The 55,258-nt window shown below is 64.4% G+C and carries 58 protein-coding genes (2 of these 58 cut by a window edge); 28 read left to right on the forward strand and 30 right to left on the reverse strand.

Annotated elements, in window-relative coordinates:
- On the reverse strand, positions 1-14 hold the 5' end (the start) of the coding sequence (locus tag QQL24_RS27480; protein WP_284315487.1) for a glutamate--cysteine ligase. Its footprint begins 1,357 nt before the window's first position; 14 of the gene's 1,371 nt are visible here — the first part of the coding sequence; it begins with the start codon at positions 12-14; its stop codon lies off the left edge, out of view.
- A gap of 142 nt (positions 15-156) precedes the next feature.
- On the reverse strand, positions 157-900 hold the full coding sequence (locus QQL24_RS27485) for a 16S rRNA (uracil(1498)-N(3))-methyltransferase (protein WP_284315488.1): 744 nt from the start codon (positions 898-900) through the stop codon (positions 157-159).
- A gap of 39 nt (positions 901-939) precedes the next feature.
- Here QQL24_RS27485 and QQL24_RS27490 point away from each other — a divergent pair, with 39 nt between their 5' ends.
- A complete protein-coding gene (locus QQL24_RS27490) occupies positions 940-1,515 on the forward strand; it encodes a hypothetical protein (protein WP_284315489.1) in 576 nt (191 codons plus the stop codon).
- Between the two features lie 13 nt (positions 1,516-1,528).
- Positions 1,529-2,485 (forward strand): 4-hydroxybenzoate octaprenyltransferase, encoded by a 957-nt coding sequence (ubiA, locus tag QQL24_RS27495; protein WP_284315490.1) that lies wholly within the window; start codon positions 1,529-1,531, stop codon positions 2,483-2,485.
- Between the two features lie 30 nt (positions 2,486-2,515).
- Here the strand turns inward: ubiA and QQL24_RS27500 are convergent, their stop codons facing one another.
- The 4 genes from QQL24_RS27500 to QQL24_RS27515 all read right to left on the reverse strand — a co-directional run bounded on the left by QQL24_RS27500 (position 2,516) and on the right by QQL24_RS27515 (position 4,941).
- Positions 2,516-2,878, reverse strand: coding sequence for a bleomycin resistance protein (locus QQL24_RS27500; RefSeq protein ID WP_284315491.1), 363 nt, complete (start codon positions 2,876-2,878; stop codon positions 2,516-2,518).
- The gene (locus QQL24_RS27505) at positions 2,875-3,204 is read right to left on the reverse strand and encodes a ChuX/HutX family heme-like substrate-binding protein (RefSeq protein ID WP_284315492.1); all 330 of its coding nucleotides are present in this window, start codon (positions 3,202-3,204) and stop codon (positions 2,875-2,877) included. Before QQL24_RS27505 ends, QQL24_RS27500 begins: the two co-directional genes overlap by 4 nt.
- Before the next feature lie 529 nt (positions 3,205-3,733).
- Positions 3,734-4,579 (reverse strand): helix-turn-helix domain-containing protein, encoded by an 846-nt coding sequence (locus tag QQL24_RS27510; protein ID WP_284315493.1) that lies wholly within the window; start codon positions 4,577-4,579, stop codon positions 3,734-3,736.
- Entirely contained in the window at positions 4,576-4,941 is a 366-nt protein-coding gene (locus QQL24_RS27515; RefSeq protein WP_284315494.1) for a nuclear transport factor 2 family protein, read from the reverse strand. The genes QQL24_RS27510 and QQL24_RS27515 overlap by 4 nt, the downstream gene beginning before the upstream one ends.
- 271 nt (positions 4,942-5,212) lie before the next feature.
- Here QQL24_RS27515 and QQL24_RS27520 point away from each other — a divergent pair, with 271 nt between their 5' ends.
- The 8 genes from QQL24_RS27520 to lpxK all read left to right on the forward strand — a co-directional run bounded on the left by QQL24_RS27520 (position 5,213) and on the right by lpxK (position 11,580).
- Positions 5,213-5,617: a YciI family protein gene (locus QQL24_RS27520; RefSeq protein WP_284315495.1), complete on the forward strand. Its 405-nt coding sequence runs from the start codon at positions 5,213-5,215 to the stop codon at positions 5,615-5,617.
- Positions 5,614-6,867, forward strand: a complete 1,254-nt coding sequence (locus QQL24_RS27525; protein ID WP_284315496.1) for an RNA polymerase sigma factor — start codon at positions 5,614-5,616, stop codon at positions 6,865-6,867. The genes QQL24_RS27520 and QQL24_RS27525 overlap by 4 nt, the downstream gene beginning before the upstream one ends.
- 148 nt (positions 6,868-7,015) lie before the next feature.
- Positions 7,016-7,288, forward strand: coding sequence for a CopG family ribbon-helix-helix protein (locus QQL24_RS27530; RefSeq protein ID WP_284315497.1), 273 nt, complete (start codon positions 7,016-7,018; stop codon positions 7,286-7,288).
- Between the two features lie 149 nt (positions 7,289-7,437).
- The gene (locus QQL24_RS27535; RefSeq protein ID WP_284315498.1) at positions 7,438-8,244 is read left to right on the forward strand and encodes a 3'(2'),5'-bisphosphate nucleotidase CysQ; all 807 of its coding nucleotides are present in this window, start codon (positions 7,438-7,440) and stop codon (positions 8,242-8,244) included.
- A 79-nt stretch (positions 8,245-8,323) separates the two neighbouring features.
- Entirely contained in the window at positions 8,324-8,566 is a 243-nt protein-coding gene (locus QQL24_RS27540) for a DUF4170 domain-containing protein (RefSeq protein ID WP_284315499.1), read from the forward strand.
- Between the two features lie 10 nt (positions 8,567-8,576).
- On the forward strand, positions 8,577-9,281 hold the full coding sequence (locus tag QQL24_RS27545) for a lysophospholipid acyltransferase family protein (protein WP_284315500.1): 705 nt from the start codon (positions 8,577-8,579) through the stop codon (positions 9,279-9,281).
- The gene (locus tag QQL24_RS27550) at positions 9,278-10,561 is read left to right on the forward strand and encodes a 3-deoxy-D-manno-octulosonic acid transferase (RefSeq protein WP_284315501.1); all 1,284 of its coding nucleotides are present in this window, start codon (positions 9,278-9,280) and stop codon (positions 10,559-10,561) included. The genes QQL24_RS27545 and QQL24_RS27550 overlap by 4 nt, the downstream gene beginning before the upstream one ends.
- The gene (lpxK, locus tag QQL24_RS27555; RefSeq protein WP_284315502.1) at positions 10,558-11,580 is read left to right on the forward strand and encodes a tetraacyldisaccharide 4'-kinase; all 1,023 of its coding nucleotides are present in this window, start codon (positions 10,558-10,560) and stop codon (positions 11,578-11,580) included. The genes QQL24_RS27550 and lpxK overlap by 4 nt, the downstream gene beginning before the upstream one ends.
- A 242-nt stretch (positions 11,581-11,822) precedes the next feature.
- On the opposite strand, the gene QQL24_RS27560 is transcribed toward lpxK, so the two are convergent.
- The 3 genes from QQL24_RS27560 to xseA form a co-directional block, all read right to left on the reverse strand.
- Positions 11,823-12,095, reverse strand: a complete 273-nt coding sequence (locus QQL24_RS27560) for a hypothetical protein (RefSeq protein ID WP_284315503.1) — start codon at positions 12,093-12,095, stop codon at positions 11,823-11,825.
- A 276-nt stretch (positions 12,096-12,371) separates the two neighbouring features.
- The gene (locus QQL24_RS27565) at positions 12,372-12,593 is read right to left on the reverse strand and encodes a DUF2093 domain-containing protein (protein WP_284315504.1); all 222 of its coding nucleotides are present in this window, start codon (positions 12,591-12,593) and stop codon (positions 12,372-12,374) included.
- A 148-nt stretch (positions 12,594-12,741) separates the two neighbouring features.
- Positions 12,742-14,307 (reverse strand): exodeoxyribonuclease VII large subunit, encoded by a 1,566-nt coding sequence (xseA, locus tag QQL24_RS27570; RefSeq protein ID WP_284315505.1) that lies wholly within the window; start codon positions 14,305-14,307, stop codon positions 12,742-12,744.
- Positions 14,308-14,557: 250 nt separating this feature from the next.
- Between xseA and QQL24_RS27575 the strand changes: the two genes are divergently transcribed.
- From QQL24_RS27575 to QQL24_RS27585, 3 genes are all read left to right on the forward strand, one after another.
- Positions 14,558-15,580, forward strand: a complete 1,023-nt coding sequence (locus QQL24_RS27575; protein ID WP_284315506.1) for a zinc-dependent alcohol dehydrogenase family protein — start codon at positions 14,558-14,560, stop codon at positions 15,578-15,580.
- Positions 15,581-15,843: 263 nt separating this feature from the next.
- Positions 15,844-17,010: a winged helix-turn-helix domain-containing protein gene (locus QQL24_RS27580; protein ID WP_431310766.1), complete on the forward strand. Its 1,167-nt coding sequence runs from the start codon at positions 15,844-15,846 to the stop codon at positions 17,008-17,010.
- 210 nt (positions 17,011-17,220) lie between these two features.
- Positions 17,221-18,648: an MFS transporter gene (locus QQL24_RS27585; protein WP_284315509.1), complete on the forward strand. Its 1,428-nt coding sequence runs from the start codon at positions 17,221-17,223 to the stop codon at positions 18,646-18,648.
- Positions 18,649-18,787: 139 nt separating this feature from the next.
- Here the strand turns inward: QQL24_RS27585 and zwf are convergent, their stop codons facing one another.
- Positions 18,788-20,164, reverse strand: a complete 1,377-nt coding sequence (gene zwf / locus QQL24_RS27590) for a glucose-6-phosphate dehydrogenase (protein WP_284315510.1) — start codon at positions 20,162-20,164, stop codon at positions 18,788-18,790.
- Between the two features lie 152 nt (positions 20,165-20,316).
- Positions 20,317-20,913 (reverse strand): GNAT family N-acetyltransferase, encoded by a 597-nt coding sequence (locus QQL24_RS27595; protein WP_284315511.1) that lies wholly within the window; start codon positions 20,911-20,913, stop codon positions 20,317-20,319.
- 352 nt (positions 20,914-21,265) lie between these two features.
- Between QQL24_RS27595 and QQL24_RS27600 the strand changes: the two genes are divergently transcribed.
- The 4 genes from QQL24_RS27600 to QQL24_RS27615 all read left to right on the forward strand — a co-directional run bounded on the left by QQL24_RS27600 (position 21,266) and on the right by QQL24_RS27615 (position 25,986).
- Positions 21,266-22,615, forward strand: a complete 1,350-nt coding sequence (locus QQL24_RS27600; RefSeq protein WP_284315512.1) for an extracellular solute-binding protein — start codon at positions 21,266-21,268, stop codon at positions 22,613-22,615.
- Between the two features lie 261 nt (positions 22,616-22,876).
- Positions 22,877-23,758 carry a carbohydrate ABC transporter permease gene (locus QQL24_RS27605; protein ID WP_284315513.1) on the forward strand — a complete coding sequence of 294 codons (882 nt, stop codon included), beginning with the start codon at positions 22,877-22,879 and terminating at the stop codon, positions 23,756-23,758.
- Positions 23,755-24,585, forward strand: a complete 831-nt coding sequence (locus QQL24_RS27610; RefSeq protein WP_284315514.1) for a carbohydrate ABC transporter permease — start codon at positions 23,755-23,757, stop codon at positions 24,583-24,585. Before QQL24_RS27605 ends, QQL24_RS27610 begins: the two co-directional genes overlap by 4 nt.
- Before the next feature lie 252 nt (positions 24,586-24,837).
- On the forward strand, positions 24,838-25,986 hold the full coding sequence (locus QQL24_RS27615; protein ID WP_284315515.1) for a Gfo/Idh/MocA family protein: 1,149 nt from the start codon (positions 24,838-24,840) through the stop codon (positions 25,984-25,986).
- A gap of 334 nt (positions 25,987-26,320) precedes the next feature.
- Here QQL24_RS27615 and QQL24_RS27620 read toward each other — a convergent pair whose 3' ends face one another.
- The 3 genes from QQL24_RS27620 to QQL24_RS27630 are packed head-to-tail and all read right to left on the reverse strand — an operon-like array spanning position 26,321 to position 28,508.
- Complete coding sequence (locus QQL24_RS27620) at positions 26,321-27,019, reverse strand: TPM domain-containing protein (RefSeq protein ID WP_284315516.1); 699 nt, start codon at positions 27,017-27,019, stop codon at positions 26,321-26,323.
- On the reverse strand, positions 27,019-27,885 hold the full coding sequence (locus QQL24_RS27625) for a TPM domain-containing protein (RefSeq protein ID WP_284315517.1): 867 nt from the start codon (positions 27,883-27,885) through the stop codon (positions 27,019-27,021). The genes QQL24_RS27620 and QQL24_RS27625 overlap by 1 nt, the downstream gene beginning before the upstream one ends.
- 14 nt (positions 27,886-27,899) lie before the next feature.
- Positions 27,900-28,508, reverse strand: coding sequence for a LemA family protein (locus QQL24_RS27630; RefSeq protein WP_284315518.1), 609 nt, complete (start codon positions 28,506-28,508; stop codon positions 27,900-27,902).
- Positions 28,509-28,643: 135 nt separating this feature from the next.
- On the opposite strand from QQL24_RS27630, the gene QQL24_RS27635 reads away from it, so the two are divergent.
- Together QQL24_RS27635 and QQL24_RS27640 are read left to right on the forward strand one after the other, a co-directional pair.
- The gene (locus tag QQL24_RS27635) at positions 28,644-29,018 is read left to right on the forward strand and encodes a YybH family protein (protein WP_284315519.1); all 375 of its coding nucleotides are present in this window, start codon (positions 28,644-28,646) and stop codon (positions 29,016-29,018) included.
- Positions 29,019-30,142: 1,124 nt separating this feature from the next.
- On the forward strand, positions 30,143-30,397 hold the full coding sequence (locus tag QQL24_RS27640; protein WP_284315520.1) for a type II toxin-antitoxin system RelE/ParE family toxin: 255 nt from the start codon (positions 30,143-30,145) through the stop codon (positions 30,395-30,397).
- Between the two features lie 239 nt (positions 30,398-30,636).
- Here the strand turns inward: QQL24_RS27640 and ppdK are convergent, their stop codons facing one another.
- The gene (gene ppdK, locus QQL24_RS27645; RefSeq protein WP_284315521.1) at positions 30,637-33,303 is read right to left on the reverse strand and encodes a pyruvate, phosphate dikinase; all 2,667 of its coding nucleotides are present in this window, start codon (positions 33,301-33,303) and stop codon (positions 30,637-30,639) included.
- 474 nt (positions 33,304-33,777) lie between these two features.
- On the opposite strand from ppdK, the gene acuI reads away from it, so the two are divergent.
- Complete coding sequence (gene acuI, locus QQL24_RS27650) at positions 33,778-34,764, forward strand: acrylyl-CoA reductase (NADPH) (protein ID WP_284315522.1); 987 nt, start codon at positions 33,778-33,780, stop codon at positions 34,762-34,764.
- Between the two features lie 63 nt (positions 34,765-34,827).
- Here the strand turns inward: acuI and QQL24_RS27655 are convergent, their stop codons facing one another.
- The 3 genes from QQL24_RS27655 to QQL24_RS27665 form a co-directional block, all read right to left on the reverse strand.
- Complete coding sequence (locus tag QQL24_RS27655; protein ID WP_284315523.1) at positions 34,828-35,739, reverse strand: LysR family transcriptional regulator; 912 nt, start codon at positions 35,737-35,739, stop codon at positions 34,828-34,830.
- Positions 35,740-36,132: 393 nt separating this feature from the next.
- On the reverse strand, positions 36,133-38,238 hold the full coding sequence (gene glyS / locus QQL24_RS27660; protein WP_284315524.1) for a glycine--tRNA ligase subunit beta: 2,106 nt from the start codon (positions 38,236-38,238) through the stop codon (positions 36,133-36,135).
- 75 nt (positions 38,239-38,313) lie between these two features.
- A complete protein-coding gene (locus QQL24_RS27665) occupies positions 38,314-39,240 on the reverse strand; it encodes a glycine--tRNA ligase subunit alpha (protein WP_284315525.1) in 927 nt (308 codons plus the stop codon).
- A gap of 344 nt (positions 39,241-39,584) precedes the next feature.
- Between QQL24_RS27665 and QQL24_RS27670 the strand changes: the two genes are divergently transcribed.
- On the forward strand, positions 39,585-39,998 hold the full coding sequence (locus QQL24_RS27670) for a hypothetical protein (RefSeq protein ID WP_284315526.1): 414 nt from the start codon (positions 39,585-39,587) through the stop codon (positions 39,996-39,998).
- A gap of 42 nt (positions 39,999-40,040) precedes the next feature.
- On the opposite strand, the gene QQL24_RS27675 is transcribed toward QQL24_RS27670, so the two are convergent.
- On the reverse strand, positions 40,041-40,208 hold the full coding sequence (locus QQL24_RS27675; protein ID WP_284315527.1) for a hypothetical protein: 168 nt from the start codon (positions 40,206-40,208) through the stop codon (positions 40,041-40,043).
- A gap of 30 nt (positions 40,209-40,238) precedes the next feature.
- Positions 40,239-41,171, reverse strand: a complete 933-nt coding sequence (locus QQL24_RS27680) for a S49 family peptidase (protein WP_348536504.1) — start codon at positions 41,169-41,171, stop codon at positions 40,239-40,241.
- Positions 41,172-41,565: 394 nt separating this feature from the next.
- On the opposite strand from QQL24_RS27680, the gene QQL24_RS27685 reads away from it, so the two are divergent.
- Positions 41,566-41,871 (forward strand): hypothetical protein, encoded by a 306-nt coding sequence (locus QQL24_RS27685; protein WP_284315528.1) that lies wholly within the window; start codon positions 41,566-41,568, stop codon positions 41,869-41,871.
- 87 nt (positions 41,872-41,958) lie between these two features.
- Here QQL24_RS27685 and QQL24_RS27690 read toward each other — a convergent pair whose 3' ends face one another.
- Together QQL24_RS27690 and QQL24_RS27695 are read right to left on the reverse strand one after the other, a co-directional pair.
- A complete protein-coding gene (locus tag QQL24_RS27690) occupies positions 41,959-42,711 on the reverse strand; it encodes a tRNA1(Val) (adenine(37)-N6)-methyltransferase (RefSeq protein WP_284315529.1) in 753 nt (250 codons plus the stop codon).
- On the reverse strand, positions 42,708-42,932 hold the full coding sequence (locus QQL24_RS27695) for a putative signal transducing protein (protein ID WP_284315530.1): 225 nt from the start codon (positions 42,930-42,932) through the stop codon (positions 42,708-42,710). Before QQL24_RS27695 ends, QQL24_RS27690 begins: the two co-directional genes overlap by 4 nt.
- A gap of 160 nt (positions 42,933-43,092) precedes the next feature.
- On the opposite strand from QQL24_RS27695, the gene QQL24_RS27700 reads away from it, so the two are divergent.
- From QQL24_RS27700 to QQL24_RS27725, 6 genes are all read left to right on the forward strand, one after another.
- Positions 43,093-44,109, forward strand: coding sequence for a polyprenyl synthetase family protein (locus QQL24_RS27700; protein WP_284315531.1), 1,017 nt, complete (start codon positions 43,093-43,095; stop codon positions 44,107-44,109).
- Between the two features lie 7 nt (positions 44,110-44,116).
- Positions 44,117-44,632 (forward strand): DUF2199 domain-containing protein, encoded by a 516-nt coding sequence (locus QQL24_RS27705; RefSeq protein WP_284315532.1) that lies wholly within the window; start codon positions 44,117-44,119, stop codon positions 44,630-44,632.
- Between the two features lie 82 nt (positions 44,633-44,714).
- On the forward strand, positions 44,715-45,782 hold the full coding sequence (locus QQL24_RS27710) for a phosphotransferase (protein ID WP_284315533.1): 1,068 nt from the start codon (positions 44,715-44,717) through the stop codon (positions 45,780-45,782).
- Positions 45,779-47,077 (forward strand): aspartate aminotransferase family protein, encoded by a 1,299-nt coding sequence (locus QQL24_RS27715; RefSeq protein ID WP_284315534.1) that lies wholly within the window; start codon positions 45,779-45,781, stop codon positions 47,075-47,077. The genes QQL24_RS27710 and QQL24_RS27715 overlap by 4 nt, the downstream gene beginning before the upstream one ends.
- A gap of 402 nt (positions 47,078-47,479) precedes the next feature.
- The gene (locus QQL24_RS27720) at positions 47,480-48,145 is read left to right on the forward strand and encodes an RNA polymerase sigma factor (protein WP_284315535.1); all 666 of its coding nucleotides are present in this window, start codon (positions 47,480-47,482) and stop codon (positions 48,143-48,145) included.
- Complete coding sequence (locus QQL24_RS27725; RefSeq protein ID WP_284315536.1) at positions 48,135-50,714, forward strand: VWA domain-containing protein; 2,580 nt, start codon at positions 48,135-48,137, stop codon at positions 50,712-50,714. Before QQL24_RS27720 ends, QQL24_RS27725 begins: the two co-directional genes overlap by 11 nt.
- A 177-nt stretch (positions 50,715-50,891) precedes the next feature.
- Here the strand turns inward: QQL24_RS27725 and QQL24_RS27730 are convergent, their stop codons facing one another.
- The 8 genes from QQL24_RS27730 to QQL24_RS27765 form a co-directional block, all read right to left on the reverse strand.
- Positions 50,892-51,218, reverse strand: coding sequence for a hypothetical protein (locus tag QQL24_RS27730; RefSeq protein WP_284315537.1), 327 nt, complete (start codon positions 51,216-51,218; stop codon positions 50,892-50,894).
- Positions 51,219-51,364: 146 nt separating this feature from the next.
- The gene (locus QQL24_RS27735) at positions 51,365-51,883 is read right to left on the reverse strand and encodes a F0F1 ATP synthase subunit B family protein (RefSeq protein ID WP_284315538.1); all 519 of its coding nucleotides are present in this window, start codon (positions 51,881-51,883) and stop codon (positions 51,365-51,367) included.
- 10 nt (positions 51,884-51,893) lie between these two features.
- On the reverse strand, positions 51,894-52,439 hold the full coding sequence (locus QQL24_RS27740) for a F0F1 ATP synthase subunit B (protein WP_284315539.1): 546 nt from the start codon (positions 52,437-52,439) through the stop codon (positions 51,894-51,896).
- 137 nt (positions 52,440-52,576) lie between these two features.
- The gene (locus QQL24_RS27745; protein ID WP_284315540.1) at positions 52,577-52,804 is read right to left on the reverse strand and encodes a F0F1 ATP synthase subunit C; all 228 of its coding nucleotides are present in this window, start codon (positions 52,802-52,804) and stop codon (positions 52,577-52,579) included.
- A 45-nt stretch (positions 52,805-52,849) separates the two neighbouring features.
- Positions 52,850-53,584 carry a F0F1 ATP synthase subunit A gene (locus QQL24_RS27750; protein WP_431310765.1) on the reverse strand — a complete coding sequence of 245 codons (735 nt, stop codon included), beginning with the start codon at positions 53,582-53,584 and terminating at the stop codon, positions 52,850-52,852.
- A gap of 43 nt (positions 53,585-53,627) precedes the next feature.
- On the reverse strand, positions 53,628-53,996 hold the full coding sequence (locus QQL24_RS36490; protein WP_348536505.1) for an AtpZ/AtpI family protein: 369 nt from the start codon (positions 53,994-53,996) through the stop codon (positions 53,628-53,630).
- Positions 53,997-54,279: 283 nt separating this feature from the next.
- On the reverse strand, positions 54,280-54,876 hold the full coding sequence (locus QQL24_RS27760; RefSeq protein WP_284315541.1) for an ATP-dependent Clp protease proteolytic subunit: 597 nt from the start codon (positions 54,874-54,876) through the stop codon (positions 54,280-54,282).
- A 158-nt stretch (positions 54,877-55,034) separates the two neighbouring features.
- On the reverse strand, positions 55,035-55,258 hold the 3' portion of the coding sequence (locus QQL24_RS27765; RefSeq protein WP_284315542.1) for an SRPBCC family protein. Its footprint extends 211 nt past the window's final position; 224 of the gene's 435 nt are visible here — the last part of the coding sequence; the start codon falls outside the window, past its right edge; it ends in the stop codon at positions 55,035-55,037.

Raw genomic sequence — 55,258 nt, forward strand, 5'->3', positions numbered from 1 at the left:
ACGTCGCGGGCCATGAGGGAAACCTTGCAAAACGGCGCGGACCATAGACACAGCCATGCGACATGACAATTGCGGCCATCCCCGCGACACGTCAAAAAGACGACAAACCCGATTCAGACCGTCGATTTTTGGATCGGTGAAGCATCGAGGCGATTTTCACACGGCCCGCCAGTCGCCATGGGCGGCCTGAATGAGCGCCAGGGCCGCCACGGCGGCGGTGTCGGCGCGCAGGATGCGCGGGCCGAGCGAGAGGCGGGTATGGGAGGGAACGCGGGCGATCGCCTGCCGCTCGGCATCCTCGAAGCCGCCTTCCGGGCCGATGAGGACGGCGACAGGTCCCTTCGGCATGGCGGCGAGCGTGGCGAGCGGATCGGCGAGGGCGGCGCTTTCGTCGCAGAAGACGAGATGCACCGCTGGATCCCAGTTCTCGATCGCGCGCAGCAGGTTCTGCTCGGGCGCGACCTCGGGCACCGAGATCACGCCGCATTGTTCGGCGGCCTCGATAGCGTTGGCCTGCATGCGTTCGAGATTGACACGCGAGACCTGCGTGCGGCGGGTGATCACGGGCTCGATGGTGCCGACGCCCATCTCCACCGCTTTCTGGACCATATAGTCGAGCCGGGCATGCTTGAGCGGGGCGAACAGCCAGCGCAGGCCGGGGCGCGGTGTTTGCGGTCTTGTCTGTGCCTCCGCCACCAGGCTGACGCGCTTGCCCTCAATGGCGATGGTCGCCGCGAATTCGCCCTCGCGGCCGTTGAACACCAGGATGCGCTCGCCCGCCTTCAGGCGCAGCACATTGGACAGATAATTCTGCTGGGTCTTGTCGAGCGCGATCGCCTGGCCCTCGCCGAGAGGGGAATCGACGAAGAGCCGGACCGAAAGAAAATCATAGGCCGCCATATCAAGGGATCCACGTTACGCGGAATTCAGGGTGCAATCGTGCCTTCAAGCCGCCCTGAACTTGCGAGATCAATAGTTCCTCTGTATCGAGAGTTCACCTTCAATCTCGCGGATGTCCTCATGTTGCGTCTTGTTTCGGTCTCCCTCTTCGCCGGCGCCATGCTGGCGGCGACACCCGTTGCAGCTCAGGAGCAGCCGGCCCAGCAGCCGCCGCCCGAGGCGCAGAGCGCTCCGATCGGCAATCAGTTCTGCAGCAAAGATCTGTCGCCGCTGATCTCACAGCGCGAGGAAATAGCCAAGGTATTGCAGGGGATCAACAAGCGTCCTAAGCCCAAGACCTTCGAACAGTTGAAGCGGAACTTCAACGACTTCTGCGGCAGCCTGGGCTCTTATATCGCCAATGATCAGAAGATGTTGGACTACATGTCCAAGAACAAGGACTTCTGTGCGATCACCGACCAGAACATCCAGCAGATCACTACGGATATGAAGCAGACCCAGTCGACACGCACGCGCATCTGCTCGCATCCGCCGCGCCAGCAGGTCGCGCCTGCGCCCAAGGGCCCTGGTGGCCAGGCCGTGCCGAAGCCGCCGGTCAATCTGCAACTGCAATAGCGGGGCGGGCGTGATGGCGCCGCTCTCTGCCCAGGCCGGCACGCCGGACAAGGTTGCCGATGCACCGGCCGGCAACTGGGTCGATCGCCACGCGCCGGCCTTCCTGCGGCCTTTCCTGCGTCTCTCCCGGGCTGACAGGCCGATTGGCGGCTGGCTGCTGATGTGGCCCTGCTGGTGGTCTGCGGCGCTGGTGGCGCTGCATCACGGCGCAGCCAGCCAGGCGCTCTGGCATCTCTTTCTCTTCCTCGTCGGCGCCTTCGTGATGCGCGGCGCCGGCTGCACGCTCAACGACATCGTCGACCGCGACATCGATGGGCAGGTGGAGCGTACGCGCTTGCGCCCGATTCCTTCAGGTCAGGTCAGCACCAAGGCGGCAGTAGCCTGGCTTGGACTGCAGGGCCTCGTCGGTCTCGTCGTCCTCCTGCAGTTCAACGCCTTCGCCATCGGGCTCGGCATCGCCTCGCTGGCGGTGGTGGCCGTCTATCCCTTCATGAAGCGAATCACTTCATGGCCGCAGGCCGTGCTCGGCCTCGCCTTTTCCTGGGGCGCGCTGATGGGCTGGGCTACCGTCACCGCCAGCCTGGCCTTGCCGGCGGTGCTGCTCTTCATCGGCTCGGTGCTGTGGGTGATCGCCTACGACACCATCTATGCCTGCCAGGACAAGGAGGACGACGCCATCGTCGGCGTGCGTTCCACCGCCCTGCTGTTCGGCGAGCGGGTGAGACCGGCGGTCGGCGCCTTCTATGCCGGCTGCGTCGTGCTGATCGCCCTGGCGCTCGCGCTGAACGATGCCTCGCCCTTGTCTTTTCTCGGCCTTGCGGGCTTTGCCATCCATCTCGCCTGGCAGGTCATGCGCTTCGACCATCGCGACGGGGCGCTCTGCCTGGAAGTCTTCCGCTCCAACCGCAATGCGGGCGCGATCCTTTTCGCGGGCCTCGTCGCGGACTGCCTGTGGCAGTGGGCCTTCTGAACGGAGTGGCGGTGGAGACCGCCACTTCTTCTACACCTTTTCCGAGAAACGGATCAGGTTGCCGTGGCAGTCGGTGATCGAGAACTCCCGCGTGCCCCAGGGTTTGTCCTCCAGATGGCCCTTGCGGTGCACGATGTTCAGCGCGTTGAAATCCGCGTAGAGCGCGCCGATGCCGGTCACCTCAAGCCAGCAACTGGTAGCCTGCGGCACGCGGCGGTTGCCCGTGAGCCAGAAACTGAGGCGCACACCGTCGCGATGCAGCAGCAGGAAGGAGATGTCGCTGTGCAGCACCTCGAAACCGAGGCGGGCATAGAAGCCGATGGTTTCCTCGAAGCTGAGCGAGGCGAGGGTCGGGATGGCGCCGATCAGGCGCTCGGTCGCGGCCTGGTTCATGCTGCCACCGCCTTTTCAAGGATGCCGCGCCAGGCGAAGCCCTCACCTTCGAAATAAAGCCGGCCCTCCTGCTCGATTCCAGCACGAAAAGCGATGTCCTTTTCATGGATGGCGGCATCGTTCCGGACCAAGGACATGACTGTACCGAGGTGCGGCAAAGCGGCGCAGAGCCTGTCTGCCCGCACCGCCAGGCGCGCCACACCGTCACCGATGCGGGTTTCCAGCAGGGCCGCCTCCGACACCCCCAATTGCGCCGCCGTATCGCGGATCCGCACTCCTGACCGACCTTCCCGCAAGGCCTGCCACCGTTGTTTCAACTCACTCATTTCCCTGTCTTCTCCAAGTTCTCAACAGTGCAAAATAGAAATATTCGAAACTACGCCAAGTTCTTCATTTTCTTAGTTTAGAATAGAGTAAATTTTCACGAATTGTATCAATAAAATCAGACGTTAAACGACTTTATTCACCTAAATTGCTGCTAAAAATCGCTAAAATTGTATGAAACAACGTTTGATTTAACAAGATAGATTATCTTAAACGCAGATTTGAATAGTTTTACGTTACGGGGTTTGAAATGGGTGGGATGAATTCGATGCGCAGTCGCGGTCTGGCGACGGTGGCGGTGCTTGCGGTGGTTGTGATGGGGGCTGTATGGCGCGTGCGCAGCCGGCAAAGGCCCGTCGCTGACGCTCGGCCATCCGGTGCTCGAGGGCTTCGAGGTGCTGCAGTCGCTGGAGGCCCCCGCGGCCAGCAAGGCGGCGTGATAGGGAGCGTGGACATCTTGTCCGCCATGGGGTCGCCGCAAGCACTTCTATAGGGGCGGAACAGGCCTAATCTGCTGAATAATAAAGAATTTTAACCAGCCAGCCTACGCAGGATCTCTGCCGTCTCGGCATTGGCCGGGAAGAAGGACTCCAGCGCAAGCTCCGACAGAGTGATGTCGACCGGCGTGCCGAACACCGTCACGGTCGAAAAGAGGGTCAGCAGCCCGGCTTCCGTCCGCAACTGGAACGGCACGACGATGCCGCCATAGTCCGTCGCCTTGGCGCCGCGTTTTGCCGCCGGCACGGGATAGGCCTGGAGTTCCCCAAGCAATTCGGAAAGGGTGCTGTCGCCCGTAACCGCGATCTGGTGGCGCAGGCGTTCAAGCAGGTGCTCGCGCCATTCGGGCAGGTTGACGGTATGCGGCGCCAAGCCGTTGGGATGGAGAGCGAGCCGCAGCACGTTGACGGGCGGCTTGAGCAGGTTCTCGTCCGTGACGCCGGCAAGCAACGGCGTGATGGCCTGGTTGGCGGCGACCAGTGTCCAGCGCCGGTCGACCGCCACCGCCGGGAAGGGCTCGTGCCCCTTGAGCACGAGGTCGATGGCCTGCCGCGCCGGCTCGAGCGCCGGATCCTCCAGCGGCCGCTCTTTGTATATGGGCGCATACCCGGCTGCCAGCAGGAGGTTGTTGCGCTCGCGCAGCGGCACTTCCAGCCGCTCGGCCAGATGCAGGACCATGTCGCGGCTCGGCTGCGAGCGGCCGCTTTCCATGAAGCTGAGATGGCGCTGCGAGATCTCCGCCTCCAGTGCGAAGTCGAGCTGGCTGAGGCGCCGGTGCTGGCGCCAGGCGCGCAGGTGTTCGCCGATGCCCCGGGCCGGCCTGCCCGGAGGCAGGCCGGCGAGGCGGCGGGCAGGGGCCGAGTTCGCGCGAGCGCTCATGCTGCCGCCGGAACCTGATCGAGGAAGCCGCTGACCTTGCTGAGGCGCCCGCTTTCGAGCTGCACGAAATCCGTGCCCTTGATCGGGGCCTCGGCGCCGTCTGGCCCAAGCTGCCAGGAGAAGCGAATATTGTCGCCATAGCCGTCCGCCTTGCCGATCAGCGCGAAGCGGAATTCGGGAAAGCGCTGCTGCACGGCAGCGATCAGCCCGTCGATCTCATCCTGGCCTTGGCCGCGCATCAGCGGGTCGACATAGAGAGCGTCCTCCGCCCAAGTCGCGGCGAGCAGCGCGCGGCGGCGGGAGGGATCGGTCTCGTTCCAGGTGGCGATATAGGTTCTGGCGATGGTGGCGGGATCGGACATTTCAAGCTCTCCTTTGAGGACGCCTGATTGCTTCAGGCCCGCATAGCATGGCCAGCGGTCCGCCGCCTCTCAATTACGCGCCAGGTAATCAGCAGCACTTCAAACCAGATGCGCTTTGTATGGTGCCGGCGCCAAGGCGGCTTTAAGTTCTTTCCCTGGCTGCCTCGACGGTGTCACGCACGAGGTAATGGCGCTCTAATTTTTTCTACGCTCTTGTCGATTCCTCTGTTTTCGTTCGTCGAAGGATCGAACCAACCAAGGAGAAAGACCCATGCGTTTCATGATGCTGATGATCCCCGGCGGCTACGAATCCGCGGCACCCGACGCCATGCCCAGCGCCGAGGCGGTGCAGGCGATGATGAAATACAATGAGGAGTTGAAGAAGGCCGGCGTGCTGCTGGCCCTCGACGGCCTGCATCCGCCGTCTTCGGGCGCGCGGGTCAGCTTCAAGGGCGGAAAGCCCGTTGTCACCGACGGACCCTTCGCCGAGGTCAAGGAGGTGCTGGGCGGCTATTGGATGCTCGACGTGCGCTCGCGCGAGGAGGCCATCGAATGGGCCCGCCGCTGCCCCGCCTCGGAGAATGAAGTGATCGAGATCCGCCGCGTCTTCGAGATGACCGAGTTCCCCGAGGACGTACAGAAGGCGGCGGAAGGCTTCAGCGAGTTGAAGGGTTGACTGCCACTGCAGCCATCGAGGCGGTCTGGCGGATCGAGCAGCCCAAGCTCGCCGCCAGGCTCGTCCGCTATTTGCGCGACGTCGGACTGGCCGAGGAGATCGCGCAGGATGCCTTCCTCTCGGCGCTGGAGCGCTGGCCCCGGGACGGCATCCCGCGCAATCCGGCCGCGTGGTTGACCCAGGTCGCCAAGAACCGGGCGCTCGACCGACTGCGCCGCACCACCCTGATCGACGGCAAGCATCGGGAACTCGCCATCGACCTCGCCGGGCTGGAGCGCCAGACGCCCGAGATCGAGGCTGTACTCGACGAGGACATCGACGACGACCTGCTGCGGCTGATCTTCACCGCCTGCCATCCGGTGCTGCCCGCCGAGCAACGTGCCGCCCTGGCTCTGCGACTGCTGGGCGGACTGTCGACGCCCGAGATCGCCCGCGCTTTCCTGATGCCTGAGGCGACAATCGCCCAGCGCATCGTGCGCGCCAAGCGAGCCCTGCGCGATGCCGCCATCCCTTTCGAGACGCCGCGCGGGCAAGAGCGGCGGGAACGCCTGGCGGCCGTGCTGGAGGTGGTCTATCTGATCTTCAATGAGGGTTATGTACCGACCGCGGGGCCGGACTGGCTGCGCCCGGATCTGAGCGGCGAGGCCCTGCGCCTTGGCCGTTCGCTGGCAGCGCTGATGCCGGAGGAGCCAGAGGCCCAGGGGCTGGTGGCGTTGATGGAGCTGCACGCCTCGCGCTTCTCGGCCCGCACCGACAGAACGGGCGAGCCCATCCTGCTGCTCGACCAGGACCGTAGCCGATGGAACTGGTCGCTGATCCGGCGCGGCCTCGACGGCTTAAGCCGCGCGATGGCGCTGACGCCAACGCCCGGTCCCTATCTCTTGCAGGCGATGATCGCCGCCTGCCATGCCCGCGTGGTGAGCGCCGCCGACACCGATTGGATTGCCATCGCCGCCTATTACCAGGCGCTCGCCTTGGCGGCGCCGTCGCCCATCGTCGAAATCAACCGCGCGGTGGCGGTCGGCATGGCGTTCGGACCGGCCCAGGGCCTCGCCATCGCCGACGCGCTGAGAGACGAGCCGCGCTTGAAGGATTCGCATCTGCTGCCGACGGTGCGCGGCGACCTTCTGGAGAAGCTGGGACAGATCCTGGAAGCCCGCGCGGAGTTCCGCCGCGCCGCCGAATTGACCGGCAATGACAGGGAGCGCGCCTTGTTGCTCGCGCGCGCCAATGCCTCTGCCTCCCGCTAGCGGCCACACGAGTGCCAGCAAAATGCTCGTTTCGCGCTTGCACGCTGTTCTCTCGCTCAATTCCAGGGCTTGGGGCAAGGGCCCATGGATGATGCGGGAGGCGAGTGCTAAGGTATCGGGAGGAAACACCCGATGACGGACTTAGTTTATGGCGATCCTGTTCAAACTCGACGACAGCCTGAATGGCCGCCTCCAACGCCTCGCCGCTCGGCAGCAGCGATCGACCCAAGAGATCATGCGCGAGGCAATCCGCCACTATGTCGACTGCGAGGAGGCTCGAGAGAGCTTCCGGCGGGAAGCGCTGGCATCCTGGGAAGAATATCGGGATACGGGACAGCATTTGACAGGTGACGAGCTCCGTGAATGGCTGCGCCTGTGGGGTACCCATGAGGAGACGGAGATCCCCACCTGCCACAGCTGACTGTCACACTTCCCCGCCGGTAGTGGCGCACGGGAGGGTATACCTGCTTGAACCCGGCATCCTCCTTGCCGAACCCACGGTTCTTGCTTGCGTGCGCTGCGCGGCTCGCCTAAATCCGGGCCATGGATGCTAGGGATGACGCAGGGCAGATGGCCCGTCTTTTGACTGCAGGCGAGGCGCTGCCGTTGCTGACCGAAGCCGCGAGGGAGGCTGGCGAAATCGGCCTGCGCTTCGCGCGCGACGGCGCCCGGGTCTTCGACAAGCTGGACAATTCGCCGGTCACCGAGGCGGACCTTGCCATCGATGCCCATCTTGCCAAGCGCCTGCGCGGCGTTTCCAGCGCGATCGGCTGGCTCTCGGAGGAGGCCACCGATAGCGCCGAGCGATTGTCGAAGCGACAGGTCTGGGTGCTCGATCCCATCGACGGCACGCGCGGCTTCATCGCCGGCAACGGCGAATGGGTGATTTCCGCCGCCCTTGTGGAAGATGGCCGCCCGCTCGCCGGCGTGCTCTACCGGCCGACCAACGGCGATTTCTATAGTGCAGGACGAGGCCTCGGCGCCTTCAAGAACGGCGTGGCCATTAAGGCCAACGCCGGCGCGCTGGCGCAGACCCGCACCCTCGCCAGCCCCAAGCCGATGTTCGATCTCATCCGCCAGGGCCTGCCATCTCGGATCGAGCGGGCCTCGCGCCTGTCATCCCTGGCCTTGCGCATCGCCTATGTGGCCGAAGGGCTGGTCGACGCTGCCTTCGCCTCCGGCGCCTCGCATGACTGGGATATCGCCGCCGCTGACATCATCCTCAGCGAAGCCGGCGGGCGCCTGAGCAGCTTCCATGGCGATGATGTGATCTACAACCGCGCGAACCCGATGCACCGGCCGCTGGTGATGGCTGGCCTTGGCCGTCATGCCGGCCTGGTGTCGCTGTTCGACTGCGTGAAAGACGGAACGATCTAAAGCGTTTTGCGATTTGACGGCATCGGCAAGAATCGCAAAGACGCGTCGAAACAAAGAGTTAGAGCTCTAGGAGTCTCGAATGAGCGAATCCTCAAAGCAATTGCTGCACCTGGTCTTCGGCGGTGAACTGACGTCGATCGAAGGCATCGAGTTCAAGGACCTGGCCGGGCTCGATATCGTCGGCATCTTCCCCAACTACGCCAGCGCGCAGGCAGCCTGGAAGGCGAAGGCACAGTCGAGCGTCGATAATGCCCAGATGCGCTATTTCATCGTGCATCTGCATCGTCTGCTCGATCCCGCGACAGACAAGACCAAGGGCTGATACTGTCTGAATGATCAAGAGTATCGGCCAGTCCAAATTCATCCAGAAGGGTATCGGCGAAGGCCTCGCGGCCTGGCTTAAGCTCGTCCACGCCACCAGCCGCTTCACCGATTTTCCCACCGATCTCTACGGGCCGATCCGCAACGAATATCCCTATATCGTCGCCATGTGGCACGGGCACCATTTCCTGGTGCCCTTCATGCGGCGCGAGGGGCATGAGTTCAAGATCCTGATCTCCCGCCATGGAGATGGCGAGATCAATGCCGTGGCAGTGACGCGGCTCGGCCTCGGCCTGGTGCGCGGCTCCGGAGCCCGGCCGCAGCGCCAGCACCACAAGGGCGGCCCGGCTGCCTTGCGCGAGCTGGTGGCGACACTGAAGGATGGCCAGTCGGTGGGCGTGACGGCCGACGTGCCGCGCACGGGCGGGGTTGCTGGGCTCGGCATCGTCACGCTGGCGCGCCTGTCGGGCCGGCCGATCGTGCCTGTGGCGGTGGCGACCTCCAACATGATCCAGCTCTCGACCTGGGACCGCGCCGTGATCAGCCTGCCGTTTTCGCGTGGAGCCTTCGTGGTCGGCGATCTCGTGCATGTGCCCGAGGATGCCGACAAGGCGATGATGGAAGCCAAGCGCCAGGAGGTGCAGGCCAATCTCGATGCCGCCCACCGCACCGCCTATGGCATGGTCGGACGCAAATTTGTCAGGGCCGGTCCGTGAGCGTGTCCCGCCCCCTGATCCTGCGGCTCTACAGCCTGGCGACGGCGGGGTTTGGGCCTTTTTCGGGCCTGCTGCTCGGGCGGCGCCAGCGCCGGGGCAAGGAAGACCCGCTGCGCCGGCCCGAGCGCATCGGCATTGCCGGCAAGCCGCGCCCTGAGGGGCCGCTGTGCTGGCTGCACGGGGCGAGCGTCGGCGAATCCATCACGCTGCTGCCCATCGCCGAGAGGCTGGGCGCCCAGGGCTTCCAGGTCTTGATGACAACCGGCACCGTCACCTCCGCCGCCCTGATGGCGCGGCGGCTGCCGGCGGGTGCTATCCATCAATTCGTGCCGCTCGACGTCCCCGCCTTCGTGCGGCGCTTCCTCAGGCATTGGCAGCCCGATCTCGCGGTTTTCCTGGAATCGGAGATCTGGCCGACCATGGTTCAGGAGACCAGGGCGGCCGGCGTCGCGCTCGCGCTCGTCAACGCACGCATGTCGCCGCGCTCCTTCGCCCGCTGGCGGCGCGCTCCGCGCACCATCGGCACGCTGCTCGGCTGCTTCGACCTCATCGCTGCCCAGAGCGAGGACGATGGCGAGCGCTTCAAGGCGCTCGGCGCGCCCAATGTCATGATCTCGGGCAACCTCAAATTCGATGCGCCCGCGCCTTCGGCCGACGAGGCAAAGCTCGGGGAGTTGCAGACCGCGATCGGAGCAAGGCCACTCTGGCTGGCCGCCGCCACCCATGACGGCGAGGAGGCTCTCGCCGGCGAGGTCCATGCCGGACTGAAGGACCGTTTTGTCGACCTTCTCACCCTCATCGTGCCCAGGCATCCCGACCGAGGGCCGGCCGTTGCGGCGGAGCTGAGGGCGAAGGGGCTCAAAGTCGGGTTGCGTTCAGAGGGCGCGGTGCCGCAGGCCGATATGGATGTCTATGTCGCCGACACGGTGGGCGAGATGGGCCTGTTCTACCGCCTCGCCCGCATCGTCTTCGTCGGCAAGTCGCTGCTGGGGGACGGCGGCCAGAACCCAATCGAGCCGGCCAAGCTCGGCGCGGCTGTTCTGCACGGGCCTTTTGTGCAAAATTTCCTGGTGGCATATGGGGCGTTGGACGGCATGGGCGGCGCAATCATGGTTCGCAGCAGCGGGGAACTGGCCTCGGCCGTCGCACGCCTGCTGGCCGATCCTGCCGAGACAGAACGCGTGGCTGAAGGGGGCGCCCGGGCGATCGCCAGCCTGACGGGTGCGCTCGACCGCACCATGACGGCACTGGCCGCGCTCGCGGCGAAGCCGGCGTCATGAGCTCCCTGCTGCCGATCAGTCTCAAGGCGCCACAATTCTGGTACCGGCCCAGGGGTTGGCTGGCGCGGCTGCTGAGCCCCATCGCCCGTCTCTATGGCGGCCGGGTGATCGCCCGCATGCGCCGGCCGGGCGCCCGTGCCGAGGTGCCGGTCGTCTGCGTCGGCAATTTCACCCTCGGCGGCGCCGGCAAGACGCCGCTCGCCATCGAGATTGCCGAGATCCTCAGGCAGACCGGCCAGAAACCGGCCTTCCTCACCCGCGGCTATGGCGGGCGCGAGAAGGGACCACTGGTCGTCCTGCCCGAGGCTTCGGCCGAACAGGTCGGCGACGAGGCCTTGCTGCTTGCCCAGAAGGGCCTGACCGTGCTCTCGCGCGACAGGCCGGCCGGCGCGGCGCTGGCGGTTGCCGAGGGCGCCACCATCATCATCATGGATGACGGCTTCCAGAATCCTTCGCTCGACAAGGATTGCTCGATCATTGCGGTGGATGGCGAGACCGGCATCGGCAATGGCATGGTCTTTCCGTCAGGCCCGCTCAGGGGCCCGATCCACGACCAGGTGCCCTTCGCGTCGGCGGTCGTGGTGATCGGCCCTGGCGACGCCGGCACCATCGTGCATGAGTTCGCCCGCGGCTCCGGGCTTGCGGTCTTCCGGGCGCGGACGACGGTCGACCCGTCGGCGCCGGTGCTGCGCGGCAAGCGCGTGCTCGCCTTTGCGGGGATCGGGCGACCGGAGAAGTTCTTCAAGACGCTGGCGGACATGGGCGCCATCATCGCCGCCACCGAAGTCTTCGCCGACCATCACGCCTTCAGCGAGGAGGATGCCAGCCGTATCGCGCTCAGGGCGCAGACGGCCAAGCTCATCCCGGTGACCACTACCAAGGACAGGGTCCGCCTTTCCGGAGGCCCCGCCCGTATCGGCCTCGCCTCCATCTCACAGACCGTGCCGATCCGCCTCGTCTTCGAGGAAGAACGCGACTTGCACGACTTCCTGGTCAAGCGCTTCCGGCTCGGCGGGTAGGGGCGGGCGAGATGGCCGCCAGAGGCTCCTATCCCGAAGCATCTATGTACTGTCATCCCCGGCTAGCACGTCACAAGCTTTGCTTGTGACTGGGAGGGAAGGGGATCCAGGGGCTAAGGAACTGCACTCTTTGCCCACTGGATTCCCTTCCCTTCGCCCTCTCTCGCTACGCTCGCGAGTGGCTCAGCCGGGAATGACAGCCCTTCCTTTGATCGATGCATCAAAGACAAGGCGCCGGCCACTTAGTGCGACATCTCCAGCGTTGGCTCGATCAGCGCTTCCGGCAGTTCGCCGAACTGGGCGATGATCGCGGTCTTGACCCCGCCCGAGCGCCGATCGCGCGAACGCGAAAAGGCGATGGCGCCATCATAGCGGCCCGCAATCACCGCGGACTCAGCCCTGTACTGCACGGACGCCCAGTTGGACGCGTCGACGGGCTGGAGCGGTACCAGCTCACCGGCAGCATCGCGAATGAAGGGCAGGACGCCATATTCGATATCGGCACTCTCAAACATCGGACTATCCCTCGAATTCCCATCCGCCCACACGGAAACCTAACCATGCGGCCGTTGGGAAATCAGTGCCTGACTACCTCCGCTCATGGCGTGCGATTTTACACACACGATAGGCGTGAGGTTGGGCGGACAGGGATCGATGAATGATGTTTTTTGAAGCAAAAACAAATGGTTGTTGAATATTATTGAGTTGGTGCGGGAAGGGGTGGCCGGTCAGGTTTTCGCGAACGGCTGTATCCTGCGGAATTGTGACCCAACGGCCAATCTTTGGGCGGCCTAGATCACGCCGAGGCTTCTGAGGCGCTCCAGTGCCGCTTCGCGGGTGGCATAGGCTTCCTGGCGATCGACGCTCCAGTAGCGGAGTTCGTCGATCGGGATATGGACGCCGGTCACGGCGCAACGCACATAGCTGCCGGGCTTGAGGATGCGAAAATCCGCATCGAGAAACTGGATCTGTGCTTCGCCGGGCATCGACATGCGGCTTTCGTGACGATTCATCGAGAGGTTGGCCTGCGTTGGAACGGGTTTGAGGTAAATATAACAGACCGCGTCTGCGGGGACGATCTCAAAAAACGATCACTCTTCAAGGCGATATTCTCAGTTTTATCAAAAGCTTGGAGTTTGTTTCCCGGATTGGACAGTAATATCATTCGTCGAACAAACCGGGTTGCTTGCTTGCCGGTCTGGCTTTCGGCAGCCGGGTGGGCGGCGGCGAGCCACCATTGCTGACGATGAAATGGCCATCGGCGAATTGCAGGTCAAGGGTCGAGGCCGCCTTAGCGGCCGGGACACTGCGCACGGGCTGGCCCTCGCCGTCGCGCACCAGCGCAAAGCCGCGCTGCAGCACGCCCTGGTAGGAATAGGCATCGAGCAGGACGGAGAAGCGGCTGAGCCGCTCGCGCTGCGCCTGGGTGCGGGCGCTCGCGGCCTGGAGCAGGCGGTTGGCGAGGTTGTCGAGGCGTTCGCGCCCCGCTTCGCTGCGTCGGGACAGCAGCAGAGGCGTCAATTGACTGGCGCGGCCGGCGAACGCCTCGCGCTTGCGGGCGAGGGCAATGCGAGCGCTGGCCTCCAGGCGATCCGCCACGGCGTGGAAACGGTCCCGGCTGCGGTCGAGCCGGTTGGAGGGGCTTTGCGCCAGCAGGCGGCGGGAGACCGCGTCATAAAGCTGGTGGTGCCGGCGGGTGTTGAGCAGCAGCGCCTGCACGAGGCGCCCGGCGGTGAGGTCGAGCCGCTGGCGAGGGGTCGCCAGCAGCGCCTCGCCGCTGGGCAGGGCCCGGCCGAGATTGCGCAGGTCCTGCCGGCGGCGCTCGATCATGCGCAAAGCGTGGCCGGTGAGCCGCGCGCCGAGGTCGTGCAGATTGGCGAAGAGGTCCGCTCGCACCGGCACGGCCATCTCGGCCGCGCCCGTGGGCGTTGGAGCGCGGCGGTCGGCGACATGGTCGATCAGCGTCCAGTCGGTCTCATGGCCCACGGCCGAGATCAGCGGGATCGAGCAATTCGCGGCGGCACGCACCACGATCTCCTCGTTGAAGGACCACAGATCCTCCAGGCTGCCGCCGCCGCGCGCCACGATCAGCACGTCCGGGCGCGGGATGCGACCTCCTTGAGGCAATGCGTCGAAGCCGTTGATGGCATTCGCGATTTCGGCGGCGCTGGTGTCGCCCTGCACCCGCACCGGCCAGACGATGACAGGACGGGGGAAGCGGTCGGAGATGCGATGCAGGATATCGCGGATCACCGCGCCGGTGGGCGAGGTGACGACACCGACCACGCGCGGCAGGAAGGGCAGCGCGCGCTTGCGGCTCTCGTCGAACAGGCCCTCGGCGGCGAGTTTGCGCCGACGCTCCTCCAGGAGGGCCATCAGCGCGCCGAGGCCGGCGGGCTCCAGCCGGTCGATAATGATCTGGTAGGAGGACTTGCCGGGGAAGGTGGTGAGGCGGCCATGGGCGATCACCTCCATGCCTTCCTCGGGGCGCTGCTTGAGGCGCGCCATGTTGCCCTTCCAGATCACCGCGTCGATCTTGGCGCCTTCGTCCTTCAGGGCGAAATAGGCGTGGCCCGAAGCGACCGGCCCGCGATAGCCTGAGATTTCGCCACGCACGCGCACATAGCCGAAGGCATCCTCCACCGTGCGCTTGAGGGCGCCGGAGAGCTCGGAGACCGTCCACTCCGGGGCGTTGGAGGGCTGAGAATCAGGCAGGAGATCGGACATGCCGGCATTCTACACAAAGCACCCGGCATGCCGAATGGCTGTCGATACCTGGCTCGAGAATCGGCGGAACCTCGACTTCCTGTCATTGCCGCGCTTGTCGCGGCAAACCAGAGAACCGCGAGCGCCTAAGAAAGAGCCGGGTCCGAAGAGCTGGCGGCGGGGCACACCTGTTTTCGCCACTCCCTCCTCCCCCTTGCCAACGCCTTCCTCCCCGTGGACCATGGCGCCAAAGCAGAACCGGGAGGCAGCCATGAAGTCCGTTCGTCTCGAAGCCGTGGGAGCGCTGCATCTGCGCAAGGTCGCCAGGCCCAAGCCAGGGCCGGATGAGTTGCTGGTGCGTGTGGAGGCCTCCGGCATCTGCGGCACGGACCGCCATCTCTTCCTCGGCGAGTTCCCCTCGAAACCGCCCGTCACCCTCGGACATGAGTTCTGCGGCATCGTCGAGGATATCGGCGGTGAGGTGGAAGGCTTTCGCGCCGGCATGCGAATCACCGGCGATCCCAACATCGTCTGCGGGCGCTGTGCGCAGTGCCAGGCCGGGCGCATCAATCTCTGCCGCAATCTGCGCGCCATCGGCATACATCGTGACGGGGCCCTTGCGGAGTATGTGCGGGTGCCGCAGAAGCAGGCCTATGAGCTGCCTTTGGCCCTCAAGGCGACGCATGGCGCCTTCTGCGAGCCGCTGGCCTGCTGCCTGCATGGCGTCGACCTTGCGGCGATCCGGCCAGGCTCGTCCGTCGTGGTGCTCGGCGGCGGCGTGATCGGCCTGCTGGTGGTACAGCTTGCCCGGCTCGCCGGGGCGGCGCGGGTGGTGCTCTCCACTCGCCAGGCCGCCAAGCGAAAGCTGGCGAAGGAGATCGGCGCCACAGACGGCATCGATCCCTCGGCCGGTGATCTCATCACGGAGGTCACCGGGCCGGACGGGCTGCTGCCAGGCGGCGCCGATGTGGTGATCGAATGCGCGGGGGTCGCAGAGACCGTCAAGCAGAGCTTCCAGCTCGCAAGGCCCGGCGGCAGCGTGATCATCCTCGGCGTGATGCCGCAGGGCGTCAGCGTGCCGGTGGAGCCCTTCGATATCCTGTTCCGCGAGCTGAAAGTGTTCGGCTCCTTCATCAACCCCTTCACCCATAAGCGCGCGGCGGATCTGGTGAGTTCAGGGGCGATCGAGCTCGACAGACTGATCTCGCGCGAAGTGGGCCTCGACGAAGTGCCTGCTATCATCGCCAGGCCTGCTGGGCCGGGTGAGGTGAAGGTGATGTATGTGGCGGCGTGAGGTGGGTACGCTAAAGCCTTCCCCACAAAGCTGGGGGAGGTGGGCCGACGAAGTCGGCTCGGAGGGGGTGTGGTCAGAATAGGGTGCGGGAAGCGCCGTTCCAGGTTTGTGTTTGATACGCTTTTTCCTGGCCACACCCCCTCCGTCACGACTTTGTCGTGCGACCTCCCCCAGCTTCGTGGGGGAGGCTTTGCGTCGCGCTTCGCTCGACATTTCTTTCCTTCGCCCTGCATAATGGTCTCGTTTCGTTCTCACATCTGATTCTGCCCTCAATGCCCCGCAAGTCCCCCTTCCTCACCAAGGCTCAGGCCCGCCGCGTCCTGCTCCACGCCCAGCGGCTCGATACGCTTGCACCCTTCGGGGACAGCGCGGAGGCGACGCCGGCTGCGGTGGCGCATCTGGGCTATGTGCAGATCGACACCATCAACGTCATCGAGCGCAGCCACCACCACATCCTGTGGACGCGCATTCCCGGCTACAGGCGGGCGCATCTCACGCAGGCGCAAAGCGGCGACAGATCCGTCTTCGAATATTGGACGCATGCGCTGTCCTATATTCCGACGGCGGATCTGCGTTTCTTCCTGCCGCAGATGAAGCGTTATCACGAGCGGCCGGACAAATGGTTCGAGGGCGTGACCAAGGCCGAGATGCGCAAGGTGCTCACGCTCATCCGCAAGGATGGGCCGCTCACCATCCGCGACATCGACGACGACGTGCTGGTGGAGAAGGAGCACCCCTGGGCGAGCCGCAAGCCCTCCAAGCGGGCGCTGCAACTGGCCTTCTACACTGGCGTGCTGGCGGTCTCGGCGCGCGAGGGCATGCTCAAGACCTATGAGCTGATGGAGCGCCATTTCGGCTGGGATGCCGATCCTGCGCTCAAGCCCAAGCCTGCGACGGAACGGCAGGGGCTGGACTACCTAATCGACCGAGCCCTGCGCTCCCAGGGCATCGTCACGCTGGATTCGATCTGCCATCTCGTGCCCAGCCTCAAGGGCGCGGTGCGCGAGCGCATCGAGGCGCGCATGCGCAAGAAGGAAATCCTCGCCGTCGATGTCGAGGAGGCCGGTAAGGTCGAGCATTGGGCCCGTCCCGAAGCGCTGGAGGCGGTGTCGGCGCCGCCGGCCGAGCTGGTGCATATCCTCTCGCCCTTCGATCCCTTGGTAATCCAGCGCAAGAGGCTGAAATTCTTCTTCGACTATGATCATAGGTTTGAAGCCTATGTGCCGAAGGAAAAACGGGTTTTCGGCTATTTTGCCCTGCCGGTGCTGGCGGGCGAGGAGGTCGTCGCCGCCATCGATCTCAAGACGGATCGGTCGGGCCGCAAGCTCATGATCCAGCAATGGAGTTGGGTCGGGCAGGGGGGCGAAGCGCGGCACAAGGCGGTGATTGAGGAAGCGCTGGGGCGGTTCGAGGCGTTTCAGCTGGAGTAGCCGGGAGCGCGGGCATCCTCCGGGTGCACGGGCATCTTGCCCGTTCCTGGAAGCAACGCGCTCTATGACAAGGAAAGAACGGGCAGGATGCCCGTGCACCCGGACACGCGCTCCCAGCAGCACAACCCCTGCGTGCTTGCCCCCATTCCCTTCTTCTGCTGGAAAGACTCAACCGCCCGCAGCCGGCGAGCCCAGGAAACGTCCCGTCCCATGCCTCAAGCCACGATCAGCGCGCCCCGCGCCGTCTCCACCCCGTTCGACAACGCGCTTGCCGCCGGCGCCATCGCTGCCCGGCTCGACCGCCTGCCGCAGACCTATACGGTGTGGAAGCTGATCGTGCTGCTCAGCCTCGGCTTCTTCTTCGAGCTTTACGACCTGCTCTACACCGGCAATATCGCGCCGGGACTGGTGAAGGCCGGGATCCTCACGCCGACCACCCCAGGCCTGTTCGGCAACAATGGCGTGGCGAGCTTTGTGGCGGCCTTGTTCGCGGGCCTGTTCATCGGCACCATCGCCTGCGGTTTCCTCGCAGACCGCTTCGGCCGGCGCAGCGTCTTCACCGTGTCGCTGCTCTGGTATACGGCTGCCAACATCGTCATGGCCTTCCAGGACACCGCCCTGGGGCTGAACCTCTGGCGCTTCATCTCGGGCCTTGGGCTCGGCGTCGAGATGATTGTGATCGGCACCTATCTCTCCGAGCTGGTGCCGCGCCATGTGCGCGGGCGCGCCTTCGCCTGCTGCCAGGCCGTCGGCTTCACCGCCGTGCCGGTTGCGGCGTTCCTCGCCTATTTCCTGGTGCCTAGCGCGCCCTTCGGTCTCGACGGCTGGCGCTGGGTGGTGCTGATCGGCGCGAGCAGCGCCATCTTCATCTGGTGGATCCGCCTCGGCCTGCCGGAAAGCCCGCGCTGGCTGGCGCAGCAGGGGCGCCTGCGCGAGGCCGACGCCATCATGAGCGACCTCGAGCTGCGCGTGACGGCCGAGCATGGTGCGCCGCTGCCGGAGCCGGCCGCGCCAGAGCTCGTGCAGCAGCAGAACCGCTGGACGCAGATGTGGGAGCCGCCACTGCTCGACCGCACCATCATGATGATCATCTTCAATATCTGCCAGACGGTGAGCTTCTACGGTTTCCTCAACTGGGTGCCGACGCTGCTGATCAAGCAGGGCATTACCACGACGTCGAGCCTGTTCTACACCGCCATCATCGCGCTGGCCTCGCCAGTGGGACCGTTGCTCGGCTTCCTCTTCGCCGACCGCTACGAGCGCAAGAGCGTGCTGGTGGTCATCGCTTTCGTGATCATCGTGGCGGGCCTCGCCTTCAGCCAGGTGACGGCGCCGGCGGCCATCATCGTGCTCGGCGCCTGCCTGACGATCGCCAACAACATCATGTCCTACACCTTCCACGCCTATCAGCAGGAGCTGTTCCCAACCGGCATCCGGGCGCGGGCGGCCGGCTTCGTCTATTCCTGGAGCCGCTTCTCGGCCATCTTCACCAGCTTCATCATCGCCTTCGTGCTGCAATATTCGGGCGTGACGGGTGTTTTCGTCTTTATCGCAGCAGCCATGCTGGTGGTGGCGCTCGCCATCGGCCTGATGGGGCCGAAGACGCGCAATCTCGCCTTGGAGGCGATTTCGCGCTGAGCCGCGGCAACAAGCGGAGAAATCTTCCCGGGTGCGCGGACGTCTCGTCCGCTCTTGGAAACGACGCCGCTTGTGGGAAAGGAAAGAGGCGGATCGTCCGACACTCTCTCGAGTGTCGTAGGGACGTCCGCGCTCCCAGCTACACCTTCGGATCCACCCACCCGAGCGGCGGCTCGAAGCCGGCCATCGTCGGCGGGCCCCAGGCGCCCGGCTGATAGGGCGACACCGGCACGACATTGCCGATCACCGGATCGAAGATGCGCCAGGCGATCTCGCTGGCGTCCTGGCGGGTGAACAGCGCGTTGTCGCCCGCCATGGCATCGCCGATCAGGCGCTCATAAGGCTGCAAATCGTTGGTGCTGTCGTCGACGGCGACCAGTTCGACCGGCTCGCCGGTCAGCTGCTCGCCAGGCGCCTTGATGCGCGAGCTCAGGCCGATGCAGATCTGCGGGTTCAGGCGGAAACGCAGTTCGTTGGAGGGGCCTTGCAGCCTTTCGCCGAAGACGTCGTGCGGCGGCTTCTTCATGCGCACCACCACTTCGGTGCTGCGCACGGGCAGGCACTTGCCGGCGCGGATATAGAAGGGCACGCCCTCCCAGCGCCAGCTATCGATGAACAGGCGCACGGCGGCGAAGGTCTCCACCGTGGAGGTCGGCGCTACGCCCGGCTCGTTGAGGTAGCCGACGAACTGGCCGCGCACCACGTCCTGCGGCTGGAGGGTACGGATCGCCTTGAAGATCTTCACCTTCTCTTCGATCAGGTCGTCCTCCAGCCTGCCGGCCGTCGGCTCCATCGCCATCATGATCATCACGTTGACGAGGTGGTTCTGGATCACGTCGCGGATGGTGCCGACCTCGTCGTAGAACTTGCCGCGGCCCTGCACACCGAAATCCTCGGCCATGGTGATCTGCACGCTCTCGATATAGTTGCGGTTCCAGATCGGCTCGAGAAAGGCGTTGGCGAAGCGGAAATAGAGCAGGTTCTGCACGGCTTCCTTGCCGACATAATGGTCGATGCGGAAGATGGCGCTCTCGTCGAAATATTTGTGCAGGACGGCGTTGAGCTCCTTGGCCGAAGCCTCGTCATGGCCGAAGGGCTTTTCCACCATCAGGCGGGCATTCTCCGAGCAGCCCGCATTCTTCAGCCCCTGGGCCACCGTCTCGAACATGCTGGGCGGGATGGCGAGATAATGCAGGGGGCGGGTGGCCCTCCCCAGCGCCGCCTTCAGCTTGGCGAAGGTGTCGGGGCTGCGATAGTCGCCGCTGACATAATTGATCAGCGCCGAGAGCTTGCCGAACACGCCTTCGTCGAACTTGTCGCCGTAGAATTTCCGCGTGCTCTCATGCACCCGGGCCCTCAGCTTCTCGACATCCCAGGGATCGAAGGCAACGCCGACCACCGGCGTGGTCAGCACGCCGCGCCGGACCATCGAATACAGCGCGGGAAAGATCTGCTTATAGGCAAGATCGCCGGTGGCGCCGAAAAGAACGAGGGCGTCCGAATGGGGAGGAGCCATGGTCTGCCTTCCTGGTAAGTTTGCCGCGAGCCCGGCCTTGTTCGTAAAGCCAGAAGCCTGCCAGGAGAAGTAGGCAATGTGGGTTGCCGTGAATTTATCAGTGAGTCACATGCCGCTCGGGTAAGGGGGTGGACGCGCTGGCCCGGACCGCGTCAAAGTCTCATTCCCATATAAATGCTCGCCGGCCGCGCGATCTCCTTGAAGCCGACCTTCTCATAAAACCCCAGCACCTTCGTATTGCCCGCGCTCACGCCCAGATGCAGCCCCCGCACGCCCTTCGCCCTCAGCCCCACCAGCAGTGTCTCGATCAGCTTCCGGCCCCAGCCGCCGCGCTGAAGCGGGGGTAGGAGATTGATGTGGAGGTGGGCGGGATAGCCGGCAAGCATGGCCGGGTCCTTGCCCTCGGGATGCTGAATCAGGCGGATGGCGCGCTCGTCGTTGGGCCTGGTCGGCTTGAGATCGGCGATCTCCCGGCGCACGCCGGGCCACCATTCGCGTTCGAGCCTGGCGTGGAAGGCGGCCGTGTCCGGAGCGGCGACGATGTAGCCCATGGCGCCCGCGCCGTCGTCGATCACAAAGGCGTAATCGGGCTCGAGTACCTGGTAGGGCACGGCCCAGATGAAGCCTGGCAGGCGGGGATCGGAGTAGAGGTGGCTGCCGTCCGAGCCGTTGTCGGCCGTCTTGAGGCAGATCTCATAGATGGCGTCACGGTCTTCGGGCGTGGCGCGGCGGATGGCGTAGTCGGGCACGGGGGATCCTCGGGACTCGGGGCTGGGGCGAGCCTAGCTTCTGCCTGTTCGGCGGGCAATGGCTGGCGCGGGCATGGGCGGAGGCGGAGTGTCGACCTCCATAATCACATCGGCAGAGCCGATATGGTGAGCTCGACACTCGGCTTCTTGCGCAAAATGATGAAAATCCCCCGTCAAGCGATCACAAATTACGCTGCGTCATCCTTTTGTGCAAGAAATCGGTTTCACTCGCCCATAAAAGCACCTTGCCAAGCCGGGCAATCGGCTCGATGGTAGCGCCGACGATGAGGGGAGGCGCTGCCGCATCGAGTTGGCGGTCAGCGTCCGTGACTCGCAACGCAGGGAGGATCCGATGTTGCGGACTGGGACGTCGTGTAAAGCAAAATCCATTCTATTGCGCAGTTTCGTGGTCCCGCTGGCGGGCGCGGCCCTCGCTTGGGGCGCTTCAATCGCGGGCGCCGGGGCGCAAAGCCTGACCGTCTGGGACGACTATACGCTGCCCTCGCAGACCACGGTGATCCAGGCCCTCGACCAGAAGTTCGAAGCTGCCCATCCCGGCGTGAAGATCAACCGCACCGGCCGCACCTTCGACGACCTTGCCATGACGCTGAAGCTGACGCTTTCGTCCGGCGACGGCCCCGTCCTTACCAAGGCCAACCAGGGCGCCCAGGAAATGGGCGCGATGGTCAAGCAGAAACTGCTGCTGCCGGTAGACGAGTACATCACCAAATATGGCTGGGACAAGAAGCAGTCTGACGGCGTGCTGGCGCGCGACCGCTGGTCCGACAAGGGCGAGTTCGGCGTCGGCCCGACCTATGGCATCTCCGGCCTCGGCGAGATGGTGGGCCTCTACTACAATGCGAAGAACCTGAAGGATGCCGGCATCGATACCCCGCCCGCGACCTTCGAGGATCTCGTCAAGGATGTCGACGCGGTGAAGGCCAAGGGCGCGCCGGCCTTCATGATGGGCACGGTCAAGGGCCATATGGCGCTGCACATGTTCGCCGCGGTGTCGCAGGCGATGATCGCGGCGGGTGACCGCAAGCCCCTCGACGACATCATCTATGGCCGCGGCGGCTCGTGGAACACGCCCTACAACCTCGCGGCCGTCAAGCAGGTGCAGGATTGGGCCACCGGCGGGGCCTTCAACGATGGCTACCAGGGTATCTCGGACGACGATGCCGCCCAGCTCTATGCAGGCGGGCAGGGCGCCTTCCTGCTCACCGGCACCTGGCGCCTCGGCGACCTGCAGCAGAACCCTGACATCCACTTCATGGCCGTGCCGCCTCCATCAGGCGTGAAGAACGGCCTGGTGGTGGGCGGCATCGACCTCGCCTGGGCGATCACGGCGCTCGCCAAGGACAAGGCCACGCAGGACCTCGCCGGCGAATATATGAACTACATGGTCTCGGACGAAGCCGCCTCCGCCTGGGCCGGCGCCGGCTACCTGCCGGCCGTGGCGCTGGAGCATCCCGACCAGGTCAAGGTGCCGCCGCTGCTCGGGGAAACCCTGAAGGTATGGGACGGCGTGAATGCCGCCAACGCGCTGGGCCATTATCCGGACTGGGCAAGCCCGACCATGCTGAAGACGCTGTCGGACAATCTTGCCCGGGTGCTGGCGAAGGACATGACGCCGGCCGATTTCATCTCGGCGGTCGACAAGGATTACCAGGACTATATGGCGAGCTTGAAGAAGGGGTGAGATTTTAGGGAAGGGCGCGGCACGAGCCTCCCCCACGAAGCTGGGGGAGGTGGCCGAACGTAGTGAGGTCGGAGGGGGTGTGGCCCGACGGGCTCGACCCACAAGGAGAGGGTTCAGTCTCTCTCGATGGATCCGAGCCTTATCCTGTTATCTGTCCGCTAGCGGGCCACATCCCCTCCGTCATTGCTTCGCAATGCCACCTCCCCCAGCTTCGTGGGGGAGGCGAGTCGCGCCCTTCCAAACAGGTAAGCCCCCGGCCCGATGCTCGATGCCTCCAAATTCCGTAACCTGCTCTACGTGCTGCCGTCGTTGGCCGTCTACGCCGCCTTCGTGCTGCTGCCGATCCTGAGTTCCATCGGCCTCGGCTTCACGCAGTGGGACGGCATCAGCGCGCCGATCTTCGTCGGCCTGAAGAACTACACGACCCTGTTCGCCGACCCCGTTTTCTACACGGCGCTGTGGAACAATTTGGTCCTGCTTGCCTTCTATGTCGCGCTGCCCCTGGTCATCGGGCTCATTCTGGCGGTGGTCGTCACCTCGATCCGCACCACCGAGCAACTGGCGCTGCGCACGCTCTATTTCATGCCCTATGTGATGCCCACCGCCGTGCTCGGCATCATCTGGCGCTGGCTCTACAATCCCGCCTTCGGGCCCCTCAACCAGGCGCTGAAGGCCGTCGGCCTGAAGGCGATCGCGTTGCCCTGGCTCGGCAGCTTCGCCTTCGCGCTGCCGGCGGTGGGCATGGTCGCCACCTGGTATTATGCCGGCTTCTGCATGGCGATCTTCATGTCAGGCCTGCAGCGCATCGAGCCCTCGCTCTACGACGCCGCCAAGGTGGACGGGGCCACGCCCGTGCAGTCCTTCCGCTATATCAGCGTGCCCTCGCTGCTGCCGGAGGTGCGCATCGTGCTGCTCCTCACCATCATCGCCTCGATCAAGAGCTTCGACCTCATCTTCACCATGACGCGCGGCGGGCCGGCCAACTCCACTTTGGTACCGAACCTCTATATGTACCAACTCGGCTTCGATCTCGGGCGCTACGGCTATGCCTCGGCGGTGGCGGTGATCGGGGCGATCCTGATCTTCCTGGTCAACGGCGCCATCCATCGCTTCATGCCCGCGCACAGGCAGGGCGGGCAATGAGCGAGGAGCGTATCGGACCCTCCTTGCTGCCACTGCGCGCGCTGCTCTGGCTGTTCGCCATCCTCGCCGTGTCGCCCTTCGCGCTGCTGGTCCTCACTTCGCTCAAGAGCCAGAAGGATCTCCTGGCCGGCGCCTTCGTAATGCCGGACAGGCCGCATTTCGAGAATTTCGCCACCGCCTGGGTCGACGGGCATTTCAGCGCCTATTTCGTCAATTCGGTGGTGGTGGTGATCCCGGTGGTGGTCGCCAGCATCATACTCGGCATTTTCTCGGGCTTTGCCTTCGCCTTCCTGACTCTGCCCTTCAAGCGCACCATGTTCATCATGCTGACCATCGGCATGATGGTGCCGACCGAAGCCTTCATCATCCCGCTGTTCTACGAGTTCCACTGGCTCGGCCTGCTCAACACCTACTGGGCGCTGATCCTGCCGCAGACAGGCATGTCCATCCCCTTTGCCACGCTCTTCATGGCGAGCGCCATGCAGCAGGTGCCCAAGGAACTCACGCAGGCGGCGATCATAGACGGCGCCACCCGCCTGCAGGTGCTGCGCTTCGTACTGCTGCCGCTGATGAAGCCGGCGATCTCGACGCTGGCGCTGTTCCTGTTCATCTGGACCTGGAACGAATTCCTGATCCCGCTGATCCTGGTCAACAACGACGCCGCGCGCACGCTTCCGATCGGCATGCTGTTCTTCCAGGGCAAATATCTGATCGACATCCCGGTGCTAACCGCCGGCGCCGTGTTCATCATCGCGCCGATCATCGTGGTCTACATGATCTTCCAGCGCAATTTCATCGCGGGCCTGACGGCGGGGGCGGTGAAGTGAGGGGGTTTGGTCGGAGAGGTTTGTGCTGCCCCTCACCTCTATCCTCTCCCCGTAAGGGGCGAGGGGCCTTCGAAGTCGGGGCTTACTTGAGAGGTCTCATCTCGCCCGACCGGCTGGGCGAGATGAGGCGCTTGAGAATGAAATGCACCGATTGCGCCCCCTCGCCCCGTTCTTACGGGGAGAGGATAGAGGTGAGGGGCTGCGCCACCTTTCAGAACTATATAAAATATTGCACCACAAAGGATTTCAGCCATGAAAGTCGGCATTATCGGGCTCGGTTATCGCATGGGATACCTCGCCCGCATCTTCACCCTGATGGTTCCCGGCTTCACGGTTGTCGGCTATGTCGACCAGGCGCCGGCGGGGCTCGGCTATTTGCGCGAGCACAGCGTGGCCGCCGGCCATGCCTATGACACGCTGGAGACCATGCTGCGCAGCGAGAAGCTCGATCTCCTCATGGTCGGCTCGCCCAACGCCATGCATCTCGGCCATATCCGCGAGGGGCTGGCGCATGGCCTGAAGGTGTTCACTGAAAAGCCGGTGGTGACCTCGCAGGAGGACACCTTCGAGCTCCTGGAGCTCCTGCGCCTGCATGGGCCTGACAGCGTGATGGTGGGCCTGGTGCTGCGCTACGCCTCGCTCTACCGCGACCTCGTCAAGGCCAAGGCGGACGGCGTGCTCGGCGACATCGTCTCGATCGAGGCCTCCGAACATCTCGCGCCCTATCATGGCGCCTTCTTCATGCGCGACTGGCGGCGCTACCAGCGCTATTCCGGCGGCTTCATCCTGGAGAAATGCTGCCACGACATCGATCTCTACCAGGGCATCGTCGGCGCCCGGCCGGCACGCGTGGCGAGCTTCGGCGGGCGAAAAACCTTCCTGCCGCACAACGCGCCGGAAACCCAGGGCATCAACGACATGGAGGTCTATCACCGCAAGCCGAGCGGCTGGATGAGCACGGACAAGGTCTTCGATTCCGATGCCGATATCATCGACTACCAGGTGGCGATGATCGAATTCGAGAACGGCGTCGCCATGAACTTCCACACCAATCTCAACGTGCCCGACCAGTTCCGCCGCTTCTGCGTGATTGGTTCCAAGGGCATGGCCGAGGGCGACTTCGTGCGCAACTATTTCCGCGTGCATGATGCACGGACGTCTCAGAAGCTGGTCGACCGAAGCTACGAAGTGACCGAGCTCTCGGCCCACTACGGCGCCGACGAGCAGATGGCTAGCGATATCGGCAAGCACCTGACGGAAGGCCTGCCGCTGCCCGTCTCGGTGGTGGATGCGCTGGCGGCCGGGCTGACGGCGATCAAGATCGACGAAGCGCGGGACGCGAGGGCGGTGCTCGACCTCTCCGATACGTGGAAACGGTTCGACGACGCGCTGGCGGGGTGAGGGAGAGCAGAGACGGTCGGGCGAGATGATGCGATTGAGAATAGGGCGAGCCAATTGTGCCCCCTCGCCCCGTTCTTACGGAGAGAGGATAGAGGTGAGGGGCGGCGTGACGCTCGCAAGATATGGATTCTTACATCCTATCAAATAGATAAGGACAGATAGCTCATCAATAGCAGTTTGCTCGCGTGAAGAACTTGAGAGGCCGTTCTCCTGCATGATGATTATCCTGAAAAGCCTGCGCAGCCCCTCACCTCTATCCTCTCCCCGTAAACGGGGGGAGGGGGCGCAACCGTAGCGTCTTGTTCTAGGGCGCCTCATCTCGCCCAGCCGCCGCCTACAGCTCCACCACCCTGTTCGGCAGCTGGTTCAGCGGCTGGCTCTCCGGCGGGAAATGCTGCGCCAGGATATCGCCGCACCGGCCGATCGCCGTCACCAGCCCGTCCACGATCTGCCCGGCGCCGGCGGCCTTGGTCAACTGGACGACGGTGTCGTCCCAGACCGACTGTTCCACCCTGGAGTCGATGCCCTGATCCGCGATCAGTACGGCCTGGCGTTCGGCCATGGCGATGAACAGCATCAGGCCGGTGCGGTCCCTGGTCTGCTGCAGGCCCTGCGCCAGGAACTGGCTGCGTGCGGTGTGCAGCACCTTGTGCCGGCGCATGGGCGGCGGCGCGAGCCTGAGGCGCACCGCATGCGGCCAGCTCAGCGCCGCGACGATGACGAAGACGGCGATCTGCAGGAGACTGAGCGCCCGCAGGCCGGTCTTCACGGCGGCGTCGGCATCCGCCGCGGTGAGGTTGCCGCTGGTCCAGTCTGTGCCGAGTAGCGGCCAGCGATGCAGGTCCGGCGCGAACAGGCTCACGGCGAGCGGTGTAAGCAGCACGGCCACGGCCGCAAGCGTCACCGGGATCCAGCGATAGGTCGCCACCGAATGGGCGACGATGCAGTAAATCTCGCCCGATGTTCTGGCCTCGGCTGCCGTGATCGCGGCCGCGACGCGGTCATGGTCCTCTTGGGTCAGCAAGCGCGCCATCACCAGCTCCCGCTCGATCCGCCGCCGCCGAAGGAACCGCCGCCGCCCGAAAAGCCACCCCCGCCGCCGCCACCGCCTCCACCCCCGCTCGAGCCGCCGCCCCAGCCCGAGGTCGGAATGAAGATCGGGCCGGAGCCGCCGCGCCGCATGGCGCCCGGGCGGCCGCGCGCATTGTTGATCCAGCCCGAGACGATGATGAAGATCACGAAAATGAAGAAGATGATGATGAAGATCGTCTGCGGGTCGATGCCCTGGTCCTGCTGCTGGGCGCCGTCGCGGGCACGCTGCTTCCACTCGCTCTCATCGTTGAGCAGCGTATCCTGGATAGCGGCGACGCCGGCCTGGATGCCGCCCGCCATGTCGCCGGCCTTGAACTTCGGCAGGATGGCCTGCTGGATGATCACGCTGGAGAGCGCGTCGGTGAGCGTGCCTTCGAGCCCGTAGCCGACCTCGATGCGCACCTTGCGTTCGTTCGGGGCCACGATCAGCAGCACGCCATTGTTGAGTTTGCCCTGGCCGATGCCCCAGGCGCGGCCGAGCTGGTAGCCGTAATCGGCGATGTCGGTGCCCTGGAGGCTGGACAGAGTCGCCACGACGAGCTGGTCGCTTGATTTCTGTTCCAGCGCCTGCAGCGTCTGCTCGAGGCTCGCACGCTCGGCCGCCGGGATGATGTTCGCCTGGTCGACCACCCGGCTGGTCAGAGGCGGGAAGGTGAGGGCGCAGGCGGGGGAGGCGAGGAGGAGGAAGGCGAGGGCGAGGGCGACACAAATCGGTGTACCGGTCTTCAGACCGGCATGAACCCGCCAGCCGTGCCGAAAAGATGCCGGTCTGAAGACCGGCACACCATGAGGTGCGCGCCCTATCATCAACCCTTACCGCCTTAATTGTTGTTGAAGTTCACCTTGGGCGGCGCCTGGTTCTCCGGCGTGGTCGTAAAGGTCTCCATCGGCTTGGAATCGCTGTAGAACATCGACTTGTAGATGCTCTGCGGGAAGGTGCGCAGGTCCGTATTATAGACGCGCACGGCCTCGATATAGTCGCGGCGAGCCACGGCGATGCGGTTTTCGGTGCCTTCGAGCTGGGACTGCAGTGCCATGAAGTTCTGGTTCGACTTGAGGTCCGGATAGGCCTCGCTCACCGAGATCAGGCGGCCGAGCGCGCCGGCCAGGCCTTGCTGGGCGTCCTGGAACTGCTTGAACTTCTCCGGATCCGTGATGGTGCTGGCGTCGATCTTGATGCTGGTGGCCTTGGCGCGGGCCTCCACCACCTCCGTCAGCACCTTCTCTTCCTGCTTGGCATAGCCCTTCACCGTCTCCACCAGATTGGGAACGAGATCGGCGCGGCGCTGATACTGGTTCTGCACCTCGCTCCAGGCTGCCTTGGCCTTTTCCTCATCGGTGGGGATGGTGTTGATGCCGCAGCTCACCACCAGGCCGCCGGCCACGACCACGAAGGCGATGATCGCCAGAATACGGAGAATGCCCGACATATCCCTCATCCCGTTCCGCCGGCCCCAGCCGGCTCCGCCCCACATATATTGAGCCACCTGCAGCGAACAAAGAGCGCATTGGGCGATTCCACAATAGGATGAGGGGTATTGCAGTCAGATGAAGGAAACAAAATCATGACGGCGGACGAAAAAGCCATCCGCGATGTCGTCGATCTCTGGATGTCGGCGAGCAAAAAGGGTGACGTTGCAACGGTGCTCGACCTGATGACGGACGATGTCATCTTCATGGTTCCCGGCCACGCGCCCTTCGGCAAATCTGCCTTTAGGGAAGCCGCTGAAGCGAACAAGCAGATGCGGGTGGAGGGTCACGCGGAAGTCCTGGAAGTCGAGGTGCTGGGTAATCGCGCCTGGCTGCGCAACCGCCTCGAAATCACCGTGACGCCGCCCGATGGCGAGGCGATGCACCGATCCGGCCACACGCTCACCATCCTGCGCAAGGGCGACGATGGGCGCTGGCGCCTGATGCGCGACGCCAATCTGGTGATGTGAGGCGTTACTATTGCAGCTTGAATTGCCGGGGCGGAGCCGGCGCTGCACGCCTCCCTGTTCATCTCCATGGCTTGCACGGATTTGGGCATATCGAGTGAGGGGCCAGGAATCCTTCCCCGATCGCGGATATCGGATTCACACATCCCGGAACGGGATGGAACGACGGCCGAGCGAGATGTAACGGTTGAGAATAAGGCACGACGCCGAAGTCAGCTCGCCCCGTTTTTACGAGGAGAGGTAAGGTAAGGGGCTGCGATGACCTTCGGAATAGGCGCATTGAAGCTCGCAATATTGAGAAGTAACAATGCACCCTAGGTCCATAACTTGGAATTGCACTAAAGAAATAGTTTTGCTGGCGTCGCGCAGCCCCTCACCTTACCTCTCCCCGTAAAAACGGGGCGAGGGGGCGCAGGCGTTGCGCCTTCCCTGGAGACCGCCCGTCTCGCCCGAGCGTGTAGATGCATTCTTACCGCAATTCCCAAACGCTCTCGTTCCCACGCCCTTTCCGGCTGGGTTGATGAAGAGACCGGGCGATGGCGGCTGCGGAGCAGCCGTGAAAGCAAGATCATGGAAGATGCAGGCCGCACTGTCAGTGCAGGCCGCCATCGCCCCGTTCCGGCTGCCTGGTACGCTGACAAGGCGCGCAGGGCCACCTGTTTTTCCGCCTTCAGCAAGGCGGAGGCGAGCCGGGAGCGGATGGCACGGACCATCCGAACCTGACCAGCCGGCTCGGTCAAGGGGCTCAGCGCTGCAGTCCTGGCCGGACAGTGGCATGAGCCGTCTTCACCGCATCGGCGGGAGATGGGACGAAAGGCGTTGCCGGGCTCAAGCCCGTCACGCTCCGTCCAGGGATCACAGGGCACTTCCATGGGGTGCCGATCCCGTCTGTCCCGCTCGTCACCCCTGGAGGCCGGCTTCGAAAGAAGCAGGACCGCCGTGCGCCCACCGCTTGGATTGGCTGTCGGGGTGGATGGAAGCGTTCGGAGCCGGGTTGTACCTGCGCCGGCTGCTGACGCCTCATTCCGTTAGGGAATAAAGCATGGGAGCGAACGGAAGTCAATATCCGTTCTTTTTCTGTGCTTGTGACCAACGGCGTGCCTCGCAGTCGGAGGAGGTCGCGCGGCATGTTGTCGATTGATCTGGTCGCAAGTGACGCCGGGACGGGGCTCGCCTATTGCGGCTCCAACTACCAGGCATGGCCGGCACGCTTGCCGTCACCACGGCGGGGGAAGGACGATTTGCCGGCGGATGAGGCCATACGTCCTGGCTATCTGAAATATGGCGTGGGGTCTCACTTCATCTATTATCGACAGTTTGATGCAGAGACAGTCGTGATCCGCATACTCCATCAAAGGATGGATGTCGGGCGCCACATTTGAAGGGCGAGGTGTCGCAAAAATTGGACAGATTCGCAGGGTCTACACACGATCTGCAGAATATCCGCGACAGCCATGCAAGCCACTGAAATCTCAGCGCCTTTTCTGTCGCAAAAGTTCATTGCAGAAGTATCATTTTTGCGAACGACTTTTACGAGTGCGTCTGGCTCAGGATTTTATTTTCTATCCCGAGCTCGATTAGCACCGTCCCGCGAGGCGGGCGTGGGGCCGAGTTCCAATGCCTATCCGCGTCCCGCCAATGCCGCCTGCGCCGCCGCCAGCCTCGCGATCGGCACGCGGAAGGGCGAGCAGGAGACATAGTCGAGCCCGGTCTTCTCGCAGAAGGCGATCGAAGCGGGGTCGCCGCCATGCTCGCCGCAGATGCCGAGCTTGAGGCCGGGGCGCTGCTTGCGACCGCGTTCGGCGCCGATCTCCACCAGCGCGCCGACGCCTTCCTGGTCGATGGAGACGAAGGGGTCGATGGCGAAGATGCCCTTCTGCACATAGGTGCCGAGGAAGGAGGCGGCATCGTCGCGCGAGATGCCGATGGTGGTCTGGGTGAGGTCGTTGGTGCCGAAGGAGAAGAATTCGGCGCTCTCGGCGATCTCGCCGGCGCGGATGGCGGCGCGCGGCAGCTCGATCATGGTGCCGACCTGGTAGACCAGCTTGACGCCGCGCTCCTTCTCCACTGCCTGCGCCATCGCATCGATATGGGACTTGACGATGTCGAGCTCGGCCCGTGTCGCCACCAGCGGCACCATCACTTCCGGCGTCACCGGCTTGCCGGTGGAGGCAGCGGCTTCCACCGCAGCCTCGAAGATGGCGCGCGCCTGCATCTCGGCGATCTCGGGGAAGGCGACGGCCAGGCGGCAGCCGCGGAAGCCGAGCATCGGATTGAATTCGTGCAGTTCCTGGGCGCGGGCCTTGAGCTTGGCCGGCGAAACCCCGATCGACGCCGCGACTTCGGCGATCTCGTCCTCCGTATGCGGCAGGAACTCGTGCAGCGGCGGGTCGAGCAGGCGGATGGTCACCGGCAGGCCCGACATGATCTCGAAGAGCTGGCGGAAATCCTCGCGCTGCATCGGCAGCAGCTTGGCGAGCGCGGCTCTACGGCCCTTCTCGTCATCGGCCAGGATCATCTCGCGCATGGCGACGATGCGGCCCTCGTCGAAGAACATGTGCTCGGTACGGCACAGGCCGATGCCCTCGGCGCCGAAGGTGCGGGCCTGGCGGGCATCGGCCGGCGTTTCGGCATTGGTGCGCACCTTCATGCGTCGCACGCCGTCGGCCCAGACCATCAGGTCGGCGAATTCGCCGGAAAGCTCGGGCTGCACCATGGCGATCTTGCCGGCCAGCACCTGGCCGGTCGAACCGTCGATGGTGATGATGTCGCCCTTCCTGAAAGTCTTGCCACCCGCGATCAGCGTGCCCGTGGCATTGTCGACGCGGATGTTGCCGGCGCCGGAAACGCAGGGCTTGCCCCAGCCGCGCGCCACCACGGCAGCGTGCGAGGTCATGCCGCCGAGCCGGGTGAGGATGCCGGACGCCGCCAGCATGCCCTTGATGTCCTCGGGGCTAGTCTCCTGGCGCACCAGGATCACGCTCCTGCCGGCGGCCTTGCCGGCTTCCGCCTCCTCCGAGGAGAAGACGATCTCACCCGAGGCCGCACCGGGGGAGGCAGGCAGGCCGCGCGCGATCTCGATGCGCTCGGCCTTCGGGTCGATGGTGGGGTGCAGCAGCTGGTCGAGGGATGCGGGATCGATGCGGGCGATCGCCTCTTCCTTGCTGATCAGGCCTTCCTTGACCATCTCCACCGCGATGCGCAGCGAGGCCTTGCCGGTGCGCTTGCCCGAACGGGTCTGCAGCATCCACAGCTTGTTGTCCTCGACCGTGAACTCGATGTCCTGCATGTCGCGGTAGTGCTGTTCGAGCGTCCTGGTGATGCCGACGAACTCCTGGAAGGCCGCGGGCATCGCCTCCTCCATCGAGGGCTTGGTCGAGCTCGAAGCGGCCGCGGCAGCCTTGGAGATCGGCTGCGGCGTGCGGATGCCGGCAACGACGTCCTCGCCCTGGGCGTTGATCAGGAACTCGCCATAGAGCGCATGCTCGCCGGTGGAGGGGTTGCGCGTGAAGGCAACGCCGGTGGCGGACGTATCGCCGCGATTGCCGAACACCATGGCCTGCACATTCACCGCCGTGCCCCATTGCTCGGGAATGGCGTGCAGGGTGCGATAGGTGATGGCGCGGGCGTTCATCCAGGAGGAGAACACGGCGCCGACGGCGCCCCAGAGCTGCTCGTGCGGATCCTCGGGGAAGGGCGTGCCGAGTTCTTCCTTCACCAGGCCCTTGTATTGGCCGACCAGCGTCTTCCAGTCCGGCGCCTGGAGGTCGGTATCGAGCACATAGCCCTTGCGCTCCTTGTAGGTGTCGAGGATCTCCTCGAAATGGCTGTGGTCGACGCCCAGCACCACGTCCGAGAACATGGTGATGAAACGCCGGTAGCTGTCCCAGGCGAAACGCTCGTTCTTCGAGGCCGCGGCCACGGCCGCCACCGTGGTGTCGTTGAGGCCGAGATTGAGCACGGTATCCATCATGCCCGGCATCGAGGCGCGGGCGCCCGAGCGCACGGAGACGAGCAGGGGATTGGCGGCATCGCCGAAGGTCTTGCCGGTGATGCGGCCGATCTCGGCGAGCGCCGTTTCCACCTGGCCCTGCAGCTCCGGCGGATAGGAGCGGCCATTGGCGTAGTAATAGGTGCAAACCTCGGTGGTGACGGTAAAGCCCGGCGGCACCGGCAAGCCGATATTCGACATCTCGGCCAGGTTGGCGCCCTTGCCACCCAACAGGTTCTTCATGCCCTGTTCGCCTTCGGCCTTGCCGTCGCCGAACCCGTACACCCACTTCGTCATCATACTTCCTCATGATTTCGACGAGACCGGTTTTCCGGTTCTTTTTGGTGGGGCAGGCTTTTCACAGCTGGGCGCTAAATTCAATTCCTCATTGGTATATTTGGGGGTTTTGTCGCGATAACAAAATATCTCTGAATGTAATCAGAGATTTGTAGCGCTTTTGTCGGAGGAACCCTGGGAGCGCGGACGTCCTACGACACTCAAGTGAGTGTCGGACGATCCGCTCTTGAAGCGGTACCGCGCGAAGATGAAACGAGTCCCCCTATGAAAGGGCCCCGCCGTTTTCGGGCCAGACCTTGCATGTCGGCCACCCCTTTGCGGGCAGTCGCACCGTTTCAAGAGCGGATCGTCCGACACTCACTTGAGTGTCGTAGGACGTCCGCGCTCCCAGGAAGACGTCCGCGTTCCCAGATTCTCCTTGCCTTCCGGGCTTTCCGCCCCGAAAACGCACATGCTGGATTTGCAGGAGTTCGTATGTCGACTTTCAAGGCCCTCGTCGTCACCAAGCCCGATACCGGCTATTCCTGCAACTTCGCCGATTTCGATGAGCGCGATCTGATGGACGGCGATGTCACCGTCCGCATCACGCACTCCACCATCAATTACAAGGATGGGCTGGCCATCACCGGCAAGGGTCCCGTCGTGCGGCGCTTTCCAATGATCCCGGGCGTGGATTTCGCCGGGGAGGTGATCGCCACGTCCCACAAGGACTGGGATCCGGGCGACCACGTCATCCTCAATGGCTGGGGCTGCGGGGAGACGCATCACGGCGGCTATGCCGAGCGCGCCAAGGTCAGTGGCGACTGGCTGGTGCGCGTGCCCTATGGCATGACCCATGCACAGGCGATGGCCGTGGGCACCGCCGGCTATACCGCCATGCTCAGCCTGATGGCGCTGGAGGCTCATTCGATCACCCCTGCGCGTGGCCCCGTGCTGGTGACTGGCGCGGCAGGCGGCGTCGGCTCCACGGCCATCGCCCTGCTGGCCCGCGCCGGCTACACGGTAGTCGCCTCGACGGGACGGCCCGAGGAAGCCGATTACCTCAAGAACCTCGGCGCTTCGGAGGTGATCGATCGCGCCGAACTGACGGGGCCGCCGCGGCCGCTCGGCAAGGAGCGCTTCGCCGGCGCCGTCGACACTGTGGGTTCGCTCACCCTCGCCAATGTCATCTCCCAGATCAAATATGGCGGTGCTGTCGCCGCCTGTGGTCTGGCCGGCGGCGCCGACCTGCCGTCCAGCGTGATGCCTTTCATCCTGCGCGGCGTTTCGCTGCTCGGCATTGATTCGGTGCACTGCCCGGCCGTGGTGCGCAAGGAAGCCTGGCGCCGCATCGCCAACGAGCTCGATCGCGACAAGCTGGACGCCATGACGACGGCGATCCCTTTCGACGATGTGAAGGACAAGGCGGGGTATATCCTGGACGGCAAGGTGCGCGGCCGGGTGGTGGTGGAGATCGGGTAGCCCGGGAGCGCGGACATCACAGCGACATGCAGGCATGTCGCGATGTCCGCGCTCCCAGGCAGCCTACGCCGTTCCTTCGAGCACCGGGCGCAGCTTGGTCAGCGCGTCCCAGGTGTGATCCATGAAAGCGCGCACCCGGGCTGACTGCTTGAGGTCGGGATGGGTCAGCAGCCAGATGCCGGCGCCGATATCCGGCATCGTCTCGGAAAGACGCGTCAGGCCGATGGTGTCACCGATGAAGCAGGGCAGCAGGCCGACGCCCATGCCGGCGCGCAGCGCCTCGGCCACGCCCAGGATGGTGTTGATGCGCATGATGATGCGCTCTGTCGGGACTTCCCGCTCGATCCAGCGCGCGGGCGGGATGTTGGAGAGGCTTTCGCCCGTGCCGATCCACGATTCGGCGAGGAGGTCGCTGAGATCGGCGCCCTTGAGCCGCTTCGGCCCGTAGATGGCCCAGCCAATGGTGCAGACGCGCCGGCCGACCAGCGTGTCCGGAGGGGAGGATGTGGCGCGGATCGCCACATCCGCATCGCGCTTGGACAAATTGAGCGGCGAGTTGGAGACGACAATGTCGAGCCGGATATCCGGACAGGCATTGAGGAAGCTCGAAAATACCGGCATCATCAGGTGTGCCATGATGCTGTCGTTGGTGGTTACGCGCAGTTCACCCGATGGCTTGACGTCGCGTCCGGCGATGCGCCGCTCGAAACCATTGATATCGTCGGCCATGCGGACGGCGAGGGCGACCATTTCCTCACCGGCAGCTGTGAGCGAATAGCCGCTGCGTCCCCGCTCGAACAGGCGGGCGCCGAGCATTTCCTCTACGGCATTGATACGTCGAAACACCGTAGAGTGATTGACGCCAAGAGCCTCCGCCGCCCCGACCAGGGACTTCGTCTCCGCAACGGCACGAACATACCGATAATCGTCCCAGTTGGTTGAGGGCCGCAGCACTGCGGATTCAGAAACGGTCATTCCGGAGACCCTGACAAAAAGCGATCCAGCTTGGCTGCATGACCGCAGTTGCTGGCGCTAGTATGCAACAACGCAAGATCACGTTGCATCAATTAGCCAACTCCCGGTGCCGGGACAACCCGGAAATTGACGTCCGCCATCATACCTTCGGGCTAGGTCGAAAATCCAAAAGGGCTATCGAGGGTCTAGAAACTGTTATGGACTATGGATCGGGTTTGGCGGGGAGACAAAAAACCGCTCAGCAGTCTTTCGTTGGCGGGCCAATGCTTCGTCCGCTTAGTTCTTTGTTTTGTCGCAGATTCTTGTCGGAAAACTGCTGGACACTTTCCCGGAATCTGCTTCGTTGCAGCGCCTCACGCTTGCCAACACGGATGTATTGGCAAGCGTGACGCTTTATCCCTCGATCCGGGAGAAGTCCGCGACGCTGCGTGTTGCCGTCCGGATCTCCTCGAGAAGCTTGAGGCGATTAAGGCGAAGTCTTGCATCTTCGGCATTGACGAGGATCTTGTCGAAGAAGGCATCGACAGGTTGGCGCAACTGCGCAAGCGCGGTCATGGCGCGCTCGTAATCCTCGGCGGCGACCGCCGCCGCGGCCGATTGCTTGGCCGATTGCAGGGCGGCGTAGAGAGCCTTTTCCTCGGCCTCGGTCAGCAAGCCGGTATCGGCGCCGCCGGCATAGGCGCCAGCGCCGTCCTTCTTCTCCTCGATGCGCAGGATGTTGGCCGCGCGCTTGGTGCCGGCCAGCAACGCCTTGCCGTCGTCCGTGCCGAGGAAACGCCCGAGCGCCTCGACGCGTCGCACCACCATGAGGAGATCGTCCTGGCCGCCCAGCGAGAACACGGCGTCGACGAGATCGTGGCGGGCGCCCTGATCGCGCAACTGCACCTTCAGGCGGTCGGCAAAGAAGTCGAGCAGATTGCCGGCGACCCTGTCGGTGCTGGCGAAGGACGCCCTGGCGATGGTGGCAAGCAGCGGCAGGCGCAGCCCGTTGTCGAGGATGATGCGGATCACCCCGAGCGCCGCGCGGCGCAGGGCGAAGGGATCCTTGGTGCCGGTGGGCTTCTCATCGATCGACCAGAAGCCGATCAGGGTGTCGAGCTTGTCGGCGAGGGCGACTGCGACGGCGACGGGATCGCTGGGCACGGCGTCATTGACGCCCTTCGGGCGCCAGTGGTCCTCGACGGCCGCTGCTATGGCGGGATCCTCGCCCTGGGCGGTGGCATAATAGCGGCCCATCAGACCCTGCAATTCCGGGAACTCGCCCACCATTTCGGAGGCGAGGTCCGCCTTGGCAAGCTGGGCAGCCCGGGCGGCCTTCACCGGATCGGCGCCGACAACGGGCGCGATCGCCTCGGCTAGTTTGGCGATGCGTTCAATGCGTTCGCCCTGCGTGCCCAGCTTGGCGTGGAAGACCACGTTGGACGCGATGATCTTGGCGAGGCGCTGGTCGAGCGGCTTGCCCTGATCCTCATAGCCCGGCAGGGGCTTCTGGTCGGTCTCCCAGAAGAATTTGGCATCCGACAGGCGGGCGCGGATGACCCGCTCATTGCCGCCGACGATGGCGGCACCGCCATCCCTGGCCTCGATATTGGCGATCAGGATGAAGCGGTTGGCAAGGCGCCCCGTCTTGGGATCGCGCACCACGAAGCATTTCTGGTTGGCGCGGATGGTGGCCTGGATGGCTTCGTCCGGTACGGCGAGGAAGCTCTCGTCGAAGGAGCCCATCAGCACCACCGGCCATTCCACCAGCCCGGCTGCCTCGTGCAGCACGGTGTCGTCCTCGACGAGTTCGAGGCCCTGCGCGAAGGCGAGGTTTCGGGCATCGGCCAGGATGATGTCGCGGCGGCGGGCGGGATCGAGCACCACCTTGGCGGCTTCGAGCTTGGCGACATAATCGTCGAAGCGCTTCACCCGGATCGCGCCGGGCGCAAGGAAGCGGTGGCCCCTGGTGACGTCGCCGACACTGACGCCCTCGATCTCGAACGGCACCACTTCGGGATCCTCGGTCTCCGGGCCGAAGGTGCAGATGATCGAATGGAGCGGCCGCACCCAGCGCAGCGAGCCCGAGCCCCAGCGCATGGATTTCGGCCAGGGGAAGGTCCTGATGACCTCGGGCACGATCTCGGCGATCAAAGCGGGCAGGACACGGCCGGGCTTTTCGACCACGGCGACGTAGAACTCGCCCTTCTTGGGATCGCTCTCGATCCTGGCCTGGTCGAGCGAGGCAAGTCCGGCCGATTTCAGGAAGCCCTGGATAGCACCCTCGGGCGCGCTGACGCGCGGCCCCTTGCGTTCCTCGCGCGTGTCGGGCTGGCGCGCCGGCAGGCCATGCACGGTCAGCGCCAGGCGGCGCGGCGTGGCATAGGCCGAGGCGCCCTCATAGACCACGCCGCGCTCCACAAGCGCGTCCGTGATCATCTTCTTGAGGTCATCGGCCGCCTTTGCCTGCATGCGGGCAGGGATTTCTTCGGAGAAGAGTTCGAGCAGGAGATCGGGCATGGCTCTGTCGGGAAACGAATGAGAGAATGGGGTGGCTGCTGTGGGGAGGGTGGGGTCGCGCCCTCCTTGCACGCCTCAGCCTCCGCCGCCGGCTGCGGTCTTGACCCAGGCTTCGCCGCAGGCTTTGGCCAGCTCGCGCACGCGCAGGATGTAGCTCTGGCGCTCGGTCACCGAGATGGCGCCGCGAGCGTCGAGCAGGTTGAAGCGGTGGCTGGCCTTGATGCACTGGTCATAGGCGGGCAGGGCCATCTCGTGGCGGTTGCCCTTGTCGCCGGCCGCGAGCAAGGCGCGGCATTCCTTCTCGGCGTCGACGAAATGCTGCTTGAGCATGGCGATGTCGGCGTGCTCGAAATTATGGCGCGAATATTCCTCTTCCGCCTGCAGGAAGATATCGCCATAGCTCACCTTCTCGGCGCCTTCGCGGCCGTTGAAGTTGAGATCGTAGACGTTCTCGACACCCTGCACATACATGGCGAGGCGTTCCAGGCCATAGGTGAGCTCGCCCGAGACCGGATTGCATTCCTGGCCGGCGACCTGCTGGAAATAGGTGAACTGCGAGACTTCCATGCCGTCGCACCAGCACTCCCAGCCGAGGCCCCAGGCGCCGAGCGTCGGGCTTTCCCAATCGTCCTCGACGAAGCGGATGTCATGCAGCAAAGGATCGACGCCAATAGCGGCGAGCGAACCGAGATAGAGCTCCTGCAGGTCCGGTGGAGAGGGCTTCAGGATGACCTGGAACTGGTAATAATGCTGCAGCCGGTTCGGGTTCTCGCCATAGCGCCCATCCTTGGGCCGGCGAGAAGGCTGCACATAGGCCGCGTTCCAATGCTTCGGCCCGAGCGAGCGCAGGGTCGTGGCGGGATGAAAGGTGCCGGCGCCCACTTCCATGTCGTAGGGCTGCAGGACCACGCAACCATAGTCGGCCCAATAGCGCTGCAGGGTCAGGATCAGGCCCTGGAAGGAGCGTTCCGGGCGCATATGCGGGGGCAGGGCTTCGGCCATGTCAGTTCTCGAACCAGCTCTTGTCGGATCGCCGCGCAGCGTCAGGCCCGGCGGGAAAATCGCGCCAGACCCTTAGAGCAAGATCGAAACAGGGGGAACCCTTTTATGTAACGGTTGCCGGCGCAACACGCGGCCTCCGATAGCCCTTGCGCATGCCCGAGCCGGACTTGTGCTGGGTTGCACAGATGATGGCACACCCTTGTGAGAGGATGGCACAACGGGACAAGAAGATGATCTTCCGTCGGGGAATATCGTCAAGCGTCAAAACCGGAGTTGCTGGCCCTATCCCTTTAGCCACGCCGTTCCGATCGATCCCGACAACCCATGAAGATTAGGAGAGTACCATGCTCAAGCACTATCTTCTCCGGACAGGCCTGACGGCTGCGCTGATTCTCGGTTCGCTGGCGAGTTCCGTCTCATCCTACGCCGCGCCTGCCGCTACCAGCACGGGTGGTTCCAGCAGCCGTAGCGGTCCCAGCGGCTCTTCCGGCGTGGGCGGCGGTGGAGGCGGAGATGGCGGGAGCGGCGCCGGCATGCCTGGTGCCGTGCCCCTGGCCCTCGTGAGGCCCTGCCTGGCAGCTCTCGCCTGCAACGATCCGCCGCGGCGCGTGCCGACCGTTCGCGTCCGGGCCAAACCGGCCGGCCTCGACCACTGCAGCTACTACTGGCGCAAAGTCGAACTCGATGACGGTTCGATCGTCGAAGATCACACCCAGCCGATGCTGAAGAATTGCCGGGTGATCCGTACCTTCGATTAACGGTCCATGATCAGGAGCGGCGGCCCTGACGGGGCCGCTGGCTCATTCTGGACGATAGACGCCACTGCGCGGATCACGGCGCAGATTCACGGCTTCCTGCCTCACGGGCTTGTAGAGTTCCTCGTTCACCCGCTCCCACTCACGCTTGACCAGGCGGACGAGAATGACGGTGCCGACGAGGCTGGCGAGTGCAAGAACGACAGGTTGCATGGCGTACCCTCTCCATTCACATTTCGGTAACTATAGACCGAAACGCGCACGAATTGCACGCCCTTCTAGTGCGGCAATAATGCCTTCGGTTAATTGCTCGCTTTCGACGGCCGAAAAACTGGTGCCGAAACCCAGGCGCCGGCTGAGAAAACCGCGCGGTTCCGTGATGGTCTTGAAGCGCACCTTTTCGCCGAAACGCCGGCGCATCGCGCTCCTGACATCGCCGATGCCGTCGGCCAGGCCGAGTTCGATCGCCCGCGGCGCCAGCCAGAATTCGCCGGTGAACAACGTGTCGTCGTCGCCCTTGAGCTTGCCGGCGCGGCGCTCCTTCACCAGGGCGATGAACATGTCGTGGATGTCGCGCTGCAGGGCGCTGAGGCGCTCGACATCCTCCGGTTTCTCCGGGCGGAAGGGATCGAGCAGCGTCTTGGAGCGGCCTGCCGTGTGGACGCGGCGCTCCACGCCGATCTTGTCGATCAGCTTGTCGAAGCCGAAAGAGGCCGAGACGACGCCGATGGAGCCGAGGATCGAGGCGGGGTCGGCAAGGATCTCATCGGCTGCGCAGGCGATCATGTAGCCGCCAGAGGCCGCGACATCCTCCACGAAGGCGTAGACGGGCAGCTTCTTCTCCTCGGCAAGCGCCCGGATGCGCCGCATGATCAAATGGGACTGCGCCGGTGAGCCGCCCGGCGAATTGATCACCAGGGCCACGGCCTTGGCGCCCTTCACCGTGAAGGCGTTGTCGATCACCTTCTCCAGCCGCGACATGCTCAACCCGCCACCGAATCGGGAGGCCGCGCCGATGGCGCCGGCAAGCGGCAGCACCGCCACTACCGGCGTGCGACGGCGCCATTTCTCGGGCAGGAGCGCATAGGCGCGGGCGAAATTGCGCTTCAGGGCGCTTTGCTTCACGGGAGCCTGGGGCCGGTCGGCTTGCGGGGGCGTGGTATCTGTAATGGTCAAGGCAGCATCGTCCTCTCGAGACAGGCAATTCGAAGCGTCTGCGCGGTCGCTCGGGGCGCTGCGCGAGTGGACTTCATATAGGCATCAAATCCCATTTGCAGCAGAAGCCGTCGTGACAAGGCAACAGGGCGCCTGCCGCACGGCTGGTCTCCCTGGATGAATGACAGATGAATGGCCCGATCAAGGCCGGTTCATGACGATTGTGAATAGTTGCAATGTTGATGCATCGCAGGACTTGACCGCGCGTATTATATCGCGCCGGAAAGTATTGTGACGCAATCTATTGACCGAAGCTCTTCACACAAGCAGCGGTTGGTACCATAGTCTGCAGGCCGCAGTCGGGTGTGGTCTACCTTTTATTGACGTCAACAACGATCGAGCTCAGGAGGAAAACATGTTTCGCAAGCTGGTTCTAGCAGCCACTTTGGCCCTCGGCATGGGCGGCGGTGTCCTTGCCACGCAGAGCGCCGAAGCTGCCGTCGCGCATCCTGCCGCACCCGCAACCGTGATCCAGGCCATCGAGCAGGGCGCACCGGCCGCCTCGGGTGTCCAGCAGGCCTATTACCATGGCTATTACCATCGCGGCTATTACCATCACCCCTATTACCATCGCCGTCGCGTTTGCGCCGTCCGCCGCGTGCGCGTGCGCACCGCTTATGGCTGGCGCTGGGTCTCCCGCCGCACCTGCTGGTGGCGCTGAGTTCAAGACCTGATTTCGGGGCTGGGTCGTTTCTCGAAGCTCTCCTGAGGCGTCGCTTCCGGAGAGCTTTTTTATGGAAGAAGCCGCTCAGGCCTGCCAGTCGACGCTGCCTTCGCCGCGATGCAGGGCCTCCGCCTCGGGCGTGAAGGAGCCGTCGGCCTGGTGCAGGACCAGCGGCGGCAGCAGGATGAACGGAGCGCGCGATTCGCGCTGCGCCCGGATCAGGATGCGCACTGCCGGCTCATCCACGCGCGGCAGCACCGGCTTCACCCGGATGTCGCCGAAGCGCCGGTCGAGCGCCGCCAGCAGCCGCGGCAGGGCATCGGCGCGGTGGATCAGGGCGAGCATCCCCTTGGGCCGCAGCAGGCCATGGGCGCAGCGGATCCAGGCCTCGTCGCCTTCCTCTCCGTGGATGTGTGCGCCGGAGCGGTAGGCATCGGGCGGCGGGCGCACCGTGCCGGCAAGATGGAAGGGCGGGTTCATGATGACGTGGCCGGCGCTGGCCGGCTCGAGCGGTCCGCCCTTGGCGAGGCGCGCGGTGACGTCGGCCTCCAGCACATCCACGCGTGCGGCAAGACCGTTGGTCTCGACATTCGCCCGGGCGAGCGCGGCGATGGCCCGATCGATCTCGACCAGGCGCACGCGGCAGCCGGGAAAGCGCAGCGCCACGGCAAGCCCTGCCGGACCGACGCCGGCGCCGAGATCGTAGACGGTGTCATCGGCTGTGGGTGAGGGGCAGGCGGCGAGCAGGGCTGCGTCCGTACCGGCACGGTGGCCCTTGGCGGGCTGTGCGAGTTGCAGCCGTCCGCCCAGGAAGACGGAAGTGGTGGCCGGGTTCACTGCTCGCGCAGCTCCTTGCCGAGGCCCGCCTCCCGCAGGCGCATGCGCGCCAGGCCGCTCTGATCGGAATCGACGAGGATGCGGCGCTGGATCATGCCGAGCGAGCCTTCCAGCACGCTCATATGCGTATCGAGCACGAAATGCACGACCCCCGCTTCCTTCAACAAAGCCTCGATATAGGAGATCAAGACGGGATCATTGGTACGGACGATTTCTTCCATGCGCGATTGTCGCGGCATTCACAACAAGTTGCAACGGGCTCGCTCGCCTCGGGCCGCCACGCCGGCCATTATCTGCAAGGGCCGGGTGACGCGCGACAACTGTGTGCTTGTGCGCAGGGCCGTGCATTTCTATGGTGCGCGCGTAAACGGAGTAGGAATTTTGGGTGTCGTTGTCGCATTCGAGGACAAATCGGGGTCGCAGGGCTCGATCGAACCGATCGTCGGCCTGACCAAGGCGGATATGACGCGGGTCAACACCACCATCCTGTCGCGCACAGGGTCGGAGGTGACGATGATCCCCGAAGTCGCCAACCATCTGATCTCGTCTGGCGGCAAGCGCCTGCGCCCGATTCTCACCCTCGCCACCGCGCAGCTCTCCAATTATCGCGGCGATGGCCATGTCAAGCTCGCCGCCTCCGTGGAGTTCATGCATACCGCTACGCTCCTGCACGACGATGTCGTCGACGAGAGCGACATGCGGCGCGGCAAGCCGGCGGCCCGCATGCTCTGGGGCAACGAGGCGAGCGTGCTGGTCGGCGATTTCCTGCTCGGCCAGGCCTTCAAGATGATGGTCGAGGTCGGGTCGCTCAAGGCGCTCGACATCCTCTCCACCGCCGCCACCGTGATCGCCGAGGGCGAGGTGGCGCAGCTCGCCGCCGCCAAGAACACGGCGACCACCGAGGACGAATATCTGGCCGTGATTCGCGGCAAGACGGCCGAGCTCTTCGCCGCCGCCTGCGAGGTCGGTCCGGTGCTGGCCGAGCGCCCGAAGGATGAGCAGGCGGCCTGCCGCTCCTTCGGCATGAATCTCGGCATCGCCTTCCAACTCGTCGACGATGCGCTCGACTATGGCGGCTCGGACGCCAAGCTCGGCAAGAATGTCGGTGACGATTTCCGCGAGGGCAAGATCACCCTGCCAGTGGTGCTGGCCTTCCGGCGCGGCAATGAGTCCGAGCGCGATTTCTGGCGCCGCACGCTCGAACGCGGCCAGATCGAGGGCGGCGATCTCGAGCACGCCCTCGGGCTGATGCGCCGTCACACAGCGCTGGAAGACACCATCGAGCGGGCCCGCCACTATGGCGCCATGGCCAAGGATGCATTGGCGCTGTTCGCCGACAGCCCGATGAAGTCGGCGCTGGCGGACGTGGTGGAGTTTTGCATCAGCCGCGCGCATTGAGGGCGAAATGAGGTGGCTTTGGACCTGCTCGTGTTGCGGTAAGGTTCAGGAGGATTTGCCGCTCGACCTTGGCTGTGAAGCTCCCAGTTACTGGGATGCCACGCCCGAAGCCGAACGAGGGCCGGGCTCGTTTCTGAATTCGGAGCTCTGCCTTCTGCGAAGAGGCGAAGATGTCGACTATTTCATGCGTGGGTGCCTCGCACTTCCGATCATCGGCATGAATGAGAACTTCGTCTTCGGCCTCTGGACCAGCCTCTCGCGTCAGAATTTCGACCGAGCCATCGAATTGAACAACGAAGCAGTGCTTGATCCAGATGAGGGGAATCCCTTCGGTTGGCTCTCCAACGCTGTTCCCGGTTTTCCCAATTGTTTGAATCTAAAGCTTCGTGTTCATCATTCGCCTCATCCACAGCGCCCATTCTTCGAACTGGAGCCGTCGGATCACCCCCTTGCGATTGCCCAGCGCGTGGGTATCTCTACCGACGATGTGGTGCAGATTGTTGCTCCTCTCATATCCCATTGAGAATTTTTGTCTTTTCCCAGCGTGATCCTGCGATGGATTGTCTTTGAGGGGCGGGAAGAAGAGATTGCAGGAACGACACTTCATGCCCAGCTCGATTGGAGCCAGTGTCCTGTCAACAAAGGCGCCACCTGTCTCCGCACGGCAGGCGCAGGCCATCGCCCAGCAGTACTACGGCCTCACGGTCATTGCCAGGCCCCTGATCGGCGAGCGCGACAGCAATTTCCATCTCAGGGCCGCCGATGGCGGGGACTACCTTCTCAAGCTGGTCAATCCCGCCGAGGACGAGGCGGTCACGGATTTCCAGACCCGCGCCTTGCTGCACATGGCGGCGCGCGATCCCTCCTTGCCGGTGCCGCGCGTGGTCGAAACCGCGCGGGGCGAGCCCTATTTCCGGCTCGCGCAACGGGGAGGAGCGTCGCGTATCGTGCGGCTCCTGACCTATCTCCCCGGCACGCCGCTGGCGAACGTCGAGCGCAGTCCGACCCTACCTCGCAATCTCGGCCTCGGCCTTGCCCGGCTCGACCTTGCTCTCTCGGACTTTTCCCATGCCGCCAGCAGTCATGAGCTGTTGTGGGACATCAGCCACGCGACGAGGCTCCGGCCGCTGATCGGCCATGTCGAGGACGGCGAACGGCGGGCGCTGGTCGGCCAGGTGCTCGACCGTCTCGAGATCGCCGTCTTGCCCCGCCTCGCCACCCTGCGCCGGCAGGTTGTTCACAACGACTTCAATCCCTCCAACATATTGGTGACCGGCAGCGCCGATGGGCCGCAGGACCGGCTCGCCGGCATCATCGATTTCGGCGACATGGTCGAGGCCCCGCTCATCCAGGAAGTGGGCGTGGCGGCCTCCTACCATGTGGCGGAGGAGGGCGATTTCCTGGCGCCGATCAAGCTCTTCACCGCAGGCTATCACGCGGTGCTGCCGCTGCAGGAGGGTGAGATCGCCTGCCTGTTCGACCTCGTCCTTGCCCGCATGGTGCAAAGCGTGGTCATCCCGGCCTGGCGCTCGACGTTGGAACCCGACAATCGCGACTACATCCTGCGCAATGGCGGCCGGGCCTGGATGGGCCTTTCGCGGGCGCAGGCAGTGTCGCCGGCGCAGGCGGCCGAGGAAATCCATCTTTATCTTTCCAGGGAGCGCGCCCCGTGACCGTGGCAAACGCCTTCGATCCCGCCAACGCCGCGGGTTTTGCCGAGGACGAAGCGGCGCTGATCGCCAGGCGCCAGCGCCTGCTTGGGCCGGCCTATCGTCTCTTCTACGCCCATCCCGTGCATGTGGTGCGAGCCGAGGGCGTCTGGCTCTATGGAAGGGATGGCGAAGCCTATCTCGACGCCTACAACAATGTCGCCAGCGTCGGCCACGGCCATCCGCATGTGGTGGCGGCGCTCGCCCGGCAGGCCGCGACGCTGAACACCCATACGCGCTACATCACCGACGGCATCCTTGACTATGCCGAGCGCCTGCTGGCCACCATGCCGGCCGCCATCTCCAACATCATGTTCACCTGCACCGGGAGCGAGGCGAACGATCTGGCGCTGCGCGTAGCAAAGGCGGCCACGGGCGGCACCGGCGTCATCGTCACTGAGAATGCCTATCACGGCGTGACGGATCTCCTGGCCCAGATGTCACCCTCGCTGGGCCCGAGCGCGCCTGTTGGACCGACGGTGCGCGTGGTGGCGGCACCGAGCGGGCAGGCGGATGCCGGCGCCGTCTTCGCACGCGGCGTGAGCGAGGCGATCGCCAACATGGCGGTGCATGGCATCAGGCCGGCGGCGCTGCTGGTCGATACGATCTTCTCCAGTGATGGCGTCTTTGCCGATCCCGCCGGCTTCCTTGCCCCTGCGGTGGAGCTCGTTCGCAAGGCAGGAGGCCTGTTCATCGCCGACGAAGTGCAGCCGGGCTTCGGACGCACCGGCGCTGGCATGTGGGGCTTTGCCCGCCATGGTCTGACGCCCGACCTCGTGACCATGGGCAAGCCGATGGGCGATGGCCACCCGATGGCCGCCATGGCCGGCAGGCCCGAGCACCTCGAGGCCTTCGGCCGCAATGTGCGCTATTTCAACACTTTCGGCGGCAATCCCGTCTCCTGCGCTGTCGGCATGGCGGTGCTCGATGTGATCGAGGCTGAAGGGCTGATCGCCAATGCAAGCGAGGTGGGCGCGGCGTTCAAGCGCGAGCTCGAAGCCTTGGCCGCGAATGATGGCCGTCTCGGTGCCGTGCGCGGGGCGGGGCTGTTCCTCGGGGTCGACATCGTGGACGCCCAGGGTACTCCCGATGCAACGAGGGCGGCGGCTATCGTCAACGGCCTGCGCGAGCGCCGCGTGCTGATCAGCGCCACCGGACGGCACGGCCACAGCCTGAAGATCAGGCCGCCCATGGTGTTCTCGCAAGAGAATGTGGCGCTGTTCATGGACAGGCTCAAGGATACGCTCGCTGGCTTATAGAGCGCCGTGGCTGGGACCGCGGACGTCCTCGTCCGCTCTTGGAAACGATGCGTTCTACAATAGAGGAAGAGGCGGACGGGGACATCCGCGGTCCCAGCCACGGCGCTTCCCGCGTAAAATTTCGAAAGCTCCCAAGGAAATCCGACCACGCTGCGTCTCATGGCACAGTCGGCAATCATGCCGGGGAGGTATCGATGCATCTGTGTCATCATCGGACAAGCGGGCATGCGGCCTGCGAGCAGGGGGAGAGCCGGCATGGCCTTCGCAGCAAGCGTTGATTTCGGCCTGCCTTCGCCATGGCCCCTGATCACTCGAGCAAAATTCATTGAGGCTGGAGCAGATTTCCGGATTGGCGCATTGGCAAAGAATGCATTTCGCGGTTCTTGGCGATTGGATTTGAAGGTGAAACACACCAGGCTGCTGTCGGTGCTGCCGGTGATGGACGAGCCCGCGCCCTTGCGCCACGGCGTGGCGGAGGCCAACGAGACCGCGGCCCTCGACGACAGCGATGCCGTGCTGGTCACTTTGGCGCTCAAGGGCGACAGCCGGGCCTTCGAGAAGCTGATCCGCCGGCACCACGACATGATCCACCGCGTCGCCTGGCGGCAGACCGGCCTCATGCAGGAGGCCGAGGACATTGTGCAGACTGTGCTTATGCAACTCGTCGAGAAGCTGGCGAGCTATCGCGGCGAGGCGCGTTTCACCACCTGGCTTGTTGGCATCACCATCAACGCCTGCCACGACCATCGCCGGCGCACATCGAGCTTCGGGCGCATGCGCCAGGCTTTTTCGAGCTTCGTCAATCTGGGCAGCGGCACGCTGGATGGCCGCGACCTCCTGCGGCAGAGCTGGCTGAAAAGCATGCTCGCTGGCCTCTCCCCCGAGCTCAGGGCAACCGTCGTGCTGGTGGCGGGCGAGGGCCTTAGCCACCGCGAGGCCGCGGCCGAACTCGGCATATCCGAAAACACCGTCTCCTGGCGCATGCATCAGGTGCGCAAGCATCTCAGCGGCGAGGAGACGAAGAACGGCGCGGCAACACGCCGGAAGGAGATCCGCGATGAGCGTTGATCACGATTTCGATCCCGTTGAACTCCCCGAAGCCCGGCCTTCGGACGCCGCGCGAGAGCAGGCGATCTTCAAGGCGGTGATGCAGTTCGAGGAAAACCAGCGCCGCCAGAGCAGGGGGGTGCCACAGCCGCGCCTACGCTTCAGTTCGCTATTGCCTCGCCCAAGCCTTCGCTTGGCTCTGGCGACGGGCGCGGCGGCGCTGATCGCCATACCGATGGGCGTGGAGACGATGAAGACATGGCGCCCGGCGGAAACGCTGCAGGAGGTGGAGGTTCCGTCGACCGATCAGAAGCTTGCCATTAATGACAGCACGCCAGCACCTCCGCTGGCGGATCGCGAGAAGTTGCCGGCTACCCAGAAGCCGGTGGAACTCGCGGGGCATAATGATTTGCAGAAGAGTGCCGTGCCGCCCGCCCCGCCGAAGCGGTATCCGGTTGAGCCGGCCGCACAGATCGCGCCGCTGCCTGCTCCCCCGCCGCTTGGCGTGCCTACCGCCAGCATAGCGCCGGAGCAACAAATGGCTAGCCGGGCAGTTCCCTTGCCTCCGGAGCGCCCGCTCCTGCCAAATGGGTCTGCCCCGGCAAAGCAGGATCAGGCCTGGCTCAATGTGAGACGTGAGCCTGTAGGAGGCGCACAAGCCCCGGACGTCATAGTGGGGCAACAGACCGGTGCTCCTGCTCAGGCGGGTGCGAGCCCCTATCCACCACAGCCAGGAACAGGAGGTTTCGGCTCCCTGCGAATCGATCCGAATGGCGCCCTGGCGACCGGCCCTGCCGCCGGAGAGCCTGCTCGGGCGGCGAACACACCCGCGCCTGCACCGACCTTTATGTGGGATCCGAACGTCCCGAAGGCGGGGCGAGCTTCGCCGTCGGGCACGGCCAATCTCCTTGCTGGGACGCAGCAAATCGGGGGTGGCTTCAGCGCCACGCTGTCGATCGAAGACGGTCGGTCGTCCTCAACGGGGAATTATCTTGGCGGCCTGCAGGTAGGAGGAAAAACTGGAACGGCAGAAAAGCTCGTCGCAGGCCAGGATGTCGCGCCCGTTTCCCCGGCTGTTTCTGTCGCGACCAATGCACCTGCACCCGCTGCGGTCAACAGCATCGATGCGCCCATGCCGCCTCCTCAGGCGGAAGTCGGGCGCGACAAATTCGCCAATGCGCCCGAGAACGCCTTCAAGCCGGTGGCGCAGGAGCCGGTCTCGACCTTCTCGATCGATGTCGACACCGCCTCCTATTCCTATGTCCGCGCGGCGCTGGGCCAGAACGTGCTGCCGCAGCCCGACGCCGTGCGCACCGAGGAGATGATCAACTATTTTCCCTATGACTATGCGCCACCCAGGAGCGCGGCCGAGCCCTTCTCCACGGCGGTGACGGTGATGCCCAATCCCTGGGTGGCGGGCCACAAGTTGATGCGGATCGGCATCAAGGGCTACACGCTTCCGGCCGACGAGCGCCCGCCCGCCAATCTGGTCTTCCTGATCGACACTTCGGGATCGATGGACGAGCCGAACAAGCTGCCGCTTCTCCTGAAATCGCTCGGCATGCTGGTCGACACGCTCCGGCCGGAGGACAAGGTCTCGATCGTCGCCTATGCCGGGTCCGCTGGCGTCGTGTTGCCGCCGACCAAGGCGTCCGACAAGGCCGCTATCGAGGCCGCTCTCGACAGGCTCAACGCCGGCGGCTCGACGGCGGGCGGGGAGGGGCTGCGCCTCGCCTACCAGCTTGCCGAAGCCAATTTCGATCCCAAGGCGGTGAACCGGGTGATGCTCTCGACCGATGGCGACTTCAATGTCGGCATCACCGATCCCGATGAGTTGAAGGGCTTCGTCACACGCGAGCGCGACAAGGGCATCTTCCTCTCGGTGCTCGGCTTCGGCATGGGCAATCTCAACGATGCGATGATGCAGGAGCTCGCCCAGAACGGCAACGGCGAGGCCGCCTATATCGACACGTTGAACGAGGCCCGGAAGGTGCTGGTGGACCAGGCGACCTCGACGCTCTTTCCCATTGCCAAGGATGTGAAGATCCAGGTCGAGTTCAATCCGGCCGCGGTGAGCGATTATCGCCTGGTCGGTTATGAGACGCGCATGCTGAGGACGGAGGACTTCAACAACGACAAGGTCGATGCCGGCGAGGTCGGCTCGGGCACCAGCGTGACGGCGATCTACGATTTCGTGCCGGCGGGCGGGCCGCGCCCGGTCGACGACAGTCGCTACCAGGCTCAGGTGGCCGCGGCGGCGACGGGCAAGGCTGACGAATATGCCTTCCTGAAGATCCGCTACAAGCTGCCGAAATCCGACAAGAGCAAGCTGATGACGACGCCGGTGACCCGTGCTGGTGAGGCCGAATCGATGTCGCAGGCGCCTCTCGATTCACGCTTCGCCGTGGCGGTGGCGAGCTTTGGCGAATGGCTGCGCGGGGGCAAGTACAGCGGCAGCGTGACGCCCGACGACATCATCGCGCTCGCCAATGGCGCGAAGGGTGAGGACGAGTTCGGCTACCGTGCGGAGTTCATCAACCTGGTGCGGGCGGCGAAGACGGCGAAGGGGCTGCCTCCGAGCAGGCAGTAACGAGCGACGGCCTCGGTGACGCAGGCGCGACGAGCCTCCCTCACGAAGCTGGGGGAGGTGACCGAACGAAGTGAGGTCGGAGGGGGTGTGGGCGGAGTGAGGCGCGGGAAGCGAGGTCTGGGTCTGCGGCATCCGCCGCTTTATCCTGGCCACACCCCCTCCGTCATTGCGCCGCGCCTACCTCCCGGCGTACTCCCGCTTCTTCACCTTGCGGATCTGCGCCAGCTGCCCTTCCAGGATCGCCAGCGTGTCGGCTTCCTCGGCCGTCAGCTCGTCCGGCCTGAGGTGGCGGATCAGCACTTCCAGGGCTTCGCCGATGCGGCCGAGCTGGCGGCCGTAGGAGCCGACCTCGTCGAGGATTGACTGCTCGATGTCAGGCCGCGGTGTCTGGCCGAGGTTGATGTTGACCAGGCCGAACTGGCCGCCGTTCTGGTAGAAGGTCCAGGGATTGATCGCCTGCCAAAGCTTGTCGGGCGCGATGGAAAGTCCGAGCGAATTGGCCATGAAAGTCCCCTCAGGCATCGTACGGAAGCGATGCAGCAAGCTTCGAGAGCCGCAGACTTTCATGGGGTCGGGATTTCAGCGTGACAGGCAAAGAAAAAGCCACCCCGAAGGATGGCTTTCGATCTCAGGCCTCAAACCCTTCTGGCTCAGTTGAGCTTGGCGCGCACCTCGTTGAGGGCGGCGGACATCAAATTGCTCGCGCTGGCGGCAGGCTGGTTCGACAGGATCGAGGTGGCGGCCTTCACGGCGGCATCCGCGGCGGCGGCCTTGACCTCGGCCACGGCGGAAGCCTCGGCCTGCGCGATCTTCTGGTCGGCCAGCTTGGTGCGGCGGGCGACGAAGTCCTGGATCTTGGCGATCTGCTCGGCCTTGTAGCGCTCGGCCTCGACCTTGGCGGCCTCGATCATCTGCACCGCTTCGGCCTCGGCTTCCTTCTGCTTGCGCTGATAGTCGGCCAGGAGCTTCTGGGCCTCCTCGCGCAGCGAGCGGGCCTGCTCGAGCTCGGCGCGAACGGCGTTGGCGCGGGCATCCAGACCTTTCCCGATCTGGCCGAAGGCGCCCATCTTCCAGGCAATGCCCAGGAAGATGAGGGTACCGATCAGGATGTAGAATTCCGCACCGGTGGGATCGAACACCTCGTGGAGCACTTCTCCGAAATATTCCATGGTGTCCTCCTCAGTTCGCCACGGCGGTGCCGACGGCCGCCTGGACCGCATCGGGCTCGGGAGCCTTGCCGAGCAGTTGCTCGACGATGGCCGTGGTGGCCTCGATGGCGATGGCGCTCACATTGCCCATGGCGGACTGCTTGGTGGCCGTGATCTGGGCTTCCGCCGCCGACAGCTTGGCCGAGAGATCGGCCTCGAGCGACTTGCGGGTGGCGTCCGTTTCGGCGGTCACGGCGGCGCGGGTCTCGGACGCGATGTTCTGAGCCTTGGCGCGCGCCTTGATCAGCGAGGTCTCATAGGCGGCAATGGCTTCGTCGCTGTCGGCCTTGGCCTTCTGCGCAGCAGCCACGTCCGACGAGATCTTGCTCGAACGGTCGGCAAGGATGCCGGCGATGCGCGGAAGCGCGACCTTCGACATCAGGAGGTAGAGAAGCCCGAAAGCGATGACCAGCCACAGGATCTGTGAAGCAAAGGTCGAGCTGTCGAAGGGCGGGAATGAGCCCTTGGCTCCATGGGCATCGGCCGGAACCTCGGTTCCTGCGGTTGATTCAGCCATGAAACACCTTCAGCGAATGCGCCCTTGCGCCCGTGGGGGCGCAGACACAATCAGATGGAATTGCTGCCAGCCCGCGCAAGCGAGTGACGGCCTCGCGGTTTGTGCGAAAGCCGTCCCCGGAACGCAGGCCGCGTGGATCAGACTGCGAAAAGCAGCAGCAGAGCTACGAGCAGCGAGAAGATGCCGAGAGCTTCCGTCAGCGCGAAGCCGAGGAGCAGGGTGCCGCGCTGGCCGTCGGCAGCCGACGGGTTGCGCAGGGCGCCCGAGAGGAACTGGCCGAAGAGGTTGCCGAGGCCGATGCCGGCGCCGGCCATGCCGATGCAAGCGATACCAGCACCGATCAACTTAGCTGCGTTGGCGTCCATGATGGAACTCCTGTTGGATGTGCGTTTGTTGGGACGAGTAGGAAATCAATGGCCAGGATGAAGGGCGTCATTGAGGTAGATGCAGGTGAGCGTTGCGAAGACATAGGCCTGCAACACGGCCACCAGCGTTTCGAGCGCCACCAGAGCGATGACGAGAAGGAGCGGCAAAGGTGAAAGGATCGCGGTGAAGACACCGGCGCCGGCGAGCATGACGATGAAGCCCGCGAAGATCTTGAGCGCGATATGGCCCGCCAGCATGTTGGCGAAAAGACGAACCGAGAGGCTGATCGGACGCGAAACGAAGGAGATCACCTCGATCACGATCAGCAGAGGCAGCAGCCAGGCTGGAACGCCCGAGGGCACGAACAGCTTCAGGAAATGCGCGCCATTCTTGTAGAAGCCGTAGGCGATGACAGTGCTGATCACCAGCGCGGCGAGAGCGAAGGTCACGATGATGTGGCTGGTGACCGTGAAGAAGCCCGGGATCAGGCCCAGCACGTTGCAGAACAGCACGAACATGAAGAGCGAGAACACGAAGGGCATGAAACGCATGCCCTCGTTTCCGGCCGAGCTGCGCACCGTGCCGGCCACGAATTCGTAGAAGGTTTCGGCGAGAGACTGCCAGCGGCCGGGAACGGTGGCCCGGGCCGAGGTGGTCGCGATCATCACCAGCGAGATGAGGATCACCGCGATGAACATGAACAGAGCCGAGTTCGTGAACGCGATGCTGCCGATATGGAAGATCGGCTTGATCTCGAATTGCGCAATCGGACTATGCATCGCCAGCGAGGCCCCGTCTTTTATTGTGGCGCAAGGCGCCTGTTCATTCCTGCTTGCCGGGTGTTTTGCCCAACATATTCGAAGCGCGCAACAAATTCCGGAGACCCGCCGCAAAGCCGAGCATCAAGAAAATGATGAGCCCCCACGGTGAGGTGCCGGCGAACTTGTCGATAACCCATCCGACCAAGCCGCCGGCGACGATGCCGGCAACGAATTCGGACGACAGACGCATCGCCTTGCCGATCGCGGAGGGATCGCCCTCCTGCTTACGCAACTTCGCCGCTTCGGCTTGTTCCCCGGCCTTGATGGTGCCGAGGCGCTCGTCGAGGCGGCGCAGACGTTCGGACAGCTCTTTTTCACTGGGATTGTCTTTGCCGGAATTTCCGGCCTGGTTTGCTTCGTCGCTCGCCATTGCGGCAACACGCTCCCTGGCCGGCAAACGGTGCCGGACACCCCCCTTGAAAACGGCGGGACCATACCTACCGACTTTTGCAGTGTCAAGGTGAGGCGAAATTAAGTCAAGCCTTTGAGAACAAATAAAAAATGGGCGAAAGCGAGGGCAGCGTGCGGCTTTTGTCCACGCTGCAGCCTGTGGTTGGGGCGGCATTATTCACGAAGGGCCGGCCTCCCGGGCGTCATCTGCCGCTTTCGGACGGGCCTATTTGCATCTCCCGGCACCGGATTCTTCGTGAGAATCAGGCCGCTTCCAGGCGTTCTGGCGAGACGATATCCACCAAGCCCCAGGCCTGCGCCTCCTCCGCGCTCATGAAATTGTCCCGCTCGAGCGCGGCCTCGACCTCTTTCAGCGTACGGCTGCAATGCTTGGCGTAAAGCGCGTTGAGACGCGCCCGGGTCTTGGAGATGTTGGCGGCGTGGATGAGCATATCGGTGGCCTGGCCTTGATAGCCGCCGGACGGCTGGTGCACCATGATCGAGGTATTGGGCAGGGCGATACGCCGGCCGGGGGCGCCGGCCATCAGGATGAAGGATGCGATGGAGTAGGCCGATCCCATGCACAGGGTCGAGACCGGGCTCTTGATGAATTGCATGGTGTCGTACATGGCGAAGCCGCTGGTTACCATCCCGCCGGGCGAGTTGATATAGATGGAGATCTCCTTCCTGGGATTCTCGGCCTCCAGGAAGAGCAATTGCGCGCAGACCAGCGCCGAGGTGTTGTCATCAACCGGGCCGTTGATGAAGATGATGCGCTCCCGCAGCATGCGCGAAAAGATGTCGAAGGCACGCTCGCCGCGCTGGGACTGTTCGACGACCATGGGGATGAGGGCGTTCATCGGGGAGGCTCCTTCTGCCGTTGGTTTGACTGAGACGCTGTGGAGTTTGTCATCCCCTTCCCCTCGTTCTCTCTGCGCTGCGCTCGCGAGCACACTCACAAGCAAAGCTTGTGAGGATACGGCCGGGGATGACTGCCCGGTGTTTCGGAAGTGAGATTTCAGGCCGCTCGCAGCATCATGACGGGTTCGTTCAAATTGGCGGCGGCGGGCTTCAGCACGAAGTCGCCATGGGTGATGCGCAGAAGCGTGCCGCCATCGCTGATGGGATCGAGTTCGAAGGTGACGACGCTGTCGAGTGTGCTCTCGCCGTCCTCCTCGCGCCAGGCGTAACGCAGGCGATGCGGGGGCTCGGCGGCCAGCACCGTGCAGTCGACGCGGCCGG

The organism is Labrys miyagiensis (assembly GCF_030160835.1).
Lineage (GTDB): Bacteria > Pseudomonadota > Alphaproteobacteria > Rhizobiales > Labraceae > Labrys > Labrys miyagiensis.

Coding starts and splice junctions, on each gene's coding strand:
- QQL24_RS27485 (WP_284315488.1), bottom strand. CDS start 900: ATGGCGGCCTATGATTTTCTTTCGGTCCGGCTCTTCGTCGATTCCCCT.
- ubiA (WP_284315490.1), top strand. CDS start 1,529: ATGGCGCCGCTCTCTGCCCAGGCCGGCACGCCGGACAAGGTTGCCGAT.
- QQL24_RS27500 (WP_284315491.1), bottom strand. CDS start 2,878: ATGAACCAGGCCGCGACCGAGCGCCTGATCGGCGCCATCCCGACCCTC.
- QQL24_RS27505 (WP_284315492.1), bottom strand. CDS start 3,204: ATGAGTGAGTTGAAACAACGGTGGCAGGCCTTGCGGGAAGGTCGGTCA.
- QQL24_RS27510 (WP_284315493.1), bottom strand. CDS start 4,579: ATGAGCGCTCGCGCGAACTCGGCCCCTGCCCGCCGCCTCGCCGGCCTG.
- QQL24_RS27515 (WP_284315494.1), bottom strand. CDS start 4,941: ATGTCCGATCCCGCCACCATCGCCAGAACCTATATCGCCACCTGGAAC.
- QQL24_RS27520 (WP_284315495.1), top strand. CDS start 5,213: ATGCGTTTCATGATGCTGATGATCCCCGGCGGCTACGAATCCGCGGCA.
- QQL24_RS27530 (WP_284315497.1), top strand. CDS start 7,016: ATGGCGATCCTGTTCAAACTCGACGACAGCCTGAATGGCCGCCTCCAA.
- QQL24_RS27535 (WP_284315498.1), top strand. CDS start 7,438: ATGGCCCGTCTTTTGACTGCAGGCGAGGCGCTGCCGTTGCTGACCGAA.
- QQL24_RS27540 (WP_284315499.1), top strand. CDS start 8,324: ATGAGCGAATCCTCAAAGCAATTGCTGCACCTGGTCTTCGGCGGTGAA.
- QQL24_RS27545 (WP_284315500.1), top strand. CDS start 8,577: ATGATCAAGAGTATCGGCCAGTCCAAATTCATCCAGAAGGGTATCGGC.
- lpxK (WP_284315502.1), top strand. CDS start 10,558: ATGAGCTCCCTGCTGCCGATCAGTCTCAAGGCGCCACAATTCTGGTAC.
- QQL24_RS27560 (WP_284315503.1), bottom strand. CDS start 12,095: ATGTTTGAGAGTGCCGATATCGAATATGGCGTCCTGCCCTTCATTCGC.
- QQL24_RS27565 (WP_284315504.1), bottom strand. CDS start 12,593: ATGAATCGTCACGAAAGCCGCATGTCGATGCCCGGCGAAGCACAGATC.
- xseA (WP_284315505.1), bottom strand. CDS start 14,307: ATGTCCGATCTCCTGCCTGATTCTCAGCCCTCCAACGCCCCGGAGTGG.
- QQL24_RS27575 (WP_284315506.1), top strand. CDS start 14,558: ATGAAGTCCGTTCGTCTCGAAGCCGTGGGAGCGCTGCATCTGCGCAAG.
- QQL24_RS27585 (WP_284315509.1), top strand. CDS start 17,221: ATGCCTCAAGCCACGATCAGCGCGCCCCGCGCCGTCTCCACCCCGTTC.
- zwf (WP_284315510.1), bottom strand. CDS start 20,164: ATGGCTCCTCCCCATTCGGACGCCCTCGTTCTTTTCGGCGCCACCGGC.
- QQL24_RS27600 (WP_284315512.1), top strand. CDS start 21,266: ATGTTGCGGACTGGGACGTCGTGTAAAGCAAAATCCATTCTATTGCGC.
- QQL24_RS27605 (WP_284315513.1), top strand. CDS start 22,877: ATGCTCGATGCCTCCAAATTCCGTAACCTGCTCTACGTGCTGCCGTCG.
- QQL24_RS27610 (WP_284315514.1), top strand. CDS start 23,755: ATGAGCGAGGAGCGTATCGGACCCTCCTTGCTGCCACTGCGCGCGCTG.
- QQL24_RS27615 (WP_284315515.1), top strand. CDS start 24,838: ATGAAAGTCGGCATTATCGGGCTCGGTTATCGCATGGGATACCTCGCC.
- QQL24_RS27620 (WP_284315516.1), bottom strand. CDS start 27,019: ATGGCGCGCTTGCTGACCCAAGAGGACCATGACCGCGTCGCGGCCGCG.
- QQL24_RS27625 (WP_284315517.1), bottom strand. CDS start 27,885: ATGATAGGGCGCGCACCTCATGGTGTGCCGGTCTTCAGACCGGCATCT.
- QQL24_RS27630 (WP_284315518.1), bottom strand. CDS start 28,508: ATGTCGGGCATTCTCCGTATTCTGGCGATCATCGCCTTCGTGGTCGTG.
- QQL24_RS27635 (WP_284315519.1), top strand. CDS start 28,644: ATGACGGCGGACGAAAAAGCCATCCGCGATGTCGTCGATCTCTGGATG.
- QQL24_RS27640 (WP_284315520.1), top strand. CDS start 30,143: ATGTTGTCGATTGATCTGGTCGCAAGTGACGCCGGGACGGGGCTCGCC.
- ppdK (WP_284315521.1), bottom strand. CDS start 33,303: ATGACGAAGTGGGTGTACGGGTTCGGCGACGGCAAGGCCGAAGGCGAA.
- acuI (WP_284315522.1), top strand. CDS start 33,778: ATGTCGACTTTCAAGGCCCTCGTCGTCACCAAGCCCGATACCGGCTAT.
- QQL24_RS27655 (WP_284315523.1), bottom strand. CDS start 35,739: ATGACCGTTTCTGAATCCGCAGTGCTGCGGCCCTCAACCAACTGGGAC.
- glyS (WP_284315524.1), bottom strand. CDS start 38,238: ATGCCCGATCTCCTGCTCGAACTCTTCTCCGAAGAAATCCCTGCCCGC.
- QQL24_RS27665 (WP_284315525.1), bottom strand. CDS start 39,240: ATGGCCGAAGCCCTGCCCCCGCATATGCGCCCGGAACGCTCCTTCCAG.
- QQL24_RS27670 (WP_284315526.1), top strand. CDS start 39,585: ATGCTCAAGCACTATCTTCTCCGGACAGGCCTGACGGCTGCGCTGATT.
- QQL24_RS27675 (WP_284315527.1), bottom strand. CDS start 40,208: ATGCAACCTGTCGTTCTTGCACTCGCCAGCCTCGTCGGCACCGTCATT.
- QQL24_RS27685 (WP_284315528.1), top strand. CDS start 41,566: ATGTTTCGCAAGCTGGTTCTAGCAGCCACTTTGGCCCTCGGCATGGGC.
- QQL24_RS27695 (WP_284315530.1), bottom strand. CDS start 42,932: ATGGAAGAAATCGTCCGTACCAATGATCCCGTCTTGATCTCCTATATC.
- QQL24_RS27705 (WP_284315532.1), top strand. CDS start 44,117: ATGAGGTGGCTTTGGACCTGCTCGTGTTGCGGTAAGGTTCAGGAGGAT.
- QQL24_RS27710 (WP_284315533.1), top strand. CDS start 44,715: ATGCCCAGCTCGATTGGAGCCAGTGTCCTGTCAACAAAGGCGCCACCT.
- QQL24_RS27725 (WP_284315536.1), top strand. CDS start 48,135: ATGAGCGTTGATCACGATTTCGATCCCGTTGAACTCCCCGAAGCCCGG.
- QQL24_RS27730 (WP_284315537.1), bottom strand. CDS start 51,218: ATGGCCAATTCGCTCGGACTTTCCATCGCGCCCGACAAGCTTTGGCAG.
- QQL24_RS27735 (WP_284315538.1), bottom strand. CDS start 51,883: ATGGAATATTTCGGAGAAGTGCTCCACGAGGTGTTCGATCCCACCGGT.
- QQL24_RS27740 (WP_284315539.1), bottom strand. CDS start 52,439: ATGGCTGAATCAACCGCAGGAACCGAGGTTCCGGCCGATGCCCATGGA.
- QQL24_RS27745 (WP_284315540.1), bottom strand. CDS start 52,804: ATGGACGCCAACGCAGCTAAGTTGATCGGTGCTGGTATCGCTTGCATC.
- QQL24_RS27750 (WP_431310765.1), bottom strand. CDS start 53,584: ATGCATAGTCCGATTGCGCAATTCGAGATCAAGCCGATCTTCCATATC.
- QQL24_RS36490 (WP_348536505.1), bottom strand. CDS start 53,996: ATGGCGAGCGACGAAGCAAACCAGGCCGGAAATTCCGGCAAAGACAAT.
- QQL24_RS27760 (WP_284315541.1), bottom strand. CDS start 54,876: ATGAACGCCCTCATCCCCATGGTCGTCGAACAGTCCCAGCGCGGCGAG.